The following is a 57,671-nucleotide window of genomic DNA, read 5'->3' on the forward strand; positions in this document are numbered from 1 at the left end:
GGAAAGCACATTAAGTGCTTTCCTTTGCGTGCGGAACTCGCGACAAACTTAACCCGCGCCCGCCCGGCGAGTAAGCTGCGGAAACTCGGTCGGTCCAGAGCAATATCGTGCGAACGGAATTCTGGCTGATGATCTGTTCGCGACAAAGACTCGATAGGTAGCCCCCTCTATGCCCTTTTATAAGTTGCGGTGAAATAGGGACTGAATTTGGGGTTGAACCGTTTAAACAGTCCCTATTTCACCGCAACTTATTTGGGGATGAAAAAGGCAGAGGCCCTGGAGAGGGTCTCCGCCTTTGTTACAGGGGGCGATGTTATTCGCGTACCGTGGAATTAGACCAGGCGGGCGTTGATCGTCTTGGCGATCTCGGCGGCGTCGGTGGAACCCTTGACGGTGGCACGGAAGTCCTCGTCCATGAGCGCCTCGGCGACCTTGGACAAAATCTTGAGGTGCGTGGTGCCGGCCTGGGCACCGGGGATGAGCAGGGCAATAGCCACGTTGACAGGAGCGCCGTCCATGGTGTCCCAACCGGTCACGCCGGACTCATCCTTGACGACGATCACGGCAGCCTCGGTAATGGCGTCGGACTTGGCATGCGGGATGGCGAAGCCCTCCATCATGCCCGTGGTGCCCTCGGCCTCGCGGGCCAGGAAAGCGTTCATCACGGCGTCGGCGTCGTTTGCGATACCGGCCTTGACGGCTTGGTTGGAAACGAAGCTCAGAGCCTCGTCACGAGAAGCGAAGTCCTCGGCGACAAAGACATTCTCGACCTTCACGAAGTCGGCAGCCTCGGCCTTGGGGGCCTCAACCGGCTTGGTTGCAGGAGCGGGCTTCTGGTTCTTCTCGAAGTCGTACTTCTTGAAAGCCACGAACAGGATGCCACCGGCCACGGCGCCGATGAGGATCGCGAGGACCCACAGCGGACCGTTCTCGACAACGGACAGGACCAGGAAGCCGCCGTGAGGCGCCGGATCGTGAACGTTGAAGAAGATGGTCAAGATGGAAGCGATGGAAGAACCGAGCATCATGATGGGCATAACGGGCCAGATGTTCTTGGTCATGAACGGAATGGCGCCCTCGGTGATGTGGGTGCAACCAAGGATGAGGTTGACGATACCGGCGTCATGATCCTCCTGGCTGAAGTACTTCTTGCCGACAACGACGGCGAAGGTGGTGATCAGCGGCGGAACGATGCAAGCGGCGGAGACGGCAGCCATGAAGTTGGTGCCGAAGTTGTAGGTCTCGGTGCCGACGCCAGCTTCGAGAGCGGTACCGAGCAGGAAGGTGCCAGTAGCATAAGCAGCCTTGTTGACCGGGCCGCCCATATCAAAGGCGCACATGCAGCCGATGGCCAGGCCAAGGATCACCGGACCGGAGTTACCGAGGCTCTGCAGGAAATCCATCATGCCCTGGTTAATGGCAGCCATGGGGCCGGAAATACCGAGCATGACCAGACCGACGATGGCGGTAGAGCACAGCGGATACAGGAAGATTGCCTTCAGGCCATTAAGGCTCGCAGGAATTTTAGAGAAAACCTTCTCGAGCAGCAGGATGACATAGCCAGCGAGGAAGCCGCCGACGATGCCGCCTAGGAAGCCAAAGCCCACACCTGCGCCACCGGCGTCGATCATGCCGGTATCGGCGTTAACAGGCAAGCCCTGGATGGCAATCATACCGGCGACGAAACCGGGGACGAGCGCCGGGCGCTTGCCGATGGACTCGGCGATGTAAGCGGAGAGCACCGGAACCATGAGGTTCATGGCGATACCGCCGATAATCTTGAGCATCGCGGCAAAGCTGTTGTAGTCGGCAGCCGTCGAATCAAAGGACGTGATGCCCCACAGGAACGAAATGGCGGTCAGAACACCACCGGCAACGACGAAGACCAGCATGTGGCTGACGCCGTTCATGAGGTGCCTGTAGATGACGTGGCCGATGGACTCCTTCTCCTCGACCTCGTCCTCGACATCGGCGGCAGCGGCAACCGTGTCGTCGCCCTTGGCGGCGAGCGCGCGGTCGATCAGCTTACCAGCAGCCTCGACAGACAGGGCCTTGGAAACACCAACGGAAACCATGGGCTTACCGGCGAAACGCTCAGCCTGGACATCCTTATCGGCTGCGACGACGACGGCCTTGGCACCGGCGATCTCGCTCTTGGTGAGCTCGTTCTCGACACCGACCTGGCCATGAGTCTCGACCTTAATGGTCAGACCTCGCTCGGCAGCAGCCTTCTCCAGCGCCTCCTTCGCCATGAAGGTGTGTGCAATGCCGGTCGGGCAACCGGTCGCGGCGATGATGTCAAACTTAGCCATGTGTCCCTCCTTCTTGAGTACAGCGCCCGCGGGCGCTCCCCTACACGCGCTTCGATGCGCGTTTTTCCACACTTGAAAGATACCAACCTACCGTCCGCGTGAGAAGAGACAAGGCGCAATTCTCCGGTGAAAGGTTCTTTCATAACCGTAAACGGCAAGTGAAAGTTTACCATCAACACTTGAAACGGCAAGGTGTATCTTGTAATTGAAAATGCCCGTATACTATGGCATTGCAAATCAAGCTAGATTTTCATGCCAACCAGGAGCCATCCATGACCGATAGTAGCAAGAGCGCACTTTCCCTCATTAGTACCCATCAGGGATACAGCGAGTCCGAGCAGCGCATTGTCGACTATATATTGGAGCACCAGTCCGAAGCGCCACGCCTCACGGCCGCTCAGCTCTCGCGCGCTGCCGCCACGTCCGAGGCGACCGTTTCGCGCTTCTGCCGCAAGCTGGGCTTTGGCAGCTTCCGCAGCTTTCAGTTTTCGTTGGCGAGGGATTTGGAAAGCCAGCGCAACGAGGGCCTGACCGACGAGGTCTCGCTCGATAATATGGAGCAGAGCCTAAAAAATATCCTCGCCGCCAAGGTGAGTGAGCTTAATGCGACCATCGACGGCATAGATCACGACACGTTGGCCGCAGTTGTACACGCGCTTAAGAATGCCGGCGTTATTGAGTTCGCCGCCGTGGGCAATACGAACGCGGTCGCGCTCGATGCGACGTTTAAGTTTTCGCAGCTGGGCCTGCGCTGCATGGCGAGCACCATTAGCGAGACATCAATCGGCTTTGCGCTCACGTTACGCCCGGGTGACGTCATCGTGCTAATCTCAAACTCTGGCAAATCGCGCCGACTGAATCGCATGGCAAAAGCGGCTCGCAACTGCGGCGCAACCGTAGTCGTCATCAGCAGCGATAGCAAGTCTCCACTTGCGCGCCTCGCCGACTACACCTTTAATACCGTCAATCACGAAGCGCTGCTGACAACGGGTGACTTCGCGTTCTCCAAGATGAGCGCCACGATGATCATAGAGGTCGTCTACAACTTCCTGCTGCCCGAAATCGAGGACGCCCGAGAGCACATCAGCTACTATGAGGAACTCATCCAACCGGATAAGGTCGTGGAGTAAAACGCGAAGTGGGACAAAAAATTCAGTCTATTTTGTCCCACCAACACCGCTGATACGACCTAACCTCGAGCTTCTTCAAGCATCTGCTTGGCATGCGCCAAGCTCGCCTCCGATTGATCGCCGCTCAACATGCGGGCGATCTCGGCGGTACGCGCTTCGCCGGTTACCTCGTCCAAATGCGTCTGGGGAACATCGCCCGGTTCCTTACTGACAACATAATGTTTGTCGGCCATGACCGCAACCTGCGCAAGATGCGTTACGACGATGACCTGATGCGTAGCGGCGAGATCTGCCAGCACGCTCGCGAGGGCACGTGCGGTAGAGCCGCCGACACCCGCATCGACCTCATCGAACACGAGCGTATCGACACCGTCCGCGTTACCGAGGACAACCTTGCTTGCCAGCATGACGCGGCTGAGCTCGCCGCCCGACGCAATGCGGCGCAGGGGGCGCGGCGTCAAACCGGCACCGCTGCGGTATAGCAGCTCGTAGCTCGAAGGACCAGCGGGCGTCCACTCAGCACGAGGAAGATCGCGCGACTCCCAGACGAGCTCGGCGCCGCCCATCTCCAGGCGAGCCATCTGGCGGCCCACCTCATGGCAGAAGCGCGGGGCCGCCGTATTGCGGGCGCGCTTAAGTGCCTTGGCAGCGGCAAACAACTCGCGCTCGGCGCTCCCGAGTGCCTCACGCGCCTTTTTGATCTGTTCATCGCCATCATCGACCAGGGACAGCAGCTCTTGCGAGCGATCGCGCATGGCAAAAACATCGTCCATGGTGGGACCCCACTGACGCAACAGGCCCTTGAGGTCGGAATACCGCTCACGCATGCGAGCGAGCTCGCGCGGGTCGAAGGCGACGCCATCGCGATAGGCACGAAGCTCGTTCGCGCAATCCTCAAGGGAAATACAGGCATCCGAAAGCGCATCGGCAATATCGCCCAGTTTGCGATCGACGGAAGCCATGCGGGAAAGTTCTGCCACGGCGCTGTTCACGGCATCGAGCGCTCCCCCTTCGGCGGCAAGCGATGCATGAGCATCATTGGCCGTGGCAACGAGCACCTCGGCATGTTCAGAGCGCGGCAGCAGTTCCTCGAGTTCCTCATACTCGCCCGGCTTGGGGTCGACCTCGGCGATGCGCTCAAGGGCAAAACGCGCCTCCTCGACGCGGCTCCCCTGCGCACGCGAGGCCTCTTCGACACGTCGAACCTCCTTGGCGGCAGCGCGCGATGCCTTAAAGCAGGCGCGGTAGTGCTCGAGCGCCTCGAGCGCAGAGCGCCCCGCCCATGCATCGACCATCGCAACGTGATGCGCCGGGTCGAGCAAGCGCTGGTGCTCGTGCTGGCCGCACAGATCCATCATCACGCCAACGCGCTCCGAAAGCTCGCGCACGCTGGCGATGCGGCCGTCAATCTTCACGCGGCTGCGGCCCTCGGCAGAAAGGCTGCGCTGGACCGTGAAGCCCTCCGTGTCGTGCGGGCCGTCAAACAGGCGTGCCTCGACGCTCGCGAGCGCCTCGCCCTCGCGCACCGTCGACGAATCCGCGCGCTCGCCCAAAATAAGTTTGAGGGCCGAGAGCAGCGCGGTCTTGCCGGCACCGGTCTCGCCGGTCAGGACAGTCAGGCCGGCACTCGGCACCAACGTCGCCTCGCGAATGAGTGCAATGTTAGAAACCTGCAGCTCATCGATCATGACGGACTCCGTAGAATACGCGGCTCACCGAGTTATAGAAGCTCTCGGGGCCGTAATCGAGAAGCAGCACATCTCCGGGCCCGCGGCGCACCGCCACGCTCTCAACGGTGCCATCGCAGGTAATAAACTGTCCATCGATAGCGATTGCCGGAACACTCGGACGGTCATCAGACATAAAGATTTCGACGACATCACTCGGCGAAGTCAAGAAGGCACGGGCCTGAATGGTGTGCGGTGCAATGGGTACGCAGACCATGCCCGTATAGTCGGGGCTCACGATGGGGCCGCCGGCACTGAGCGCGTAACCCGTAGAACCAGTCGCCGTGGACACGACCACGCCGTCGCCACGCAGTCGGTCGATATGGTGGCCCGACACCGTGATGTCGAACTCGACCATATCGGACAGCGGACCGCGGGTAAGCGCCATGTCGTTGAGGGCGAAGGTGCGCACGACATCCTTCGTACCGTCTTCGCGCACGGACACGATATCCGCGGCGATGGTGGCGCGACGGCTCACGTGCAGCTCGCCGGAAAGGGCGTCGCTCACGACCTGCAGAATGTCGCGCTCCTCGGGGCTCGCAGCAGTTAAAAAGCCCAGGTGACCATAGGAAAGACCGAGGATAGGAATCTCGCGATGGTTGAGGATGCGGGCAGCGCGCAGCAACGTACCGTCACCGCCGAGCGTAATGACCAGATCGGAGCCGTCAATATCAGGCGTGCTTTGAATCTTCGATCGCTGGTCGGCAGCCCATGCGACCTCATAGCCCTGGCGCGTCAGCCAAAGCTCGAGCATCAGGCCGCTCTCGACCGCCTCTTGCTTGTAGTAATTGGGAACCAGAAAGACCTTCATAGCGTTGCAGCTTTCTCGCTCAAAACCGATACCTGGGATTGCAGCACGTCTTGCGAGCGGTCGCCAGATTCAAATCTCGTGCCGTACAGGAAAAACTCAACGTTGCCCTTGGCACCATGAATGGGCGACACGCACACATCGACCGGGAACAGCCCCTTGGCAGCAAAGAGCTCAACCGCCGCCACGAGCGTATCGCGGCGCACGGCGGGATCGGTCACAATGCCGCCCTCGCCCACCAGCGCAGCCGGCGCCTCAAACTGGGGCTTTACGAGCGTGCAAAAAGAACCTGTAGGCGCCAGGCACGCCAGCACCGCATCGATAATGTTCGCGATGCTGGTAAACGAGACATCACACACAGCCAGGTCGATGGCACCGGCATAGCCAAGCTCGGGCAGCTGCGTCACGTTGGTGCGCTCATGCAGCGTCACGCGATCGTCCTGACGCAACGACCAATCGAATTGGGCGCGACCCACGTCCACCGAGACAACGGTCGAAGCCCCGCGCTTGAGCAGACAATCGGTAAAGCCGCCGGTAGAGCAGCCCACATCCAGACAGGCAAGGCCCGTCGGATTGATGTCAAAAGCATCAAGCGCGCCTTCGAGCTTAAGACCGCCGCGGCCAACATAGGGAATACGGCCCTTCACGTGCAGGGGCAAACCGGGCGTCACCTTAAGGCCCGGGGAGGTCAAACGCTCGCCACCACTCGAGACCAAGCCGGCCATAAGAGTGCGAAGGGCATCCGCGCGATCGGCGCAGATGCCCTGTGAAATCAGTTCGTCATCGAGACGCACACGTTTCATGAATGCCATCAACCATTCGTATCCGGAGATGCGGCCTAGCTATCCTGGGATTCGTTTGCCGCATCCTCATCGTATTCCTGCTCGAGCTTGTCGGCCTCACGCGGCGTCAGCTCAAACTTGTCGACCATATCGACCGCGCGGGAGCCAAGCTCAATCGCTTCGTCAAACAGATCGAGCGAACGCTCCAAGGAGGTATCCTTGGAGCGAACGGTAGCGATGATCTGGTCCAAGCGGTCCGAGATCTCGTCGAAGTTGCGGACGGAACCCTCTGGCATGGCTACTCCTCAACGGAGTCGACAACAGCCTCGGCGGCGTCCGAATCCTCGGCCAGCACGCCAGCCTCAGCCTGGGCAACCGCAACCTTGGCGGCCGCCTCGGCAGCCTGGGCCTCCTCGCGAGCGCGATCCTCGGCCAGCAGCTCCTGGTAAAGGTCCTCGCCCGGCAGCTCCTCGCTGCGAGCAATCTTACCCAGCACGCCGTTGACGAACGACGCGGACTGGTCGGTGCCATAGGCCTTGGCAAGCTCGACGGCCTCGTTGATCACGATGGCGTCCGAGACCTCCTCATCGGTGAGGAAACGCATCTCGTAAACGGCGATACGCAGCAGATTGCGGTCGGCGCCGGGCATGCGCATAAGATCCCAGTTCTTGGCAACGGAGCGCAGAGCGCAGTCGATGCGGTCGATATGCTCGTAGGCGCCGCGGCAAAGCTCAAGCGCATAGGGGTCGAGGGGACCCTTAGAGATCAGGAAATCACCCTCGAGGACGCGCTCGAGCGGGCTGTCCGTGGCCTCGGCCTGGAACAGCAGCTGCAGCGCCTGACTGCGGGCAAGCGTACGCCCGCGATAAACCTTAAGGCTCAAAGGTTACTCCTTGGGGAAAACGAGGCCGTCGATGCAAACGTCAACGCGCTCGACCTCAACGCCAACCTGGGCATCGATGGCGGCGACCACTGCGGCGCGAACGGCCTCGGCGAGTTTCTTGAACGGATAGCCAAAGAACACCACGACACGCACGGTGAGCGCGAGCTTGTCGCCGACGACCTCGGCCTCGACCGCCGGCTCGGAAGCCGGGGCCTTGGACGAGAGCATCATGGAGACAAGGTTGGTGGCAAGGTCCTTGACGCCAACGGAGGCGATGCCCTCGACATCGGACACGGCGCGCGAGACGATGGCGGTCAGAACATCGGGCGAAATGCCGATACCGTCAATCTTGATTTCCTGGGGCATGAGTCCTCCTAGAAGAGTTGGTTGCTAGACGCGGGAGACGAACTTGCCGTCGCGGGTGTCAACCTTGATGACCTCGCCCTCGTTGAGGTACATGGGGACCTGGATGACAGCGCCGGTATCGATCGTGGCCGGCTTGGTGGAACCCTGGACGGTGTCGCCCTTAAAGCCCGGGTCGGTCTGGACGATGGTGGTCTCGATGAACATCGGCGGGGTCACGCCCATGAGCTCATCGTCGGCGAAGAGCAGCTGGCAGACGTCGTTCTCGCGCAGCCACTTGGAGTTCTCGCCCACCATGTCCTCGGGAACGGGAACCTGCTCATAGGACTCGTTGTCCATGAAGATGTAGTCGGTGCCATCGTTGTAGAGGTACTGGAACTCACGGGTGGTGAGCATGACGCTCTCGAACTTGGTGCCGGCGTTGCAGGTGTTCTCGACGACGCGGCCGCTCTTGATGTCGCGGGTCTTGTAGCGCACAAACGCGCCGCCCTTGCCCGGCTTGACATGCTGGAACTCGACGATGGTGTAGACCTTGTCCTTGATGCGGAGACCGAGGCCGTTCTTGAAGTCGGCGGTAGAAATGGTAGGCATAGCGACCTTTCTTGTTATGGGCAGAACGCACAAGCGTCCAAATTACATACGACAGAAATTATACACTTGCAGACGGCGCCTGCAGCGAGCGCATAAAAAGAGAACGCGGGGCGTCCGAATCGATCCGAACGCCCCGCCCCAAACTATCTACCGAAGTAGACTAGCAGTCGATAACGTGCAGGTCGTGCGGGGTCTTGGTGAAGGGCTCGTAGCCGTTCTCGGTGACCACGCCGTAGTCCTCAAGGCGCACGCCGCCCACGCCGGGCAGGTAGACGCCGGGCTCCATGGTGACAACCGAGCCGATCTCGATGGTGTTCTTGCTGCGGTTGAAGTTGGGCAGCTCGTGGATGTCGATGCCCACGCCGTGGCCCAGACCATGGTTGTAGTAATCACCATAGCCGGCATCGCCGATGATCTTCTTGGAAAGCTTGAAGATGTCGTTACCCTCAACGCCCGGATGGATGGCGGCGACGCACTCCTCGTGCGTGCGGCGCACGAGTGCGTACAGGTCGAGCTGCTCCTGGGTGGGCTCGCCCATCACGACAGTGCGCGTCATATCGGAGCGGTAATCGCAGTAGCCCGCGCCGTAATCCATGAGAACGAAGTCGCCCTTCTCGATGACACGGTCACTCGGCACGGCATGCGGGTTGGCGGTGTTGGGGCCGCTCGCCACAATGGAGCCGAAGGCCAGGCTGTCGGCGCCGTTGGCGAACATAAAGTTCTCGAGCTCGTTGCGAACCTGCTTCTCGGTCATACCGGGCTTAATAAAGCCGAGCATGTGCTGGAAGGCGGCGTCAGTGATCGACTGTGCATGGCGCATGAGCTCGATCTCCTCGGCATCCTTGATGGCGCGCATCTTGCGGATGTCGTCGTGCATCAGCGGCAGCATGCAGGCGACGGAACGGTCCTCCAGGCCGCGCTGAATACCCTGGTAGAAGTTAATCTGCATATCGTCCTCGACAGCACAGACACGGCACTTGTTAGCCGCAATCTTGCCGGCGACCCAGCCGGGGATGGTACCCTCGTCCATGTCGTAGACCCAGGGGCTGCCGGCGGGCGTGTTCTCCTCAAAGCTGTTGAGGTAGCGCGAGTCGGTGTGGAACAGGCACTGGTCGACCGTAATAAACGCAGCGTGCGGGAACTCGAAGGTGTAGTCGAAGACGCCCTTCACGCCCGTAAGCCAACGAAGGTTGGCCTCGTCGCGCACCACGATGGCATCGTAGCCACGCTCGGCCATCAGGGCACGGACACGCTCGATACGACCGGCAGGACCGGCAGCAAACTCAGACATGCAGATTCCTTTCTTGTTGTCTCAAGATAGACGGGACGGGTCTCAACCGAACGACGGAATCGCATGCGATCCGCAACCGATTGAAAACCCGCCCCTCAACATGATACGAAAGACGATGGAAGTCAATAAATCTTAGAGAAGTTCTTTACGAGAAGCCAAGTAGGCGTGAGCATGGCGCTCAAGAACCTCGTCCTCAACGTTCGTTAGGCGAATTGCGCCGAGTGCCGCGGGCAGCGGCAGCATGCTGCGGTTTGAGCGCGCGAACTGCTGTCTGCGGAACTCCTCGATATATGCGGCAGGCTCCAGATCGAAGGCAAGTTCCTCGATACCAAAGTCCTCCAGACAGTCATCGACCTCAAAGACGTAATCGATATCGAAGTCGCAGGCGTCGTGGGCAAGGCGCGCCTCAAAGCGCATGCCCTCGGACAACAGCTGGTAGGCAGGGACCTGCGAAGCGGCATCGCCCAAGCAAGCGCGCAAGGTACGCTCCCCCGTCTTGCCAAAATCGAGCGCATGGCGGGCGCTCGGGTTCGTGGCCATCAGTACGTCCTTGCGAGCAGTCTGAGACCATTGAACGGCATTGACGAGCGCGACCTCCTCGCCCGCGAGAATCTCGGGGACGGTCTCAATAAACTGATTCCAGCGGGACTTGCTGCTCGAAAGCATGGTGCCAACAAGTACCGCATAGCCGAGCTTGAGGTCCTCGGGGTCCGCCTCGCGAACAAGATCGAGGTCACACACGACCAAACCCGGTTCGGGACGGAACGCGATAGCGGGAAGCGCATTGGCCGACGAGGCGACAAGCGGCTTCATGGTCGTCGCGACCGTGAGCATGGCGTCGAAGGTCGTCGGCAGCAGCGCGCACTCGGTTCGGCCACACCACTGGTTGGCGCACCAGCTAACAACCGAGCAGGTTGCGGCATCGCCAACGGCAACAACCAGATCGTCGCAGGTAACGCCGTTGGCAGACAGGGCGCCAAAGATAGCATCAGCATCGGCCAGCGTGGCACCAGCAGGCGAAACCTCGAGGACTAGCGGCGACACGGCAAAACCGGCGTCGACCAGCGCATGCTCGACGACTTCACCAAAACGCTCGGATGTGGCGGTGTTCCAAACGACCATCGCGCGCTTAGGCTTGCCCACGGCCGAGGCAAACATACGCGACAGCTCATCGAACGCACCCAATCCGACACGGACATCGACGCTGCGGTTTTGGAAATTGATCAGTTGACGGCGAATCATAGCAGCCCACGCTCCAAAAGCATCTCGGCACAAAGGTAGGAAACGTCCTCGAAGGACTTGTTGCGAATATCAAGGGTAAGGTCGGCAGCCTGGCGATACAGCGGACGGCGATGCTCAAACAGGCGCGCGGCATGCTCGGGCGAGCGGAAATCGGGGCGCGTGTCGGACCGACGAATCTGGCGAATCGAATCCTCGAAGTCGCCCTCGAGGTACACGCACGTACCCATTTCGTGCATCAGCACAATATTCACCGGTGTCTCGACGATACCGCCCCCGCACGAAACCAACAGGCTGCGCTCACTTTGGAGCGAACGGAGCGCCGAGGTCTCGAGCTCGCGAAAACGATCCTCGCCCTCGGTCTCAAAAATCTCGGTTACCGACTTGCCGCAACGGCGCACGACCAGGCGGTCGGTATCGATAAAACGCCGCTTGAACATGGTGCCGACGTTGCGCGCGAGCGTCGACTTGCCCGCGCCCAAAAAGCCGATAAAGAAGATATGGTCGCAGCCGTGTTTGGTGTGCTGGGACATAGCGAGACCTATTCCTCGCAGGGAAGGTCGCGCAGGGCCCGGCGCTCAAAGATACGGAAGATCTGCGTATACCACAGGTCCTGCGTCGCCTGCGGCTTTACCAGGATGGTATCGACGCCGGCGAAATTACCGCTCCACACGTCAGTGTAGAGCTGATCACCGATCAGCACCGCCTCGTCGACCGTGGCGCCGAGGCGCTTAAGACCCGCCTTGAGGGCAAACGGCGCCGGCTTCATGGCGTGGCTGATGGCCTCGAGTCCCAGCTCGCGTGCTGATGCCATGACCTGGTCGCGATGCCAGTTGTTGGACACCATGCACAGCTTAAAGCCTTTGGCGCGGGCGGTATCGAGCCAAGCGGAAACCGCGGCGGGAACCTGCTCGGTGTCGCGCGGCACCAGGGTGTTATCGCGATCGAGCAGAATGGCGCGTTTGCCGTCGGCCCAAAGGGTATCAAGGTCGATGCGATCGACCGAGGCAACGTAACGTTTGGGGCTAAAAATCCTCATGCTAATTCCAAGACTGTTGATGCTCTTCGTAGGTTTGCGAGAAGTACTCCTCGTCCTGCGTAATGTAGAAATACAGGTCATCAGAGTCGGTCGGCTCAAGGGTGGCCTTGAGCGCCTCGAGCGACGGAGAGCAGATGGGCGTGGGCGGCAGGCCCTCATGCTTATAGGTGTTATACGGACTATCGCTCTGCAGGTCGTCGGCGGTAACCTCGCCACCGGTGACATACATCATAGTCGCATCGCTATTGAGATAGCGCAGGCCATCGAGCTTGCCGGCAAGGCGGTTGTAGAAAACCGAGGCCACATGCGCACGTTGATCGGCGTTGAGGCCCTCGCGCTCAACGATAGAGGCCAAGTTGACGATGTCGTAGTCGGACATCTCCACACCGTAGCGTTCCTTGATCTTGGCTTCGCAGCTCGCAAAGTCAAGCGACTTGTACTCGGTCTTAAACTGATCGAGCATAGCGCGAATCACGCCATCGGCCGTCGGCGAATCACCCAACGAATAGGTCTTGGGGAACAAGAAACCCTCGAGCGAATCGTTGGCGGCGCCCTTAAGGAAGCTATAGTCGTCCACGTAGTTGGAGGCCTTGGCCTGGTTGAGGAAGTCTTCCTTAGAGATGCTGTCGTAGGCCTGGGCCACACGGTCGGCGACTTGATCGACCGTCAGGCCCTCAGGGATAGTCAGCGCACTGGAGCCCGCGTTGGGGCCTTCCATGAGCTGCTGAACAACCTTGGTCGCATCCATGAGTGTGGTGAACGAATAATCACCAGGCTTGAGCGACATATCGGCGTTGAGCTTTTTCACCGCCGCATAATAATCCTTGGGATTTTCGACGATATGGTTCTCGGAGAGAATCGAGGCGATAGTATCGCCCGAAGCACCATCGGGAATGGTCACCGTAACCTGCTGACCAGCCGTGACCTTCGTATCCTCACCGGCAAAGAAGCCCTTGACGGCCGGCACGACAAAGAAAGCGATCGCAGCAAGCGCGAGCACCGACACCACAACGCCGATGATCATCGGAACCGGAGAACTCTTCTTTTGAGCACCGCGACGAGCATGCGTGTTGTAGCTCGAGCGGGTCGCCGGAGCAACGCCATGCGAACCACGAGCGTGATGCGAATGCAATTGGGGGGCCTGCGTTCGCTGGGTAGGTGCCTGCTGCTTAAAGCGGGTGCCGCCTGCAGGCTGGGCCGTACGAGCAGTGGGCTGCTGAACCGCGTGAGAAGCCGAATGCTGAACCGAACGAGCAGAAGGCTGCTGACCCGTCCGTTGAACAGGTTGGGCCGAACGAGAGAAGGACTGCGCCGGGCGCGCGGCAGGCTGAGCTGCGCGCTGCGTCGGCTGTGCTGGACGCTGGCCAGGCTGGGCAGGGCGCGACGCCGGCTGCTGTGTACGATTCGGCTGGCGCGGATCGGAAGCACTAGGCATGCGAAACCTCCTCGTTTTTACGATCGAGCCACGTCTGCAAAAACAGGCTGGCGGCAATCATGTCGATCTTGCCCCTCATCTGCTTTTCGTTGAGTCCCTGCTCGCGCAGGATACGCTTGGCCTCTTGCGAGGACAGACGCTCGTCCTCAAACTCCAACGGAAGATCGAACTCGTCGGCAATATTTTGCGCCACAGCGGCAACGCGCTCGGCCTGAGGGCCGGGCTCACCGGCCATGGTCAGGGGGCGTCCGCTTACCAGGATGTCGGGCTCATAGTCCTCAACCAGGTAGCGGAACGTCTTGGCCATACCGGTGACCTCGGCAGCCGGAAGCACCTTGACAGGCATCGCCATCTTGCCATCACGGCTCGAGACGGCGATGCCAATCCTGGTCTCCCCTATGTCCAGCGCGAGCGCAACCACAGCGACTTCTTAGATTCTTAGGCGCCGAGCGCGGTCTTAGCGGCCGCGAGGGCATCGGCGATGCCGGCAGCATTCTTGCCACCGGCCTGGGCCATGTTGGGACGACCGCCACCGCGACCGTCGACCAGACCCGCGATCTGCTTGATCACGTTACCGGCGTGGAAACCGGCCTTGACGGCGTCATCGGAGCCGGCAGCGAGCAGGGCCGGAGTGCCCTTCTCAGTCACGCTGGCGACGACACAAGCGACAGGGCCAGCGACCTTCTGATGCACGGTATCCCATACGTTGCGCAGGTCGGCAGCCTCAAGGCCCTGGAGCTCAGCGACAACGAGCTTATAGCCGTCGAGCTCGACGGCGCCCTCGATGGCGCTGGAGATGGCGTCGGAGGAGCCACCGGTCAGAGCCTTTTTGAGCTTGTTGGACGTCTCGCGCAGCTCAGCCTGCAGGTTCTCCACGCGGGCGGGAACCTCGTCGACGCGGCACTTGAGCGCAGCGGCGGCGGCGTCAACGAGCGCCAGGCGGTCGGCCATGTAGTCGAGGGCACCCTTAGAGGTCACGGCCTCGATACGGCGGACATTGGAGCCCGTGGAGGACTCGGAAATGATCTTGAACAGACCAATCTCTGCGGTATTGGCGGCATGGGTGCCACCACAGAGCTCGCGGGAGAACGGCTGGTCCTCGGCGCCCACGGAGACGACGCGGACGACATCGCCGTACTTCTCTCCAAACAGAGCGACAGCGCCGGCAGCCTTAGCCTCGTCGATGCCCATGACACGGGTCACGACCGGCTTGGAAGCGAAGATCTGCTGGTTGACCAGGTCCTCGACAGCCTTGAGCTGCTCGGAGGACAGGGCCTCGAAGTGCGTGAAGTCAAAGCGTAGGTGCTCGGGCGTCACCAGCGAGCCGGCCTGGGAGACGTGCTCGCCCAGGACCTGCTTAAGGGCAGCGTCGAGCAGGTGCGTGGCGGTGTGGTTGCGGCGCAGGAAGCCACGGCGCTCGGCGTCGAGCGCGGCGGTAACAGCGGCACCGACAGCCAGCGTGCCCTCGGCAACGTGCGCGACGTGGGCATACAGGCCGTTGTGGTTCTTGGTGTCGGCAACGGTCAGAACAACGCCCTCGGCGGAAAGCTTGCCGGCATCGCCCTGCTGGCCACCCATCTCGGCATAGAACGGGGTGCGGTCGAGCACAACCTCGACATCCTCGCCGGCGGCAGCGGACTCGACGGACTCGCCGTTGCGCACGATGGCGACAACCTTGGCGCCCTCGATCACATCGTTGTCATAGCCGTCGAACTCGGTCGCAGCGACCTTGTCGGAAAGCTCAACCCACACGTCGTTGAAGCTGCCCCAGGCGTCGCCCTTGGCATTGGCGCGGGCGCGGGCCTTCTGGTCCTCCATGCAGGCAGTGAAGCCGTCCATGTCGACGTCGTGGCCAGCGGTGCCGGCGATCTCGACGGTCAGGTCGATGGGGAAACCAAAGGTGTCGTGCAGCTTAAAGGCAACGTCGCCCGGAAGCACAGCGCCCTCGGCAAGCGCTGCCAGGGCCTCATCCAGGTAAACACGGCCGTTGTCGAGCGTCGTGGAGAAGCGCTCCTCCTCGGAGGCGACGATACCCTTGACGAGGGCGACGTTCTTGAACAGCTCGGGATAAGCCTCGCCCATCTGAGCGTTGACTTCGTCGATGAACTTGGTCAGGAAGGCACCCTCGATACCCAGCAGGCGACCGTGGAACACGGCACGGCGGAGCAGACGGCGAAGGACATACTCGCGACCCTCGTTACCGGGAAGGATGCCGTCCGAGATCATAAAGTCGACGGCACGGGAGTGATCGGCGATGATGCGCAGCGAGCGGCTGACGCCGGAGTAGTCATCGGCGTCATAGGTCTTGCCGCTGATCTTCTCACCGAGCTTGATGAGGTGCTGCATCAGATCGCCGTCGTAGTTGGCGGTCTTATGCTGCATGATGGCGGCCATGCGCTCCAGGCCCATACCCGTATCGAGGTTGCGATGCGGCAGCTCCGGCATGGAGCCGTCCTCCTGGCGGTCGTACTGGGTAAAGACGAGGTTCCAGAACTCCAGGAAGCGGTCGCAGTCGCAGCCAGGCTTGCAGTCGGGGCTGCCGCAGCCGACCTCCTCGCCCATATCAAAGTAGATCTCAGAGCACGGACCGCAGGGGCCGGTGGGGCCAGCGGCCCAGAAGTTGTCGTCCTCGCCCAGGCGAGAGATGTGATCCTCGGCAACGCCCAGGGAGCGCCACACATCGTGGGTCTCGTCGTCCTCGGTAAAGACGGTGAAGTACAGGCGGTCGAGCGGCAGTTTGAACTCCTTGGTAATGAGCTCAAAGGCCCAAGCGCAGGCCTGCTGCTTGGAGACGCCGCCAAAGGAGAAGTCGCCGAGCATCTCGAAGAAGGACAGGTGACGGCCGTCCTCGCCGATGCAATCGATGTCGTTGGTGCGGACGCACTTCTGGCAGGAGATAGCGCCGATCTCCTTCATGGTCTTCTTGCCCTGGTAGTACTCCTTAAACTGGTTCATGCCGGCGTTGGCAAGCAGCAGCGAAGGATCGTCGGGGACGAGGGACGAAGAAGGATAGAGCTTAAGACCGCGCTCCTCAAAGAAGTTGAGGAACTTGGAGCGGATCTCGGCCGTAGTCATTGACGGGTAGTCAGCACTCATAGAGGGAATCTCCTCGGTTTCACATCGAAACAGTTCAAACGTAACGATATTACCATCCCACCGCGCAAGTGCAAAAAAGAGGGCCGTCAAACAGCGACCCTCCAGCGAAAGTGCACGTTATTTAGGACTGCGCGATCCTTTGAAAAAGGTTACTGTAAAATTACATATAAGAGTCACCCGGAAGGAGCGATCGATGAAAAGCAAACGATTTGTCCTGAACGCACTTCTGGTAGTAGCACTTTTAGCGCTCTCGGCCTTCTCCTGCTGGTACGCAAACCAACCGGCATTTGGCTACGTATTGTATGCAGTAATGTCCGGCGATAAGGCTTATTACACTCTGCGCGCAATTGACATTCTCTTTTTCTATGTAGCTGGCCCCTTATCAATTGCTTTGCTCGCGTTTCTTGTCATTTACAACTTCAAGAAACGTTAACGGGACCTATTTAGAATCCGAATCGTCCAAGGAGCCGTCGATGCCGGTATTGGTATCGTCGTCCGAGTTGGAATCATCCTCTTTGGCAAAGGGGTTCTTGAAGAAGCCCGTGGCATCAGGCTGCAGACCAGAGAGCTTAATCCAGGGATTATCGAGCTCGGGCTTGGGCATGGCCTTGGCCTCGGGCGCAGTCTCGTTGCCGATGAGCTCGGACTCGTAGATGAAAGTGTCGTCGCCGAGCGCGTCGTAGGCGGCGACCGGATTGCCATCGGCATCGCGGTACGGTGTGCCCTTAAACACGGCGCCGTCATAGGCCACAAGCTGGCGGCCGGTCTCATTCTCAAAATAGTACACGAAGATACCCTTGAGGGCCGCACACAGCGGGATGGCAATAATCATGCCGATGGGACCCATGAGTGCCGAGCCAATAACGAGCGCCGTGAGGCTCATGATGGGATGCACCTGCACCGAGCTCTGCATGACCTTAGGCGAAATCACGTTATCGGTGACGTTTTGCGCCACCATCGTCACGATGAGCGTCCATAACGCCAACATGGGACTGAACATGAAGCCGAGAACCGTGGCGATTGCTGCGCTCACCCAGGGACCGACGACCGGAACCAAATGCATGATGCCGGTAAAGATAGCCATGAGCGCCGCATACGGATGACCGATGATCATAAAACCGATAAAGGCGAGGAAACCACCGCAGATGGACGTCACGACCATACCGCGCATGTAGCCACCGACAGAGCGAGAAAGGATGGCGACCATAAAGCGGTACGAGGTCTCCTTCTCCTGACCGATGATGGTGCAGACCTCATGGTGCATGCGAGGGTAGTCGCAGGCCATCCAGTACGCAAGCACCAGACCAAGGAAGATCACGAACAACTGCGAGGCCGTATTAGTGATGAGCGGGAACACACCGCGGCCAAGCTCGGCAGCGATCTGAGACACATACTTCGATGCCACGGCAACTAGCGACGAAAGATTATCGTCCAAATACTCCTTGAGCGGCGTGTTGTTGAGCGTCTTGGCATGCGAGATCATCTCATTGAGGTCGCCACCCGCAACACGAAGCTGCTCGGGCAGGCGGCTCAGGACTTCCATGATCTGACCAAAGAGAATCGGCGACAAGATGCAAACGACACCGACGAGCACGGCAACAACAACAATAAGCGCGACAAGCGAACCGATGCCGCGATTCACGCCATGGTGCTCGAGCCAGTTGGTGATCGGGGACATCACAAAGGCAATGATGGAACCAACGGCGAGAAACTCGATAACCGGGGCCAGGATGCCCATAAGGTTAAAGATGACAGCGGCGATGACAATGCAGCCGACAACAGCCCAAATGCGAAGCGTCAGAATGCGGGTGTCGCGCAGCACGCGATCGGTTTGTTGGGGGTGCTCACTCATGAACGAATCATCACTCCGTCGGGGTCGATCTTGTCCTGAATCTTCTTAAGCGTGCGGCGAAGCAGACGCGAAACCTGCACCTGAGAAATACCCAGCTTCTTGGCGATCTCGATCTGGGTCATGCCCTTCACAAAGCGCAGCTCGATCACCTCGCGCTCGCGCGGCGAGAAATCACGGATGGCTTCCTCGATCACTAGGCGGTCATCGGTAAAGTCGAGCTCGTTGTCGTCGTCGGCGTAACGGTCGAGAATCGAAGGGGCATCGTCGGAATCGGACGCACCAGGAGCCTCGATGGGCACCGAGGTATAGGCCGAAGACGATTCCATAGCCTCGAGGACCTCATCGACAGTCACATCTAGATACTCAGCGATCTCCTCAACCTTGGGCGAACGCTGCAGCTCGTTGGTAAGTTTGTCAGTAGCCTGGTTGACCTTGGCCGAGAGCTCCTGCAGACGACGCGGTACGCGCACACTCCAGCCCTTGTCGCGAAAATGGCGTTTGATCTCGCCCAGGATAGTGGGTGTCGCAAACGTCGTGAACTCGAGTCCGCGCTCGGGATCAAAACGGTCGATAGCCTTGAGCAAGCCCAGATAGCCGACCTGCATGAGGTCGTCGAGCGGCTCGCCGCGATTCTTAAATTTGTTGGCAAGAAACCTTACCAGGTTCATATGGGACATGACGAGCTGCTCACGGGCGTCCGGATCACCGGTCTCCTTGTAACGACGAAACAGCTCGCGGGTTTTCTCCTTGTCCCAAGCGGTCTTGCCGCTCCGGGAACGTTCGGTCATATTAGATATCCGCCTTGAGGTCGAGGGAAAGCGTCAGGGGCGCCGTAGTCTTTTCGTAGGAGTCGCACACGCTCGCGAGGATGAGCTCGGCATACACCGCAGCCTGGTCGTCTTCATCGACCGTAGCCTGGTCGTCTTCATCGACCGTAGCCTGGTCGCCAAAGGTAATAGTCATGCCAACGTGGGTCTCATCGACATCGAATTTGATGGTGATGTCATCGCAGTCGACCGCGGTGCAACCAAAGATGAAAGCCTCCTCAGCAGCCATGCGGATGTCCTCGATGCGATCGACAGACATAGAGCACAGGGCACCAACGTTGGCTGCCGTCATGCGCACAAGGCGAGCGAGACGCGGGTCACCGGCAACGGTCAGCGTGATAGGGCAGGTTGCTTCGCTACTCATCGCAGGACTCCTCAGAGGTCTCGGCGGGCGTATAGGTGTAATACTGAGCCGGCTTGGATACAGACTTCTGACCATCATCGTCGCCCGCGGCGGCCTCGTCCTCGCCAATTAGGACGCGCTCGGTAGGCTGCTCGGCCTCCGCAGCGGCAGCGGCGAGCTTGCGATCGGCGTCGGCTGCAGGAGCCTTCACCTTATTGAAGAGCTTCTGCACAGCACCGGCGGCAGAGTCGGTCACGCTCGACACAGCATTGCTGGCCTCGGCCATGCTGCCCGTAACCTCGGAAATGTCGCGAACCACGGCTTCGACCTCTACGAGATTGGAGGTAAGGGCATCAACTGCCGTCTTGCTCGACTTAAGCAGCGGCTCCATCTGGGCAAGCGCCGGCGTAAGCTCATCGACAGCGCCATCGAGCTTTGCCACCACAGGCTGAGCCTCGGCGATGGCGTTGTTGAGGTCGTTCACGGTCTTATCGAGCGAGTCGACAACATTGCGGGTCTTGCGCAGGGTAAGCGCGAGCTCAGCGATGGCCCACACGCTGGCAACGGCGAGCAGCAGCAGGGCGATTTGAATGGGACTCATACAAGCCTCCCGGAAGAATCGAAATACAGACGCTTTTCATGGTACCCCAAAGGGGACCGAACATGCCAAGAGCAGCAACGTGGGACAAAATTATCAGCAGCTACCTCGGTGCATTCCCGCTGCGGTCGCGTTCGCTTTGCTCTACGCGCCACTCTTCCCAGCCGCGCCCGGCAGGCTGCCAAAATGCACCGCGTTCCAAGCCTTCGGGCAAATAGCGCTGATCGACCCAGCCTTCGGGATAATCATGTGGATACTTATACACACCGTATTCATCGCTGCCCGGGCGATGGCGATCGCGCAGATAACTCGGCACCTCGCGAAGCCCACTAGAATGGATATCGGCCAGCGCCGCATCGATCGAAGCCTCACACGCGTTGGATTTTGGCGCCAAGCACACATAGAGTGCAGCCTGAGCCAGGTTAATGCGGCACTCGGGATAGCCAATGACCTCGGCAGACTTAAACGCGGCATGCGCCACCAAAAGCGCCTGCGGGTCGGCGTTGCCAACATCCTCAGAAGCGTGAATCATAATGCGGCGAGCGATAAACTTAGGATCCTCCCCAGCATCGATCATGCGCGCGAGCCAATAGATCGTGGCATCGGGGTCACTACCGCGCATGGACTTGATGAACGCACTGATGATGTCGTAGTGGATGTCGCCGTTTTTGTCATACGTAAAGCCGCGACGCGGGTTGGCAATCTTCACGTCATCCACGGTGATGGGATAGCGCTCCCCCGCCGCAGGCGCTGGCGTTCCCTCGGTATCGGGACGCGTGACGGCAATCTCGCTCGCAAGCTCGAGCGTCGTGAGCGCCGAGCGAGCGTCACCCGCTGCCAGCGTGCAAATGGTCTTGACCGTATCCTCATCGGCCGAGAACTTTCCGTTCAAGCCCTGTGGTGCCTCGAGCGCACGCTCAATAAGCGTGGCGATATCCTCATCCTTCAGATGTTCAAGCTCCACCACGCGCCCGCGCGACAACAGTGCCGAGTTGACCTCAAAGTACGGGTTCTCTGTCGTAGCGCCAATCATAATGACGGTACGGTTCTCAACTGCATGCAGCAGGGCATCCTGCTGCGACTTAGAGAAGCGGTGAATCTCATCGATGAATAGAATGGTGCGGCGGTCGTACGTATTCAGGCGCGTCTTGGCCTCATCAATCACACGACGCAGGTCCTTCACGGTACCCGTGACGGCGCTGACCTCAACAAACTCGCTCTTGGTATGGTTGGCGATAATGTGGGCCAGCGTCGTCTTGCCCGTACCGGCAGGCCCGTACAGAATCACGCTCGAAAGCACGTCGTGCTCGATCGCGGCACGCAGCCATGAACCCTTACCGACGGCCTTTTGCTGGCCCACGTACTCGTCGAGCGAATTGGGGCGCATGCGCACCGCAAGCGGCGCATTCTGAAAGGAACGCTCGCGCGTCGAAGCAGAAAAAAGGTCGTCCATAGCCATCCCGTGTATCAATCAAAAACGTTTTCCACTAACAGTATACCGAATTAATACGAACTACCGTTCGTTAATATAGGTACGGTGCGGAAACTCCAGACCAGGGAACAGCTTGCTCGTCAGCTCGCAGAAATAACCGTCCGTCATGCTCGCGATATAATCCACCACGGCTTGATCCTTGTCGTCCTGCCAGGCATAGGTGCGATCATAGTAGGAAAGCTGCTGCTCAATGCGCGAAATATGGTGCTTAAAGATGCACGAGGACTCATCGCCTTCGTTTATATCCTGCAGGCAACGGTCATAAAGTTTATCGAAGGCCTCGCGCAGCTCCGCCTCGGAATCGCCTTCGATACCGCCCTTGCTATAGATCTTCTCGTAGTTCTCGCGCTTGGCTCGGCGAATTTCCTCAAACAGGTCCTCGCTCATCTCGATGCGCGGGTTACCATAGCTGTGCTCAACGATATCGATGGAGGCATGCGTGAGGATCCAACTGTTGTAGGCACCGCCCCGGCCATCATCAAAAGCGTCGGGCGAAAGCAGGCCCGCCGCGATCGCATCCTGACGGTCACGACCGACGTAGGCAAGAATATCCGAGATGCGAACGACGCAGCCCTCGAGCGTCATGGGACGCAGATGCTCAATTGCGCTATAGCCCGTGGCAATGCAATCCTCAACCGTCTGGTCAAACTGGTCAAAGGAGCCCATGTCCGAGAGCTCAAACTCGCGCTGCTCGTACTCGCCGTTATGGCATAGCACGCCGTCGAGCGTCTGGAGCGACACGTTGCGGCCATACAACGCGTCGAGCACGCGAACCGACTGCACGTTATGGAAAAAATAACGCCCCGTACGCTCATGATAGATATCGTTGAGGAAGCGCTCGCCGGCATGGCCGAAAGGCGTGTGTCCCAAGTCGTGACCCAGGCCAATCGCCTCGATCAGATCGCAATTGAGCCCCAGGGCGCGACCGATATCGCGCGCAATGCGGGAGACAAGCTGTACGTGCAAACCGCGGCGTGAAAGATCATCATTGCTACGGAAGCTAAAGACCTGCGTTTTGCCTGCATAACGGGTGTACGCCGGAAGATGAAGTATCTTTTCGGTATCGCGCATAAACGCCGGACGCATAAGCGTGCCTTTGTCGGCGACGCGATCAATACGACGAATGACCTGATCATCGTTGCAACGATACGGGTTGACATAGCCCGAAGCACGATCGGCGGCAATGCGCTCGACAAGCTCGGGCGACAACGCCGAGGGAATACGGTCCATGCGCGCCTTAATGACGGCCGTTTCTTGATTAGATTCCATGGCATGCTCCTTAAAAAGGATGCGCAATCGGTTACAAAGTGCAGCCCACGACCTCGATTATGGCAAAAATCGGCACTAAAAACGGGAGCAATGGCAGGGAGCGCGATTTTGCGATGAGGCAAGCGACGGCAAGGGTCAGGAGCGCAACCGCAAACGCGACAACGCCGCCCAGGGGATCGAAGGTACAAAGGGCAAAGAGTGCCTTGACGTCCCCCATGCCAATGCCAGGAGCGTGGCGAACTCTACGCCAGAGCGACTCGGTAAGCACAAGGCCAAGGTAGACGATGACCGCAAGACCGGCGTGGTCAAGCGCTGTGTTCAAACCGAGGTCGAGCCAAACGCCCGCCAACGCCGCCACGGCACATGCGCCGGCAAGCCCATTGGGAAACCGTCGCTCTCGGGCATCAATTGCCACGCCGGCAAAGATACAAATCCAAAACGGGATATAGGCCATCGGACTCCTCCTCGAGCTGCATCGCAAAAGCAAAAACCACCACAAAGGTGCCTGTCCCCTTTGCGGTAGTTTTGGTGGTGGTTATTTGGCGCCTTGCATGACCTCGTCGAGGGTGACGTTTACGGCATGCTGGGTAGGAACCCAGTCGACCTTCAGGAACAGCGCGGCCACCGTGATGGGGATATAGCTGAACATAAAGATCGGGAAGGTAAACAGGTTGGTCACCAGACGCCACTTTTGCGCGCAGTGAATATGCTTGTACTCAAAGATGGTCGTAAGCAGCGCCAGGATAAAGAAGGTCTGATACATCATGGCGAAGGTCATAATGAGCGAAGCGGCGCACGCCTGCATCTCAACTTCGGTAGCCAAGAAACCATGCGAAAGGCCACCCACAATCAAGAACGTCGCATTGGCGAGCATCGAAATGAGCGACAGCAGCATACCCGGGGCGATCGTCATGAACATGTCGTAGGCGGCAAAGCGATGGTAGCGGAAGGTCGACTTGATCAGGTGCTTACCGTAAGTAAAGAACACCTGGTAGAAGCCCTTGGTCCAACGCATGCGCTGTTTCCAGGACGCCTTAAACGTCACGGGTTGTTCGTCAAAGAACTCCGCCGGCGCATAGCCAATGCGAATGCCGTGAATGGCGCAGAACGTGGTGAACTGGATGTCCTCGGTCAGCGTGTGGAACTGCCAACCGTGCATGCCCTCGATGACACTAGCGGAGATGAGGTAGCCCGAACCCGAGACGGCGCAAGACGTCTTACAGATGTTGCGCGCGTTGTTGAGAAAGCGCGCCTCGCGCAGATACCACGTGGCATTAGCCGCCGAGATCCACGAGCTGCCGAAGTTCTTGGAATTGCGATAGCTCGTGACCACATGGAAGCCCTGGTCAAAGGCATCGTTCATTTTGGACACGTAATCGCGGGAGATAACGTTATCGGCATCGAAGATAAAGTAGCCTTCAAACGTGTCGGGATACTCGTTAAGGATGCGGTCGAAGCCAAAGTCCATGACCCAGCTCTTACCCTTACGGGCAAGATCATTGCGCTCGTAAACAATGGCACCTGCCTCGCGCGCGAGCTGTGCGGTGTTGTCGGTGCAGGCGTCGGCAACCACGAAGACCTCGATAAGCTCGGACGGATAATCCTGGTCCTTGATGGAGCGAACGAGGTTGGCAATCACGGCCTCCTCATTATGCGCCGCGATAAAGAAGGCATAGCGATGGAGTTTTTTGGCCTTGGGAGGCGCGACCTCGCCACGAAGAGCGCCAATGACAAAGAAGACAACCTGGTACAGAAAGCAGACCGTGAGCAGCGTGACGACAATCTGGTTGAAGATCACGATGGGTGTGTTGGTTTGTAAAAAGGCGAGCATGCAGGCTCCCGAGAACGCGTTACGTAAACAACCGTATATCTTACCGCAGGCTAATCGAGTTCAAGAAACCACCTAATACTGGCTAGACTTCGAGAAGACCGAGCTGCGGGACGATGTCGTCGCCAACGGCCGTGCGACCGAGCGAGCGCGGAGCCAGATCGTCGAGAACCGCAGCGAGATCCCACGGCAACTCGTCGCGGCACTCAATGCGCTCCCCCGTCACGGGATGGTCGAACGCCACGCGCCAGGAATGAAGGAACTGCCTGGTCAGGCCCTGGTCGGCGCGCGCATCGCACTTGCCGTAGAGTGGATCGCCCACGCAGGCGTGGTTGATATGACGCATATGCACGCGAATCTGGTGCGTGCGACCGGTAAACAGATGGCACTCAACGAGCGTATAACCATCGTCAAAGCGCGTGGAATCAAAGCGCTCGAGGACTTTAAAGGTCGTAATGGCCTGACGGGCAAAGGGGTCGTCCGAAACCGCCATCTTGACGCGGTCGCGCGTAGAACGGGCGATACCGGTATTGATGGTGCCCTCGTCCATGGCGATGTGCCCGTGGACAAGCGTGATATAGCGGCGGTCGAGCGTACGCGTGCGAATGAGATTTTGAAGCGCGCGCTGGGTGTCGTCGTCTTTTGCCGCGAGCATAAGGCCCGAGGTATCGCGATCCAGGCGATGCACGATGCCGGGGCGGTCCTCACCCTGCACGGTACCAAGATGATCGATACCGCAGTGGTAGACCAAGGCGTTCGCAAGCGTGCCGCTCTCGTGGCCGTGGGCGGGATGGCACACCAGCCCGCGCTGCTTGGAGAGCACAATGAGATAGTCGTCCTCATAGCGAATGTCGAGCGGGATGGCCTCGGGAATCACATCGGTGGGATCGTGCGGCTCGGGCAGGTCGACCGAGATGCGGTCACCGGCGCGTACGGCATACTTTTTTGACAGACAGGTCTCGCCGTTCACGATTACGGCGCCGCCCTCGATCAGATGCGCGCAGGCAGAGCGCGTGGGGCAGCCGTCGTTGGCACCCAGAAAGGCGTCGAGACGCTGGCCAGAGCAATCGTCGGCAACAAGAATATGGATGTCGGCCATTAACGCTCATTCCTTTCGCGAATCTTGCGGGCACGCTCCCCACGCTGCTTGGCTTTGCGCTTGGCGCGGGCCTCATCACGGGCATTGAGCTCGGCAGTCGCATCAACCTCGCGGGCCGCGGGACTCAAGAACATGTAGCCGAAGAGGGCGAGCACAACGCCCACGGTAATGCCGATATCGGCCACATTGAAGACGGGAAAGTCGATGAAGGTGGTGGCAATAAAATCGGTCACGAAGCCAAAGGCCAGACGGTCGATCGCGTTGCCAATGGCGCCGCCCGCGACCATAGCCATGCCCACAACCTCCAAGCGAGCAAGCTGGGGCGCGCGAAGCAAGTACACGGCAATGGCGACAATGACCGCAAGCGCCAGCAAAGCAAACGCAACGCCATGCCCCTCGCCCATGCTAAAGGCAGCACCGATATTGCGGACAAATAGAAAGTCGATCACACCGGGGATAACAGTCACATGCAAAGCGTCGCCCACGGAACGAACCGCAAGCTTGGTCAGCTGATCAAAAAGCAGCACAACCAGCACCACCCCACCAGCAACACCTAACCGCCAGCGCAAAGGCGGCGTCATATCCCCAGCACGACCCAAAGAAATCCCCTACCCTCAAGAACATCGAATTCCGTTTAACACAAGTAAACATCTTATATTGCCACAAGCAGAGCGCACGACATATCCACCAACGCAAGCGAAATAACCAGCATAAAACGAAAGCGACATTCCGAATAACGGAATGTCGCTTAATCGCTTTCGACTAAAAGCGCAAGTCGAAAGAAAGCCTCTAGCTCCAACAATGGAAACGCCGCATTACCGTCGCCAACAGCGAAAACGTCCCTAAGCGAGCAAGGTGACGTGAAAGAGGAGGGAAGCGTACTTTGGTACGCGATCGACGATTGAACGTCAGATTGCCGCTTAGGGGCGTTTGCAGCGTCGGTAGGTTACGGCGTTCTACGAACGCCGTAACCTACAGCGCATCAGCGCAGCGCTTACAGATATGCGCGTGGCCGTTGTACTCGCCGACGGTGGTGCGGTAGTTCCAGCAACGGTCGCAGCACTCGCCCTCGGCAGCATCAATGCAGACGGAAAGCTCTTCGCCCTGGGTCAGCTCAACATCGGAGACGATGTAGAACTCGGCCAGGTCGACCGCTTTGTCACCAGTCAGCAGCGCGTACATCTCGGCGGGAACGACCGCCTTGACGCGAACCTGCTGGCTCTTGGTGAAGGTGCCGGCAGAACGGGCATCCTCAAGGGCCTTGGTCACGGCGCTACGGAGCTCAAGAGAAGCCTCGAGCACGCCCTCAAACTCGTTGGCCTCATCGACCGTGATGGGCGACTTGTACCAATCGAGCAGCGCGGCGTACTTCTGGTGATCGACGCAGCCGGCGGGCGCATATGCCATGGCCTCGTCGACGGTGTAGGACAGGATCGGCTGCAGGTCGCGCATGAGCATCGAGAAGAGCTCGGCCAGCACGGTCTGGGCGCTGCGGCGCTCGAGCGAGCCGGGCTTATCGCAGTACAGACGGTCCTTCAGGGCGTCGAGGTACACGTTGGAAAGCTCGGTAACCACGAAGTCATAAAGCGCACGGTAAGCGCGCGGGAACTCATAGCTGGCGTAGGCGTCGTCGACCTCGGCCTGGACCTGGGTCAGACGGGCAACCATAAGCTTGTCGAGCGGCAGCAAGTCGGCAAAGGCGACGCCGTCGGTCTCGGGCTCAAACTGGCCCTCGAGCTCGGAAAGCAGGAAGCGCAGCGTGTTGCGGAAGCGACGGTAGGCATCGGACGTACGAGCAAGGATCTCGTGGTCGATGGAAACGTCGGAGCTGGTATCGACGGATGCAACCCACAGACGGATGATATCGGCGCCCATCTCGTCGCAGACCTTGTTGGGGTCGATGACGTTGCCGAGCGACTTGGACATCTTGCGGCCCTGGCCATCGAGCGTGAAGCCCTGAGAGACGACCGCCTTGTACGGAGCATGGCCGTTGGCACCCACCGAGGTGAGCAGCGAGCTCTGGAACCAACCGCGGTGCTGGTCGGAGCCCTCGAGGTACACATCCGCCGGATACTCCAGCTCGGGACGGTACTCGCAGACGGCCTTCCAGGAGACGCCGGAATCCCACCACACGTCGAGGATGTCCTTATCGGCCTTGAGGTGATGGCCGCCGCACTTGGGGCAGACGCAGGCCTCGCCCAGGTAGCTCTCGGGAGCGTCGGTGAACCAGGCGTCGGAGCCCTTCTCGTGGAAGAGCTTGATGACGGCGTCGAGCGTAGCGTCGTTCATGACCTTCTCGCCGCAGTCGGCACAGGTGTAGCTGGGGATAGGCACGCCCCAGTTGCGCTGACGGCTGATGCACCAGTCGGGACGCTGCTCAACCATGGCGCCGATGCGGTTTGCCGCGTGGGCCGGATACCACTTGACGTTCTCGCGAACCTCCTTGCCAGCCTGCTCGCGCAAACCAGTCTTGTCCATCGAGACAAACCACTGGTCGGTAGCACGGAAGAGCACCGGGTGCTTGCAGCGCCAGCAGTGCGGATAGCTGTGCGTGATCTTCTTCTCGAGGACCAGGGTTCCGCGCTCGCGCAGGAACTCGATGATGTGCGGGTTGGCCTCATCGGTATCCATACCGCTGAAGGGGCCACCGGTGCCAAACTCCTCACCGGTGTAGAACTTGCCGTCGTCATCGACCGGCATGCAGATGTCGGTGATGCCCTCCTTGAGGCAGGCGAAGTAGTCGTCGACGCCGTGGCCGGGCGAGTTGTGGACGATACCGGTACCGTCATCGACACCGACGTAATCGGCCAGCAGCGCCACGCCCTCAACGCCGTCAAAGATCGGCTGCTTGTAGTGGATGTGGTGGAAGGTCTCAGCGGGAACCACATAGGGCTTACCGTCGACCATAACAGGGGTGTACTCCCAGCCAAACTCCTCGCAGCACTTGGGAGCCAGGTCCTCGAGCATGACCTCGGCACGCCCATCGTGCTCAACGGCAACATAGGCGGAGCCGGGCTTGAGGGAAACTGCCTGGTCGGAGGGGATGGTCCACGGCGTGGTCGTCCAGATGATAAAGTCGACCGGGCCGTCGAAGTTCTCGAGGCCGGCGGGCTTGGAGGTCATCTCAAAGCGAACGAAGATGGAGGGGCTCGTCTCGTCGGAGTACTCGATCTCGGCCTCGGCCAGCGCGGTGTGGCAGTGCTTGCACCAGTGGACGGGCTTATGACCGCGATAGATCATGCCCTTGTCGAACATGGCCTTGAAGACCTCGATGTCGGCGGCATCGTGCTGGTGATAGAGCGTCAAATAGGGGTTGTCCCAGTCGCCAAGCACGCCCAGGCGACGGAAGCCGGCCTTCTGCAGCTCGATGTTCTCGACAGCGAACTTGTTGCAAAGCTCGCGGATCTTAGCCGTGGAGGTCTGGTTGAACTTCTCGGTGCCTAGCTTCTCCTCGACCTTGTGCTCGATCGGCTGGCCATGGCAGTCCCAACCAGGAACATAGGGAACCTCATAGCCCTGCATCATCCAGTAACGGTTGATCATGTCCTTGGAGATCTTGTTCATGGCGTGGCCGATGTGGATCGGGCCGTTGGCGTACGGAGGACCGTCGTGCAGCACGAACTTCTTGTGACCCTCGTTCTTCTTTAGAACTTGCTCGTAGACCTTGTTGTCCTGCCAGTCCTTGAGTCGCTTGGGCTCGGACTTGGAAAGACCGGCACGCATGGGAAATCCGGTTTTGGGCAGATTCATCGTCTGCTTGTACTCGTTTGCCACGGTACCCCCTTCTTGTCATGGGCGCGCACGCCCTCTGGGCACCAAAAAAGCGCCCGTCCCTACAAGCTGGGACGAAGCGCCACAAAAAGGGCAGTCTGCCCGTAAAAGCTCTTCGCTTAACCACCCAGCTTAGATGCCCTCACCCGCGTCGCCGCGCGCTCGCATCCGTTACTCGGCTGGCCTGTATCGACGACCATCTCGGCGATGTCTACTAAGACGAACCTGCGCGGCACGTCCGTTGGGACCGCAGCTCCGGGGTGATTTTCATCGGTCGCATGCACGGGTTCTCAGCGCTCCCCGCTCTCTGTAGCATGCGGACGGCCGACTACTCGTCCCCATCAACGCTTATGCGGAGTATGCTAGCACGTTCCGCGCCGGCGAAAAACCCTCAACACTGGTTTTATACGTTCGAAATTTCTCGCGGCTGTGGACCTTCTCTTGGAGCAAAATACCTGAAAGCACTTTATCGAACGAAAGAAGGTTGCTATGCGCACGATTGGAATGAGCGACTACACCGTTGGCGAGGATTGCTTTGACGAGCTGCCCGGCGCGCTGGCCGAGTACGGCGCGAAGAAGGTCGCGATCATCGGTGGTAAGCGGGCACTGGCCGCAGCACTTCCCGGTATCGAAGCTGCGCTGGCGGGTACCGACGTCGAAATTCTGGAGACGCGCGTCTACGGCACCAACAGTACGCGCGCAAATATCGCCAAGGTCGCAAACTCCCCCGCCTGCCAGGAAGCTGACGTGCTTATCGCATGCGGCGGCGGCAAGGCGCTCGACACCGTGAAGACCGCAGCTATCGAGCTCAAGAAGATCGTCTTTACGGTCCCGACGATCTGTTCCAACTGCTCCGCCGCGACCGCCATTGCCGTCGTGTACAACGACGACGGCTCACTCGAGGGCTATTCGTACCCCAACCGACCGGCGCACATCTTCATCAACCCCAAGATCATCGCCGAGGCACCGGCAGAGTATTTCTGGGCCGGCGTGGGCGATGCCCTGTCCAAGCAACCCGAAGTCGAGTACGCCACGAGTGCCGGCAACCTGGAGCACACAGCCGGTCTTGGCCTGGCACTCGCCCACACCTGCTCCGAGCCGCTGTTTACCTACGGCGTCCAAGGTCTTGAGGACGTACGCCAGAACCTGTCGAGCGAGGCCGTCAAGCAGATCGCGCTCGACATCGTGGTCAACACGGGCTATGTCTCGAACCTGACCAACCAGAACGATTACTACTACAACTCGAGCGTGGCGCACGCGTTCTACAACGCTACCTGCAGCATTCCGCGCGAGGGCACCTACCTGCACGGCGAGGTCGTGAGCCTGGGCGTGCTGGTACTGTTTGCCTATACGGGAGACACCGAGAACCTTGAGCGCTACGCCGCCTTTAACAAGCAGATGGGCCTGCCCGTAACGCTTGAGCAAGTCGGACTTTCCGAGGTCGACATCCCTGCCCTGTGCGAATATGCACACGCCACCAACGAGTGGAAGCAGGGAAACCCCGAGCCCTTCACCGACGAAAAGTTCGCCGCCGCCATCAAGGCCGCCAACGCCTACGGCCACTCTATCCTGGCCTAACCGACCAAAACCGCCACAAAGGGGACAGTACCTTTGTGGCGGTTTTTTATTGCTGTAACATGCTCGAGTCGAATTCGCTTGCCGGGATCACGCGGTAGCCGTGGCGCAGGAGCAGGTCAACGAAGACACCGTTACCCGTTGTGAGCGTGCCGCTGAAGGATCCGTCGTAGATATGGCCCACGCCACACGACGGACTGCGATCCTGCAAGACGCACGCAGCAATCTCGGACGGGCCGCCCGCTTGCTCGCACATATCGAGCGCACGTTGAGCGCCCAGACGGAATTCGCGATCGACCGAGATGCCCCCGCAGGTACGGACCTCGCCGTTCACAATCTCGGACGGCATGCGCGGCGTGGGCAGCCCCCCAAAGACCTCAGGGCACACCAAGAGGACCTCAGTCCCCGTGCGTTCGCAGGCATCGACCAACTCGCGATGATAGTTGTCAAGCCCGTTATACTTGCAGCTCTCGCCCATCAAGCAGGCGCTCACCACGATCTTCATTTCCATCCCTCTCAAGCAAAACGCCCCAATTGAGAAAGCTGCTCAAATGGGGCGTCGGCGTTTACTGGCTCGGCCGCGGCTTTACTGCTGCTTGGGCATCAGCGGATTCTCGCGCGTGAGGAGGTTCATGAACTCCTCGCCCGTGATGGTCTCCTTCTTGTACAGATAACGAGCCAGCTCATGGAGCTTGAACTTGTTCTCCTTCAGAATCTGCAGGGCACGGTCGTGCGCATCCTCGATCAACTTGGCGACAATTGCGTCCACGCGCTCGGCCGTACCGGGAGCGCAGGTGAGCGACGTGTCCTGGTTGAGGTACGCGTTCTGCACGGTACCGAGCGCCATCATGCCAAACTCATCGGACATACCAAAGCGCGTCACCATGTTGCGGGCGAGCTTGGTGGCCTGCTCGATATCGTTGGCGGCACCGGTCGTCATCTCGCCAAAGATGAGCTCCTCGGCCGCGCGACCACCGCAGTAGACGGCGAGCTTGTCCAGAACCTCCTGGCGCGTCGTCAGGAAGCGCTCGTCCTCCTCCACTTGCATGGTGTAGCCCAGAGCACCGCTCGTGCGCGGCACAATGGTGATCTTCGTGACCGGCGCAGAGCCCTTCTGGCGGGCGGCAACAATAGCATGGCCGATTTCGTGATAAGAAACGACCTGCTTCTCGTGGTCGGACAGCACCGTGGACTTGCGCTGCTGTCCGGCGATGACGACCTCAACCGACTCCTCAAAATCGTCCTGCGTGGCACGCTTGCGACCCTCACGGACGGCTCGCAGGGCGCCCTCGTTGATGATGTTGGCCAGGTCGGCGCCCGAGGCACCGGGCGTGGCGCGGGCAATCGCGGTCAGGTCGATCGGCGGCTGTGTCTTCACGCTCTTGGCATGCAGCTCAAGAATGTTCTTACGGCCGGTCAGGTCGGGCAGCTCGACAGGGATGCGGCGATCAAAACGACCGGGGCGCAGCAGAGCGGGATCGAGGCTGTCGGGACGGTTGGTGGCAGCGAGGACGACGATACCCTTGTGGTTATCGAAACCGTCCATCTCGGTCAGCAGCTGGTTGAGCGTCTGCTCGCGCTCATCGTTGCCGCTAAAGCCGCCGCCATCGCGCTTCTTGCCGATGGTATCAATCTCATCGATAAAGACGATGCACGGGGCCTTTTCCTTGGCCTGCTTAAACAGGTCGCGAACTTTAGCGGCACCGCGGCCGACGAACATCTCAACAAACTCAGAACCAGAAATACTAAAGAACGGCACGCCCGCCTCGCCGGCCACAGCCTTGGCAAGCAGGGTTTTACCAGTACCCGGAGGGCCGACAAGCAGAGCACCACGCGGCAGCTTGGCGCCGATCTCCTCGTAGCGCTGCGGCTTCTCCAGAAAGTCAACGACCTCCTTGAGGGACTCCTTGGCCTCTTCCTGGCCGGCGACATCCTTAAAGGTCACGCCCACGTCCTTGGAGGCGATCACGCGCGCGCCGGACTTACCCAGTCCGCCGCCGCCAAAACCGCCGCCGCCAAAGTTCATCGACGGGCCGTCATCGCCCATAGCCTTCTTCATGCGGCGGTTGAGCCACCAACCGATGAGGAAGAAAATCGCCATGGGAAGGATGAGCGTGAGCAGGTAGTAGGTCATCAAACCCGAGTTTTTATCGGGAACGACCGACTCCAGCGAAGCGCCAGACTCAAGCACGCGATCGGTAAAGCCCGCATCATTCGGCACACCGGTCGTCTTATAGGCGATGTTCTCGTCCTCGCCCTTCTTGGTGTAATAAATCGTATAGTCGTCGGTGTTGTACTCGACCTTTTCGACGCTCTTCTTGTCGAGCGCTTTGACAAACGTCGAGTAATCGGTCTTCGTAATCTGCTGCGTGTGACCGATGTTGGGGAACAGAACGGTCGAGAGCACGAGGTAGACGACGAAGGCGATGAGCACGTAGAGGATCATATTCCGTCTACGCTTGTTGTCATCCATCTCCATCTGCTTGAACTCCATCTACTGGGGTTAATAATGCTTTCTAGAATACCCAACCCGGACGGCGATAAACCGACGCCGGGCACGAAAAGACAGAGATGGCATCACTGGAAGTCGGCAAGGTTCAAATCTATACGGGCGACGGCAAGGGCAAGACGACGGCTGCTTTGGGGCGCGAGAGGATGTCGAGGAACTGATTGCGATAAAGCCCGCCACCACGGAGCTCGTGCTCACCGGCCGCGGCCTGCTGCCCCTCGCGGACCTCGCCGACCTGGTCACCGAAATGCGTCCCATAAAACATTACTTCGACGAAGGCCTCTTAGCCCGCCAAGGCATCGAATACTAATTGATGCAAAGGGGACGGAGGAAAACGGATCACTTCGCCTTATCGCCAGCCAATGATCCGTTTTCCTCCGTCCCCAAGGGACCATTAGGCGGTGGCGCGGCCTAGCCAGTTGCCGCTGTGGTGGTAGATGGTGAACATGGTTGCGGTGATGAGCCAGGTTACGGGGTAGACCAGCAGTAGATGCTCGAGCGACGGATCGAAGGGCATGATCGCAAACACCCAAATCACTCTGAGTACGACGGTGCCAAAGATGGTGAGCAGCATGGGCTGCAAGCTCACGCCGGCACCGCGAATGGAGCCCGACGCGTTTTCGATAATCGAGAAGATCGCGTAGAACGGCGCGATGAAATGAAGAATCGTCGTGGTGTACGCCGAAATCGAAACATCGTCGACAAACAGACGCGACAACGGACCCGAGAACACCAGCAGCACGGCAGACAGGCCACCAATGAGCATAAACGACAGCACGAGCGACGTATGGTAGCCCTTGCGCATGCGCTCATAGTTGCGCGCGCCAAAGTTCTGTGCCGAGAACGTGGTGATCGACACGCCGAGCGCCTCGGTAACCATCCAGACAATGCCATCTAAGCGGCCCGAAAGACCCCACGCCGTGGTGACATCGGCACCAAACGAGTTGACCGACACCTGAATCAAAACGTTGGAAATCGAATACGCAGCAGACTGAAAGCCAAGCGGCAGACCACACGAGATCATGCTCTTACAAATGCCAGGATCAATGCCGAGTTTGGACAGCGAAAGCCGCCACGCACCCGGTGCGTGCATCATGCGAATCACGATCATCGTGGCGTTGGAGCAAATGGTCAGCGCCACCGCGATGCCGCAGCCCAGCGCCTCCATATGAAGCACGGCAACAAAGATGACATCCAGCACCGCATTCACAAGGCAGCCGGAAGCGATGATCGCAGCAGGCCCGCGCGTGTCGCCCACGGCGCGTAGCAGTGCCGTTCCCATATTGAGCAGCAGCGCCGCAACCATGGCGGCAAAATAGCAACGAGCATAGGCCACGCCCTCGGCCAAAAGTTCATGTGGAGTGTTCATAAGTACCAGCATGGGCTCAACGAACACTATGCCAAGAATCGAGAAAACGATACCGCCCACCAGCGCGAGCGTCATGGCCGTATGGACCGAACGGCTCAGTCGCTCATCATCGTGCTGACCAAAATACTGACCGGTAATGACCGCGCAGCCGGCGCCGACGCCAACGCAAAAGCCAATGCAGAGCTCGGTGAGCACCATCGTAGCTTGAATGCCACCTAGCGCGAGCTTGCCGCCAAACTGACCGACGATATAGGTACCGATAAGCGTGTAGGCCTGCTGAAAAAACGAACTAAAAAAGATGGGAACGCACAGCGACAGCAATTGCTGCCAAATGACTCCTTGCGTTACATCGATAGCCGTAGATTTCTTAGCCACACGCCCTCCCCACACGCATACGTCAATCAGCAAAACAGCAATTTAAAACCAAAGCCAAAACCAGCTTAGCACCGACTGGCGGCGACCGAAACACCCCGAATTAGAGCACGGTGCGGAATAACTGCCTAGTGATACAAACCCGGCTGGTAGTGATACTCATTGCTCACGTGCGGGCATAGCTGCCAAAAGGCGACGGCGCTCGCCGCGGCCACGTTGAGCGAATCGACCCCGTGCGCCATCGGAATACGCACCGCGTGGTCACAGCCGGCAATGGTCTTGGCGCCCAAGCCGGCACCCTCGGTGCCCATAAAAATCGCCAAGCGATCAATCTTCTGCAGCACAGGATCATCAAGCGAAACAGAGTCGTCCGTCAACGCCATAGCGGCACACGAAAAACCGGCATCGTGCAACGCGCTCAGACCATCATGCGGCCACACACGAGCCTCGCTGCCAATGCGCGTCCACGGCACCTGAAACACGGTGCCCATGCTCACGCGGGCCGAGCGACGGTACAGCGGGTCGCAGCACGTCGGGCTGACCAAAATACCGTCAACGTTCAATGCGGCAGCAGAGCGGAAAATCGCGCCAACATTGGTGTGGTCGACAATACCCTCGAGCACGCACACGCGCACCGGACGCTCCCCCGCCGCCTCGACGACGCCACCCAAGAACTCATCAACCGGAATCTGACGCGGGCGACGAAACGCCGCAAGCGCACCGCGCGTCACGTTAAAGCCCGTCAACTGCTCCATGAGCTCCATGGAGGCGACGAACACAGGAACAGGACCCGCGCCCTCGCGCACGACTAGGCGCTCAAACAGCGGCATCATCTGGTCGAGCCAGCGTTCGCCCAAAAGAAAGCTCACCGGCTCGTATCCGGCACGCACCGCGCGCTCAATAACCTTGGCACTCTCGGCGATAAAGATGCCCTTTTGCGGCTCTAGCACGCAGCGCAGCTCACGCTCGGTCAGACGCACGTAGGCATCGAGCCGCTCGTCCTCGAGCGAATCAATTCGCAGAACCTCAACGGCATCAGTCATAGCAGCCTGCCCGCACCCTTCTTTACAGCACATCTATACCAAACGAGGCGACGCTAAGCGCCGCCCCATACATTCAATCAACCCGATAATACCGTTCACGCCAGGCGATTTACGCCTCAACGCGACGATACGTCACGAACTCATAATCGACACCCTCGTCGCCCTCGCCCGAGGCAATCGTGGCAACACCGCCACGCCACGCAATCTCCCATGCGGGATCGGCGTCCAAATCGGGAAAGTACGTGTCCACGGCATGAGTGCAATGGTTGTGCGTGACCTCGGCCTCGACGCAATACGGCAAAAACTGCCGATAGACATCGCCGCCACCAATCACCCAGGCAACGGGCTCATCGGCAACCGCGGCGAGCGCCTCGTCGATGCTATGCACCACGTCGACGCCCTCGACAGCAAAATCCTCGTCGCGGGTAAGCACGATATTGCGACGGTTCTTGAGTGGACGCCCACCGGGAAAACTCAGCAGCGTCTTGCGCCCCATGATGACCGGGCAGCCCTTGGTGCAGGCCACAAAATGGCGCATGTCGGCGCGATTGGACACCACCATGTCGCCCTCGCACCCAATGCCCCAATCGTCACACACGGCGACGATAGCAGATAGCTTACACGTCATGAGCACCACCTACACCGCAATGGGAATGTTCTTGACCTGCGGGCCGTGCTCATAGCCCTCGACGATCAGGTCATCGGTCGTAAACGCATAGAAGTCATGCACATCGGGGTTGAGCGTTACCTTGGGCGCCGCAAACTGCGGGCGCTCGATAAGCTCACGGACGATATTGACATGACGGTCGTAAATGTGGGCATCGGCAATCACATGCAGCAGCTCACCCGGAATCATATCGACCGACTGCGCGACCATCATGAGCAGAATGGCGTACTGGCACACGTTCCAGTTATTCGCGGCCAAAATGTCCTGACTGCGCTGGTTGAGAATCATGTTGAGCGTGGGCTTGTCGTCCTGCGGGCGCTGCGTGACGTTATAGGTCACGCTGTAGGCGCACGGATACAGGTGCATCTCGGACAGGTCACTAAACACATACGTGTTGGTCATGATGCGGCGGCTGTACGGCGTGTGCTTAAGATCGTACAGCACACGGTCCATCTGATCAAAATCGCCCTCGGCGTAATGGCTCTTCTGGCCAATCTGATAGCCGTAGGCTTTACCGATGGAGCCAGTCTCGTCGGCCCACTCGTCCCAAATATGGCTGTTGAGGTCATGGACGTTATTAGACTTCTTTTGATAGATCCACAGGATCTCGTCCATCGCAGACTTAAGAGCCGTGCGGCGCAGCGTAAGCGCAGGGAACTCCTCGCGCAGGTCGTAGCGCGCCGTGACGCCAAAGTTTTTAATGGTATAGGCAGGGGTGCCGTCCTCCCACACCGGGCGGACCTTTTGGCCCTCGGTGGTGGTGCCATGGTCCAAGATATCGCGGCACATGGTTACAAACTGTTGATCAGCCTTGCTCATTGACCCTCCTGTCAGTCGCCTACAAGCAAGATTTATTGTAGCCCAGGCGCACGCGGCCCCACAGCCCAAACATAAGCCCTCATTTTCTGACATATGACGGAAATTCCTTGCGCAAATCGGCACGTTCGCTATTCTATTGTTGACATATGTCAGATTTGGAGAGTGTATGGCAGGGAGACGCGAAAAACTGCGCCGCGTTGGGATCATCCCCGAATATCGCGGCTTTACCCCCGATGGCCTTGCCAGCGGAGACGCTATCGATATGACGGTCGACGAGCTCGAGGTCCTGCGCCTATGCGACCTGGAAGGACTCAATCAGGAGGAAGTCGCCCAGCACATGGGCATTGCCCGTGCCACGGTGGCGGCAATCTGCAGCCGCGCGCATCGCAAGGTGGCAAACGCATTGGTCAATGGACGGGCGATTATCATCGAGGGCGGCAATATCGCATACTCCCCCATCACCACGACAACGGCCGCATGGCCAGCAAAGGAGGTCGACACCATGAGGGTGGCAACGACGTACGACAACGGCAACATCTTTATGCACTTTGGCCGCAGCGAGCAGTTCAAGATCTATGACATCCAGGACGGCATGGTGCTCAACGAGCAGGTCGTGGGCACCGGCGGCACCGGTCACGGCGCGCTGGCGGGTCTGCTCGCCAATGGCGACGTGGACACACTCATCTGCGGCGGCATCGGCGGTGGCGCTATCAACGCGCTTGCTCAAGCCGGCATCACGGTCTATGCGGGCGCCCAGGGCAGCTGCGATGCCTGCGTCGAGGCCCTCATTGCCGGCACGCTCGCGCAGACCGGCGAGGCCACGTGCGGCTGCCACGGCCATGACCACGAGCACGCCCATGAGCACGGCGAATCCTGTGGCTGCCATGGCCATCACGAGCACGAGGGCCACGAGGGCTGCGGCTGCCACTAACGGCACGGCACCGCGAACTCGGGGCGCGATACTGAACGCAACCCAACAATCAAAGCCAACAACAAAGGCCACCCGGTAGCTTCCGAGTGGCCTTTGCCATATCAAGCTGGAATTACAGCACTATTTCTTATTACGCATCTGCGCTTCCATCTGGCGCAGCAGGTCCATATCGGACTTGGGGCCGCCCGTACCCAGGCCGCCCATGCCGCCCAGACCCATAGCGTCCAGGCCGGGGATATTGGGCATGCGCATCTTCTTGCCCTTCTTATCCTTCTTGCCCTTCTTGCCGCCGGCCTGTGCCTGATTGGCCATCGTGCGCATGCGGCCCATCATCTTGTTCATCTCGCCCCACTGCTTCATAAGGCTATTGACCTCGGTGGGGGTCACGCCGGCGCCCTTGGCAATGCGGGCACGGCGCTGGCCATTGATGATGGAGGGACGCAGACGCTCCTCCTTGGTCATCGACATGATAATGGCCTCGTTCTTATCGAAGATGCCCTCGTCCAGGTTGCCACCCATCTGGTTGAGCGCACGCTGGCCGCCGGGGAGCATGCCCAGGATGCCCTTCATGCCGCCCATCTTCTTGACGGCCTTCATCTGGTCGAGCATGTCGTTCATGGTGAAGCCCTCGCGCAGCATTCGCTCGGCAGCCTCGAGCTGCTCGGCGTCGGCCGCCTCCTGGGCCTTCTCGATAATGCCGACAACGTCGCCCATGCCAAGAATGCGCTTGGCCATACGATCGGGATAGAACGGCTCCAGCGAATCGGGCTTCTCGCCCATGCTCACGAACTTGATGGGCTTGCCGGTCACCTGGCGCACGGAAAGCGCGCCGCCGCCACGGGCATCGCCGTCGAGCTTGGAGATGATCACTCCGTCAAAGTCGGTGCGCTCGGCAAAGGTCGAGACGACGTTGACGATATCCTGGCCGGTCATGGCATCGACGACCATCAGCACCTGATCGGGCTTGACGGCCTTCTTGATGTCCACGGCCTCCTGCATCATCTGCTCGTCGATCTGAAGGCGACCGGCGGTATCGACGATGACCACGTCACGCAGGTGGTCGACGGCCTCCTGGATGGCGCCCTTGGCGATGTCGACCGGGTGCTCGCCGTCGCCGCGGAAGACCGGCACGCCGATCTCTCCACCGAGTGTGGCCAGCTGGTCGGCAGCGGCGGGACGGTAGACGTCGCACGCGGCGAGCAGCGGCGAGCGGCCCTGCTTCTTGAGCTGGTAGGCCAGCTTTACGGCCGCCGTGGTCTTACCGGAGCCCTGCAGGCCCACGAGCATGATGACATTGGGAATGCGGTTGCTAAAGACGAGCTTGCTCTCGGTGGAGCCGAGCATCTCGGTGAGCTCGTCGAGCACGATCTTGACGACGTTTTGCGCCGGCGACAGTGACTCCATGACCTCGGCGGTCATGCAGCGCTCCTTGGTCTTGGCGACGAACTCCTTGACGACCTTGAAGTTGACGTCGGCCTCTAGCAGCGCCATGCGAATGTCGCGCATGGCCGAGGTAATGTCGGCCTCGGTCAGCTTACCCTTGCCACGCAGGCGGTCAAATGTGTCGTTGAGGCGATCGCTCAGGGAATCAAACACTGGTTACTCCTTAGTTGGACTCGCCCACCAGGGCGCGGCAGAAATCTTTGGCATTGAACTCCTGCAGGTCATCGACCTGCTCGCCCACGCCGATGCGCAGGATGGGAAGCTTGAGCTTCTCGGCCACGGCCATGGCGATACCGCCCTTTGCCGTGCCGTCGAGCTTTGTCATGATAATACCGTCCAGACCCAGCGCCTCGTTAAACTCGAGCGCCTGGTTGAGGCCGTTTTGGCCCGTTGCGGCATCGATCACGAGCACGACATAGACGGGCATGGGGCCGGCGGCCATATTGGCGGCGCGCTTACGGGTCACATTGACCACCTTGGCAAGCTCGCGCATGAGCTCGGGGCTCGTGTGCAGACGACCGGCGGTATCGATGAGCACCAGGTCGCTGCCGCGCTTGTCGGCCTCGTCGAGCACGTCGTAGCAAACACTTGCCGGGTCGGAGCCGCGGTCGCGCTTGATGACGGGGACGCCAGCTCGCTGGCCCCACACATCGAGCTGCTCGATAGCTGCAGCGCGGAAGGTATCGGCCGAACCGATCACGACGTTCTTGCCGCGGGCGGCCATGGCGCTCGCGATCTTACCGACCGTCGTGGTCTTGCCGGCACCGTTAATGCCCACAAACAGCACGCAGCTCGGCGTATCGGAGAACGGATCGCGCTCGATGGGCACAAAGTGCTGCGCAAGCTGCTCGGCCAGGGCGCGACGGAGTTGCGGGGCGGTCTTGAGGTTCTTCTTAGCCGCGGCATCACGCAGGTCATCGGAGACCTTTATGGCGACCTCGGCGCCCATGTCACCCATGACGAGGGTGTCCTCAAGGTCCTCCCAAAAATCCTCGTCGACCTCGCCGCCAAAGTAGAAGACCTCGTTGAGGGCCTCGCGGCTACGCTCAAGTCCGCGCGAGAGTGCGTCAAAGAATCCCATTATGCATTCACGACCTTTCCGGTTTCGCGATCGAGTTTTTGCGAGACGACGCGACTGACGCCGTCGGCTTGCATCGAGACGCCATAGAGGACGTCAGCGTCCTCCATAGTACGGCGCTGATGCGAAATGACCAAGAGCTGCGTGTCGGAACGCAGCACATCGAGGGCACCGATGAGCTTGGACAGGTTGGCGTCATCAAGTGCCGCCTCGACCTCGTCCAGCACATAGAACGGCACCGTACGCGTGCGATACACGGCAAAGAGCAGGGCGAGCGCCGTCAGACTCTTCTCGCCGCCCGACATGAGCATCATCTTGGTGATGCGCTTGCCGCGCGGTTGCGCCACGACCTCGATACCCGTCTCGGCAGGATGCTCGGGATCGGTCATCTCCAGATGAGCCTGACCGCCCGGGAAGAGCATAGCGAAGATCTCGCGGAAGTTCGCGTCGACCTTCTCAAACGTCACCAGGAAGGCCTTCCGCATCTTGCGATCAATGGCCACCGTGATCTTGGTGAGCGCCTTGCGCGCGCTCTCCAGATCGGCCAGCTGCTCCTCGATGTAATCGGCGCGGCGCTTGAGCTGCTCGTACTCCTCCATGGCAACTTGGTTAACGGGACCAAGGTTGTTGATCTGGCGCACAAGCTGGTTGAGTTCGCGCTCAGCGGCATCGCGGTCCGTGGGCGCCGGAAGCATGAGCGCTTCCTCGAGTACCGTGGTGCCATCGGCGGTAATGGCCTTAATGGCGGCCTCTACCTGCACCTCGAGCTTGCCATGCGCGACCTTGAACTCGTTTTGCGTGGCGGAGGCGGTATCGACTCGCTCCTTAGCGCGGGCAACCTCTGCCTTGGCATCCTCGATGGTCTTCTTGAGCGAAGCGGAGTCCGCCTCCTCCAGAGAGGCCTGGTCACGCAGGCGCGCTGCCCAATCCGACGCGCGCTCCAGCAGGGCCGAATAACGCTCGTGCATGGGATCAACGCGCAGGCGCAGCAGCTCGAGCGAGCGCGAAGCCTGGCGTGTTCCGCGGATACGACGATCGATGCCCTCCAGGCGATGCTCCAGGTCGGGCACGCGGCCCTTCAGCGAACGCAGGCGTTCGCTCGTCTGGGCCAAGCGAACCTTGGCGTCGGCGAGCTTGCCGGCGGCCTCGGAATCGTCACGGCAAACGCGGTCGAGTTCGTCGTTGGCCTCGGCAATCTGGAGACCCAGGTCGCTTGCCTGCGCACGGGCCTCGTCGCGCGAACGGGTGACCTCGTCAACGCGCGGGCGCGCAGCGCGAACGGCCTCTGCGGCCTGCTCGCGGCGCTTGGAGATGCGCACGCGCTCGACCTCGGCATTGTTGGCGCTTTGCTCCAAGCGGCCGATCTCGGAGAGCAACGAGCGGCGCTCGCCCTCAAGACGGGCGATCTCGCCGGCGGCATCGCCCTCAGCGACACGCGCTTCCTCAACGGCCGCATTGGCCTCAACGACCTGATCCGACACATGCTCAAACACGGCAGCCAAATCGGGCTCCAAGCCCTCCAGCTCGCGAATGCGACGCTTGCGCTCCAGGGCACCCGACGCCTCGCCGGCATCTAGGCCCACGCGCACAAGGCCGCCACAGCTTACGCGGGCGCCATCGGGGGTCACATAGGTCACACCGTCAATGACAGGCGCAGCCAGCGCGGCAGCCAAGTCATCGACCACGTAATAGCCACCGAGCAGCGCCTCGACAATCGGGCCATAACCGGCACGCACGGAAAGGCGATCGACCAGACGCGAACCGGCAGCGGCCTCGGCGGCAGCAGAGCTGCTCACGCCGCGCGCCACCAGCAGCGCCTCACCCGAGGCCTTCTTTTGGTCCAGAGCCGCACGACCGGCACGCTCAAGCGCGGCGGCGTCATCAAACAACAGGGCATCGATATCGCCGGCAAGCAGCTGCTCCACCAGGCCCTCAAGCTCGCGCGGGGCCTCGAGCACGTCGCCCAGACGACCCGAGACATCGTCGCCCAACGCACCCACCAGACGGCTCACGAGCGGCGAGCTGTCGGCCATGCGGGCATCAAGCTTCTTTTGGCTGGCAAGCTCCGAGCGCACCTCGGACAACTTGTTGCGCGCCTCGCTCTCGCGGGCACGCAGGTCCTTCAGGGCCGCGCGTGCCGTCTCGGTGGCCTCACGCGCATCGACCTGAGCCTGGCGCGCTTCCTCAAGAGCGCCCTCAAGCTCCTCGGCGCGGTCGCGACGGCTCTCGAGCGAGGCCGTGACCTCCTCGAGCTGCTCGTCAATCTGCTCCAGGCGCGAGGCATACATGTTGTCCTCGACCTCGGCATTGCTCAGCGAGTCCTTCACCTTGGCGAGCTCGAGCGCGGCGTTATCGGCCACACGCTGCACATCGCGCAGCTCACGCGTGAGCTGCGAAATCTGATTGTCGAGCGCAACGCGCCGCTCGTGAAGCTCAGCGGCAGCAGGACCAGCGGCGTCAACGTCCTCCTGGGCCTGCATGTGCGCACCGGTCACTTCCTCAAGCTGGGCACGCGCGTCCTCGAGCTCCTCGACCACGCGACGACGCTGATGCTCGGAGCTCGAAATCTGCCCGCGCATATCGGACAGGCGCGACACCATGTTGTGGCCCTTTTCCTCGAGCAGGCGCATATCGGAGTTAATGCGGCCGACCACATCTTGCATATGGCGGCGCTGCTCGCCCAGGTCGCCCACAAACAGGCCCTTTTCCTCGAGCATAACTTGGAGCTTCTCGAGCTCGCGCTCCTTTTCACCCAGGCGGTATTGCGCAAGCTCAAGTTCGGCGGCGCCCTCCTTAGAGCGGCTCTCCAGGTCGTTCCACTGCGACTGCAGCGAACGAAGCTCGTCGACGGCCAGCATCTGCGTAAGTTCGTTCGCGCGCGAGGACAGCTCTTTGTACTTGCGCGCGCGATCGACCTGACGCTCCAGTGGTCGCAGCTGACGGGCGATTTCCTTATTGATGTCGCGGGCACGCGTCAGATGCTCGTCCATCGACTTAATCTTTTTGAGCGCACGCTCCTTGCGGCGCTTGTGCTTGGAGATGCCGGCGGCCTCCTCGATGAGGGCGCGGCGCTCCTCGGGGCGGCTCTGCAAAATGGCGTCGAGCTTGCCCTGGCTGATGATGGAATGCGTATCCTTGCCCAGGCCCGAATCGTGCAGGATGTCCTGAATGTCCATCAGGCGGCACGGACTCGAGTTGATGAGGTACTCGCTTTCGCCCGAGCGATACATGCGACGGGTGATGGCGACTTCGTCAAAATCGACGGGCAGCATATGGTCCGAGTTATCGAGCACCAGCGTGACCTCGGCGACACCCACCGGCTTGCGCGCTGACGAGCCCGAGAAGATGACGTCCTCCATGGCCTGGCCGCGCAGCTGCTTGGCGCTCTGCTCGCCCAGGACCCACAGAATTGAGTCGGAGATGTTCGATTTTCCCGAGCCGTTGGGACCGACGATGACGGTCAGGCCCGGCTCAAACGTCATATGGGCGCGGTCGGCAAACGACTTGAACCCTTTGAGCGTGAGGGACTTGAGATACACGGTTCCTCGCTTACACGTGCTTCTTGTTGAGAATCACGCCATTGGTGGTGTAACCCATACGGTCGAGCGCCTCGAGCGCGGCGGCTCCCTCGGCTTCCTTCTTAGAGGAACCGGTGCCGCGACCCTGACGAATGCCATCAATCAACACCACGGCGGTAAAGGTGGGCGCATGCGCCGGACCCTCGGATCCGACCAGCTTATACGCCGGAGGCTCGTGGCCGTCGGCCTGCACGCACTCCTGCAAAAACGACTTGGGGTTCGCAGGGTGTTCGGCACGCTCGGAAGCCAAGTGCGGCTTAAGCGTACGGTGAATAAACTCCGCCGCGGCATCCCAACCAGCATCCAGGTACAGCGCGCCAACGAGCGACTCATAGACGTTCTCAAGCGCCGAATGCAGGCCGCGTGCGCCCGTACCGGTCTCGGAGGCACCAAAGATGATGATGTCGTCGATACCCAGCTCGTGGGACACTTCCGACAACGTGGCGCCCGAGACGAGCGACACCTTCAGGCGGGTGAGCTTGCCCTCATCAAACTCGGGATAGGACTCAAAGAGCGAGCGGGCAACCACGGCGCCCAAAATGGAATCACCCAAAAACTCAAGGCGCTCGTAGCTTGCCGAGACTGGCTGGCCTTCGACAGCCGAAGGATGCGTGAGGGCTGCGCGCAGCAGCACCTTGTCATTGAACTCGTGGCCCAAAATCTCCTGGGCGCGCGTAAGTCGTTCGGATAAAGCCAAGACTTAGGCCTCCTTGGCAGCTTCGATAGCGTCGACGGCGTCGGCGACAGAGTTGAGCGAGAGCAGGGTCTCATCATCGATTTCGAGATCGAACTCGTCCTCGATAGCCGTAACCAGCTGCAGGCGCTCGAGCGAGTTGGCATCGAGGTCGTCAAAGGTGGTCTCATCGCTAATTTCGGCAACATCGACGCCCAGAACGTCAGCAGTGACCTCGGCGATCTTGTCGAAGATTTCGGAGCGGTCCATAGCGCTTCCTCTCATAGTGCATGAATACCAAAAGAATGGTACCGCCCGGGCGGTACCAAGACACGGTTCTGATTCTACCCCACGACGCACGCCCCGAGGCGCATAACGCCGCTGTTATAAAACGATGCCGTCCATGGAGTTGGCGACGTTCTCGACCAGTCCGGCACGAACGGCCTCAGCCGCGGCGAGTGTGCCGTTTTTGACGGCCTCGACCGACGTGGCGCCGTGGCCGATCAAGACCACACCGCGCAGGCCCAGCAGGATGGCGCCGCCCTTGGCATCGCCAGAGAGCTTAGCCTTAATCTCGCGCATCTGCTTTTTGATGAGCAGCGCGGCGATCTTGGTGCCGAGCGAGGACATAAAGGCGCCTTTGAGCTCCTGCAGCAAAAACTTGGCAGCGCCCTCGGTAGCCTTGAGAGCGATATTACCCGACATGCCGTCGGCAACAACGACATCGAAATTGCCCGAGGTGAGGTCGGTGCCTTCGCAGTTGCCCACAAAGCCCGGAACTGCGGCCTTCATAGCAGGGAAACAGGCCTTGGTAAAGTTGGAGCCCTTCTCGTCCTCGGTGCCATTGGCGAGCAGGCCTACGCGGGGATGCTCAATGCCCAAGACGACGCGCGCATAGGCGCTGCCCATCTGCGCAAAGCGCACCATATCGTCAACCTCGACATCGGGGTTGGCACCCATGTCGCACAGCACCGTCAGACCGCCGGCACGATTGGGCAGCGCATTGGTCAGGCACGGACGCACCGGTTGCTTCTTACCCTCGGCCATATATCGAAACGGCGTGACGTAGGCGGTCGCGGCAGCCGTCATGGCGCCGGTAGAGCCGGCGGAGAAGAACGCGTCCGCGTTGCCCTTCTTAATGACGCGGCAAGAAAGCACGATCGACGACTTACGCTTGGTCATCACGGCGCGAATGGGATCGTCGTCCATGGCGATAACGTCGGGTGCCTCCAGGGCCTCGACGCGCGCATGGGAGGCGGCAAAGGGATTGACGATTTCGGCGGGACCGGCAGCCAGGACCTCAATATCCTGATCAGCTGCCAGGGCAGCCTCAATACCGTCGAGGACAACCTGCGGCTTCTCGTCTCCACCCACAACGTCTACACAAACGCGAACGTTACTCATATACATGCTCCTTATACAAAAATGGCCGACTCATTGAGCCGGCCATTGTGGTTCCATTTGGAACGGCATCGCATCCAGAGTATACCGTTACTCGGTAACGATAACCTCGCGGTCCTTGTAGAAACCGCAGCTGGGGCACACGTGGTGCGGAAGCTTAACAGCGCCGCAACGGGGGCACGTGGACTGAGCCGCAGCCGAGATCTTCATGTTGGCGGAACGACGGGTGTGAGTGCGGATACGACCCTGCTTTTGTTTAGGTACGGGCATAGTGACCTTCCTTATGAACTATCCAGTGTGGCGATTACGCGCAAGTAGCGATACTACCACAGTTTTACTCATCAAGCTTGAGATTCTTCAATGCTGCAAATGGATTTTCCGTGGCTTCGGCCCATTCGGCCTCGGCTCGGGCAGCACAATCGCATTGCTCCACGTTGAGATTGCAACCGCAAGTGGGGCACAGACCGCGACAATCGGGCTTGCAGAGCACCACAAACGGCGTGTCCATAACGACCGCGTCATTGATGGGCTCACCCAGATCGACGATACGGTCCTCACCCAGAAGCTCGTAGCCGTCCTCGTAGGCCTCGGGATCCTCGGGCTCCTCAAAGAGGTAGAACTCCTCGATCTCTCCGGCGATATCAAACGAGGCGGGCTCCAGGCAACGGTCGCACTCACCGGTGGCGTGCGCGCGGACCATGCCCGTGAGCAAGACACCGGTACCGGCATTGGTAAAGACAACGTCGTAGTCGATGCCGTCCTGAAGCTGGTACTCCTTCTCGCCCACCGTGTAGGTGGCGACATCGACCTTACCGGTCAGCGGATACGAATCTCCAGGAAACTCGAGCTGCTCGGAAAGATCGACGGTAACGCTCGGGAACTCAGCCATTACCACTGACCATTCTGTTGGGCGGCACCCTCGTTGAGCTGCTGACGGCAACGGGTAACGGTGCCGGTCAGGCTCTTGAGGTTCTCCTCCAGGTGCGTAAAGACCTGCTCTGCGTAGTCCTCGGCAGCATAACGCGTCTCGCGCTCGTACTGCTGGGCACGATCGCGGATGTCGTCGGCCTGCTGCTGCGCAAGACGGACGATCTCCTGCTCACCGGCAATGGTGAGGGCCTGCTGCTGAGCGTCGGCGATGATGGAATCGGCCTGAGCGGCGGCGGAAGCCATAAGCTCCTCGCGCTCCTTAAGGATACGGCGGGACTTCTGCCACTCCTCGGGATAGCTCATGCGGATCTCGTCGAGGATGTTGAAGAACACGTCGGCGTCGATGACCTTGAACTGAGCGTTCTTGCCGAAAGGCGGCTTGGCTTCCTCGATCAGCCCTTCGAGCTCATCGACCAAGCTGACGATCCTATCGCCAGGAAAATTCTCGCCCGGCATCCGGTCTCCTTTCATAGGTAACATATCATCGTGCTAGTTTACCACATGCCACCAGGCAATAAAAAACGTCACGAAAAGCGATGTCTGAGCGCTTCAACCACGTTGGACGGGACAAACGTCGATACATCGCTGCCGAGCGAGGCGATCTGGCGAACGACCGAGCTCGAGATATAGCCGTACTGCGGCGCACTCATGACAAAGATGGACTCCAGCTCGTTATCCAAGCGGTAGTTGAGGTCGGCCTGCTGCAGCTCATACTCAAAGTCGGTCATGGCGCGCAGACCCTTGACCACGGCCCCCGCCCCCTGATCACGAGCGAAGTCGACCAAGAGGCCAGTAAAGGGCAGGACCTCGACGCCATCGATATCACCGAGTGCTTCACGGGCCAGCGCCACGCGTTCATCGAGCGTAAACGTGGTGCCCACACCGTATTTGCCCTGCGACTCGGCAACGGCCACGATCACACTGGGAAAAATGCGGCGGGCGCGGCGGATGACGTCGATATGGCCAAACGTGATGGGATCGAAGGTACCCGGAACGATGACGCGGTTAATGGTGTCACTCATGGGCATCCCCCTGAAACGTCGTGCCGTCGCTGTCATCGGCATCGGTGGCGGTATCGTCATCCTCGCCCTCGCCGACCCAACGGAGCAGGTCGACCGAGGTGATGCCATAGCGTTTCTCACGCACGGTTACAAAGCCGGCAGGATGTGCACCCGCGTCGGCGGCAGCATGCTCAAACAGAGCATAGGCACCCGGGGTGAGCAGACCCTGCTGGGCCAGGTTCTGCAGCAGCTCGTCGACCGGCTTGGCACCAAAAGCATAGGGCGGGTCGAGCAAGACCAGATCAAAGGGGCCGCCCGGTACACGACCGCGCGAGGCACTCGCCAGCATGTCACCCGTGACCACGCGCCAACGCGCACGGTCACGGGAGAGCGACTCGATATTCTTGGTAATGAGCCGCGCGGCGTTGCGATCGATCTCAAACGTCGTGAGCGAGCGGGCCCCACGAGAGAGCATCTCTAACCCTAAGGCACCGGAGCCGCCAAAGGCGTCCAGCACACGGACCTCGTCCAGATCGAAGTCGAATGCCGACATGACCATAGATGCGCATGCCTCGCGCACGCGATCGGTCGTGGGGCGGGTAACATCGCGACCACGGGGCTCCTCGATCTTACGACCGCGCCATTCGCCGCCGATGATTCTCATCCTCCGCTGACCTCCTTAAATATGTGTCGATATCGCATGGCGACCGCATCGCGCAGAGGGCGCGTCGCCACAGAGTCAAGGTTGCAAGCATACCGCAAGAGCTCGACCGCGTCCAAATGGGCCCACTCGATCAGCTCCTCGTCGGCATCCAGGTCGACAAAGCGCAGGGTCACACCGCCATGCTGACGGTACCCCAGGATTTCGCCCTCGTGGCGCAGACGCAGGTCCATCTGGGCGAGCGTAAAGCCATCCGAGCTTTTTTCAAGCGATTGCAGACGATCTTGCGCCGCCGATGCGCCGCCGTTGCCCTTGGAGTGCGTCATGACCAGGCACGTGCCCGACACGCCGCCACGGCCCACGCGGCCTCGCAGCTGGTGCAGGGCAGCCAAACCAAAGCGCTCGCCGTTTTCGATGACCATGACGGTGGCGTTGGGCACGTCAACGCCCACCTCGACCACCGTAGTCGAGACGAGCACGTCAATCTCGCCACGCTTGAAGGCGTCGATCACGCGGTCCTTCTCCCCCGCTGGCATACGGCCGTGAAGGCGCTCGATGGCAAGACCCGGCAACGCCAGACGCAGGCGATCGAGCTCGGTCGCCGTATCGTGAAGCGGCACGGGGACCGTCACGCGGCCCTCGTCGTCGCGGGCAATACCGGGCACGTCTTCCAGCTCATCGGCCGAGTCACTCGGCTCCACGAGCGGGCAAATCACGTAGGCTTGCTGCCCCTTCTCGTGCGCCTCGCGAATGGCGCCATAGGCGAGGTCACGGCTCGACTCGGTGAGCACGCGTGTCGTCACGCCAGCACCAGGGACGGGCCGATGGCGGATGATACTCGTGTCCAGATCGCCGTAGACCGAAAGCGCCAGCGTACGCGGGATGGGCGTTGCCGTCATAACGAGCAGATCGGCACCGGGGCCCTTCGCGCGCAGGGCGTTGCGCTGGCCTACGCCAAAGCGGTGTTGCTCGTCGATGACAACAAGCGACAGATGCTTGAACGTAACGTCATCCGAAAGGACCGCATGGGTGCCAAAGAGGACATCGAGCTCGCCGGACTGCAGCTGCTCATGGATCCGCTCGCGCTCGGCCGCCGGAGTGGCACCCGTCAGTAGCGCCCACGTTATACCGGCCTGAGAGAGCAAGGGGCCGGTCTTATCAGCATATTGGCGCGCCAGCACGCCCGTGGGCGCCATAGCGCAGGCCTGCGTGCCGCTATCGGCAGCCACAGCCAGCGCACAGGCGGCAACGGCGGTCTTACCGGTACCGACATCGCCCAGCAGCAGACGGTTCATCACGCGCCCGCCATCGCACATGTCATGCAGGATGTCTTGGAATGCGGCCTCCTGCTCGTCGCTCAGCGAAAACGGAAGGGCCTGTTTAAGCGCGCCCAGATGCTCGCCCGCGATGTGGGCATAGGGCACCACATCGACCAGGCCGCCGTCGTTGCGCAGACGCAGCGCCAGCTGCAGGTAGAGGCACTCCTCGTAGGCAAGACGCCGGCGTGCGATGTCGCGCTCAGCCATGCTCGAGGGAAAGTGGATCGAACGCAACGCGCGGGCATTGCTCATGAGCTTCCGCTTTGCGCGCAGCGGCGCGGGAATCGGATCGAACGGATTGCCGACGACCTCGAGCGCGCCGCTTACGATGCGGCGCATCCACGCCTGGCTCACGCCATCGCTCACGTAATGGACCGGCAGAATGGTACCTGCGGCGCGCCCGTCCTCGAGCTTTTCAAAGTGGGGCGAGGCCATCTGCTTAAAACCGTAGGCAAACTCGACCTTGCCCATCACGGCCAGGCGGTCGCCCTGCTTAAGCTGCTGGGCAATCCAGGGCTGGCGGAAAAAGGCGACCTGTAGCACGCCCGTCTCGTCAACAAGTGAGACCTCGGTCACCTGCATGCGCGGGCGCGGCTGCTTTTGGACGATACGGTCGACCGTGGCGATGATGGTGCACACGGTACCGATGGGCGCCATCTCGATGGACCACGAACGGGTAAAGTCGAGGTATCGATGAGGGATATGGAGAAGGAGGTCCCCCACCGTCCGAATTCCCAGACGGCGAAGGGCCTCCTCACGTTTACCCGAAACATATTTGAGTCGCGCGATATCCTCGTCGAGCGCATTGCTCTGGGCAAAGCGCTCCGAGACGCGCGGCACGGAGCACAGCTCGGACATGGGCAGTTGCCTACTCGATCGAGAAGATCACGGGATAGAGCGGCTGCTCGCCACGATGGGCGTCAATCTCCAGATCGGGCTGAGCCTCCTCGATAGCGTCGACGATCTCCTGGAAGGCCTCATCGGACAGCTCCTCGCCAGCCAGAATCGTCAGCGCGTCGCCTTCCTCTTCCTCCTGCATGCGGTTGATGCAATCGAGCGTGACCTGCTTCACGTCGGAGCCGACCACGTCGATAGAGCCGGCAATGATACCCATGACGTCACCGGAGTGAATCGGCGAGCCGTCCGAGGCGCTGGAGTCGCGCACGGCGCGGGTGACCTCGCCATCGCGGACCTCGCTGATGGCGTCGACCATAGCGGCGACGGCATCCTCGAGCTCGGAATCGGGCAGGACCGCGAACAGCGCGGAGAAGGCCTGCGGGACGGTCTTGGTGGGAACGACGGCGACCTTCTTGTCCGTGCAGGCAGAAGCGGCAGCCTCGGCAGCCATGCGGATGTTGCCGTTATTGGGCAGGATGATGACCGAGGTCGCGTTGACCTGGTCCACGGCACCCAGCAGATCTGCAGTCGAGGGGTTCATGGTCTGGCCACCCGAGACGATCACGTCGACGCCAAGGGACTTGAGGATGTCGGCCTCGCCGGAACCGGCGGCAACGGCGACAAAGCCCAGCGCCTTGGCGGGCTCGGCGGCCTTTTCCTGGTCCTCGTGAATCTTGGCGGTACGGTCGTGGGCCTCCATCTCCATGTTGTGGATAAAGACCTCGTAGATCTGACCAAGCTGCAGCATGTGCTCGAGCACCAGGTTGGGGGTGTTGGAGTGCACATGGATCTTGTAGTCGGGATAGGCGCCCACGAGTAGCTCACAATCGCCCATGGAACCCAGGAACTTAAGGCACTCGTCCTCGTCAAACGGGGCGTCGGCCTTAAACAGGAACTCGTTGCAGTAGCGGAACTCCGAGCCCTCCCAATCGTCGTTGGCCTCGATCTCAACGCGACCAAGGGCCGCGTCGCGGGCAGAGCCAGCGGAATCAAACGTGGCGGAGAAATCCTCGACAACGGTGCTGCGGCCAAGCGCGGCGGCAACAAAGTTCTCAAGGAAAATAGCAAAGCCGAAGGCGCCGGAGTCAACCACGCCGTTCTCCTTCAGAACGGGCAGCAGGTCGGGCGTGCGAGCGACGGACTGATATGCCTCGACGACGATGGCGTCGAGCGCATCCTCGGCCGAGAACTTCTTCTTCTCGCACTCGTCTGCCTTGGTCGAGACATCGCGCAGGACCGTGAGGATCGTGCCCTCGATGGGCTTGCGGACAGCCTGGAAGGCAACCTTGACGGCGCGACGGAAGGCGAAGGCGATGTTGGCAGCCGTAATAGGCTCATCGGCAGAGACGAGGCCCTCGGCCACACCGCGCAGAATCTGCGAGGTGATGACGCCGGAGTTACCGCGGGCACCCATCAGGGAGCCGTGGGTGATGGCGCCGGCGATGGCTTCCATGTCGGCGTCGGCAGGAAGGGCGGAGAGCTCCTTGGTCACCGAGGCAAGCGTGAGCGACATGTTGGTACCGGTGTCGCCGTCGGGTACGGGGAAGACGTTGAGCTTGTTGATCTCCTCGGCCTTGTCGGAAACGGCAGCCGCAGCGATCGGAAAACAGGTGCGAATGGTCTTTGCAATCATGGGTATTTGAATCTCCGTTTTCGGATGCTAGTTCAGACGGCTCTTGAGCGCGTCGATATGGATGCCGATCTTAAGGCTGGCGGGATCGATCTGGGCGATCTCCTGCAGGGTGAAGGCAACGGAGCTCGAAAGATTGTGGCAGACGGACTTCATGTTGACGCCGTTCTCGAGCACGACGTGAAGATCGACCGTAAGGCCGTTCTCGTCGGCGGAGACAAGCACGCCCTTGCGGAGGCGCTGACCGGCAAGCAGGCGCACGCTCTCGGCGCCCTGGAGCTGCTCAGCCATACCGACGACGCCATAGCACGTCATCGCGGCATAACCGGCAATATCGGCAATAACGTCGTTCGAGACGCTCAGGCTGCCGTTAATGGTCTCAGACACAAGAATCTCCTTTTCTTGGTGCTCGCGGCACCATGTCGTGGGAGCAATCATTGCAATATTCTACAACGACCGCGCCATGTTGAGGTGGCGGGCCTCGGGATTACATCCTCGACACGAAATGTTGATACGGTAACGTTCGCGCTAAGCGATCGCGACAAAAAAACCCGCCGCATAAGCGACGGGTTTTACAACCTGGCTCCCCGGGTAGGACTCGAACCTACAACAGCGCGGTTAACAGCCGCGTGCTCTACCATTGAGCTACCGAGGAATAGGTGCGTGCTCTCAAGCAACGAAGTTTATTATACGGACGAATCAGCTTAGGGCAAGAACTTTTTTAAGAAATTTTCCGACCCAGTCATTGGGGACGTTCCTGAACGACTAGTCATTCAAGAACGTCCCCAACGACTACATGAAAGCGCCCCCAAGCAGATGTGCTTGAGGGCGCTTCTTGCTTGACTAGCTCTCGATATAGTCTTTGAGCTTGCTGCTACGGCTGGGATGGCGGAGCTTGGCCAGGGTCTTGGACTCGATCTGGCGGATGCGCTCGCGCGTGACGCCGAACTCACGACCGACTTCCTCGAGCGTACGGGGATGTCCGTCGACAAGGCCAAAGCGCAGCTCAATAACCTTGCGCTCACGATCGGCAAGCGAGTCGAGCACCTGGGTGAGCTGCTCCTGCAGCATGGAGAAGCTGGCGGCATCGGGCGGAACGATAGCCTGGGAGTCCTCGATGAAGTCGCCCAGCTGGGAATCCTCTTCCTCGCCGATGGGGGTCTCGAGCGACACGGGCTCCTGCGAGATCTTCTGGATCTCGCGGACGCGGTCGGCGCTCATGTCCATTTCGGCACCGATCTCCTCGGGGGTCGGGTCGCGACCAAGGTCCTGAAGAAGCTGGCGCTGCACGCGGACGAGTTTGTTGATGGTCTCGACCATGTGCACGGGAATACGGATGGTACGGGCCTGGTCGGCGATAGCGCGCGTGATGGCCTGACGGATCCACCACGTGGCGTACGTGGAGAACTTAAAGCCCTTCTGGTAGTCGAACTTCTCGACGGCGCGGATCAGACCGAGGTTGCCCTCCTGGATCAAGTCCAGGAACAGCATGCCGCGTCCGACATAGCGCTTAGCGATGGAGACGACCAGACGCAGGTTTGCGCTGATGAGCGCCTGCTTGGCTTCGAGGCCCACGTTCTCAATGCGCGTAAGACGACGCATCTCGGCACGCGTGAGTTCGAGCTCACCAGCATCGGCAGCCTCGAGCTTCTCGGTGGCCTCAAGACCGGCCTCGATCTTCATAGCCAGATCGACCTCTTCGGAGGCGGTCAACAGGTCAACCTTGCCGATCTCCTTGAGGTACATACGGACCGGATCGCCGGTCAGCATCACCGTGGAGGCATCGATGCCACGCACGCGGGAGCGTGAACGGGACGTGCGCACGGTGCGCTTCTTCTTGCTCTTGGAAGAACCCATCTCGGCATCGGCCTGACGGGCCATCTTGAGCTCATGATCGTCAAGCGAGCCGGAATCGTGCTCGTCGTCGTCATCGAAATCGTCGGTATCGGTATCGTTATCGTCATCGTCGACGTCCATGGGGGCGTCGTCGTTACCGCTCGCGGAGATAATCTGGATGCCACTGTTGCGCAGCGCGGAATACACCGCGGTGAGCTGCTCGTCAGAAACATCGATATCCTTCAGGGCGACCTGAATCTCGTCCTCGGTTACCGAAGTCCTGTTTGAGCCGTTGCCCATGAGCTTTGCAACGTAGGATTCCAGCCCAGTACCCGTGCTCTCAGTCTTTTTTGGCACAGATTCTCCCTTCATAGTCCACAGGACTCAATACTTTAGCACACACATTGACGTCTATACCCAAAAAGAGGACTGGATATAGGCGAGAATACGCTGGTTGAACACAACATCTAGGCCTGTTCGGTTCCTGCGGTCTCCAAACCAATCAAACGGAACGGGTCCGCCACGCCGCCGATCGACTTTTGCAGCTCGCGTTGACGCTGCGAATCCTGCGCGGCCTGCACGGTCAGCGCGCGACGGGCCTCATCATCGAGCGAACGGTCCTGTCGCAGCTTGGCCTGTGCGGCACGCATGCGGCGCTTGATGGTGTAGAGCTCGAGCGTATCGAGCATAAACACGATGTTCGTCTCGGTGGGGTGCTTGCTCGTCGCCGAGATGCGCCCGGCACTCACAAGCGTTGCCGCCTCGGGACACACCGAGCGTGCCGCATCCATGCAGGCTGCAGGATCGGTTCCCGGCGGCGTTGCCAGAACGGCCCATGCAATGGACTCGTGACGCGGGTCAACCCACTCGATGGAGCAGATGCGGTCGGCATACGTGCGGAACAGGTCGGGGTAGCTCGTGAGCATCGTCAACAGCTCGCGCTCCCCTGCCAAGGATTTGCGTTCAAGATCGGTAAGAACCATCGGCGCCGCCGCAGCCGGTGCGCCCGAACCGTCAGCCACAGGCACAGCGCGCATACCATCAGGCACATCGATCGGCGGCAGGTCGTCGACGACCTCCACGGGCGCGGCGCCGTAGGCATCGAGCGGGACGTAGTCGTACGGCTCTTCTTCGACCGGCGCGGACACCGGCGGCGTCGCGCCCGATGCCCAAGCACCGCGACCGGCATCGCGAGAACCCGACGCCCGACCGCCCGCGCTACCGGACCGCTCAGTCTGTGCCCGCTGGCGCTCATAGTTCTGCTCACGACGTCGTTCCGCATCCTCGCGCTTGGCGACATCGCGAAACACACGACCCGAGCTCGCGCGCACCGTCTCCAGATCCAAACCCAGCAGATCGGCAATCTGGATAAAGTACGTGTCGATCATATAGCTGTTGCGCAACGGATAGATAAGCGTCAGCGCATCTTCCAGCGCCTTAGCGCGACCGCCCGGCGTGGTGATGTCACTCGACTCCTGCAGCGAACGGTAGACAAAGTCCATAAGCGGCTCGGCCGCGTCGATGCGCGCCTGCAGCTCCTGGCCGCCGTGCGCCGTAATAAACTCCATAGGGTCGTTGCCGTCGGGCAGTACCACGCAGCGCAGGTCCATGGAATCCTGCTCGATAAACTGAATCGCGCGACGGGCGGCCTTCTGGCCCGCTGCATCGCCGTCGAACATATACACGATGCGCTTGGCAAAGCGAGTGAGCGTCTTGACGTGATGCTCCGTGAGGGCGGTGCCCAGCGTGGCGACAACGTTTTTAATCCCCGCCTCCCAGCAGGCGATGCAATCGGTATAGCCCTCTACCACGATGGCGGTATCCTGCGCGACGATAAACTCCTTGGCCCAATTAAAGCCGTAGAGGTTTCGCTTTTTATGAAACACGCTCGTCTCGGCGGTGTTGAGATACTTAGGCTGGCCGTCGCCCATAATGCGACCGCCAAAGGCAATGTTGTGACCCTGCTCGTCAAAGATGGGGAACATCACGCGGTCGTAAAAGCGGTCGGCAAGCTGCCCGCGCCCGCGACTCACGGCAACGTTGGCGTCGATCATCTCCTGCGGGGTAAAACCCGCCTGGGACAGGTGCGACACCAGCGCGTTACGGCCCGGTGCAAAGCCCAGGCAGTAGCGGCGGCAGACGTCGCCGCCCATGCCGCGGCTGG

54 protein-coding genes and 1 tRNA gene (1 of these 55 running past the window's edge) are annotated in these 57,671 nt (G+C 60.3%); 6 read left to right on the top strand and 49 right to left on the bottom strand.

The annotated features are described in order from the left end of the window. Positions 1-332: 332 nt before the first annotated feature. Positions 333-2,312: a fructose-specific PTS transporter subunit EIIC gene (locus PMX21_RS02345; RefSeq protein WP_271757810.1), complete on the bottom strand. Its 1,980-nt coding sequence runs from the start codon at positions 2,310-2,312 to the stop codon at positions 333-335. Between the two features lie 272 nt (positions 2,313-2,584). On the opposite strand from PMX21_RS02345, the gene PMX21_RS02350 reads away from it, so the two are divergent. Then, complete coding sequence (locus PMX21_RS02350; RefSeq protein ID WP_230317405.1) at positions 2,585-3,442, top strand: MurR/RpiR family transcriptional regulator; 858 nt, start codon at positions 2,585-2,587, stop codon at positions 3,440-3,442. A 59-nt stretch (positions 3,443-3,501) separates the two neighbouring features. Here the strand turns inward: PMX21_RS02350 and PMX21_RS02355 are convergent, their stop codons facing one another. The 14 genes from PMX21_RS02355 to alaS all read right to left on the bottom strand — a co-directional run bounded on the left by PMX21_RS02355 (position 3,502) and on the right by alaS (position 16,696). After that, positions 3,502-5,130, bottom strand: a complete 1,629-nt coding sequence (locus PMX21_RS02355) for a DNA repair protein RecN (RefSeq protein WP_196025311.1) — start codon at positions 5,128-5,130, stop codon at positions 3,502-3,504. Next, complete coding sequence (locus PMX21_RS02360) at positions 5,120-5,980, bottom strand: NAD(+)/NADH kinase (RefSeq protein ID WP_035138200.1); 861 nt, start codon at positions 5,978-5,980, stop codon at positions 5,120-5,122. The genes PMX21_RS02355 and PMX21_RS02360 overlap by 11 nt, the downstream gene beginning before the upstream one ends. Continuing rightward, a complete protein-coding gene (locus tag PMX21_RS02365; protein ID WP_271757907.1) occupies positions 5,977-6,780 on the bottom strand; it encodes a TlyA family RNA methyltransferase in 804 nt (267 codons plus the stop codon). Before PMX21_RS02365 ends, PMX21_RS02360 begins: the two co-directional genes overlap by 4 nt. A gap of 35 nt (positions 6,781-6,815) precedes the next feature. Then, entirely contained in the window at positions 6,816-7,055 is a 240-nt protein-coding gene (locus tag PMX21_RS02370) for an exodeoxyribonuclease VII small subunit (RefSeq protein ID WP_006233978.1), read from the bottom strand. Between the two features lie 2 nt (positions 7,056-7,057). After that, positions 7,058-7,642 carry a transcription antitermination factor NusB gene (gene nusB / locus PMX21_RS02375; protein WP_138112426.1) on the bottom strand — a complete coding sequence of 195 codons (585 nt, stop codon included), beginning with the start codon at positions 7,640-7,642 and terminating at the stop codon, positions 7,058-7,060. Between the two features lie 3 nt (positions 7,643-7,645). Then, positions 7,646-8,008, bottom strand: coding sequence for an Asp23/Gls24 family envelope stress response protein (locus tag PMX21_RS02380; RefSeq protein ID WP_006233982.1), 363 nt, complete (start codon positions 8,006-8,008; stop codon positions 7,646-7,648). A 24-nt stretch (positions 8,009-8,032) separates the two neighbouring features. After that, positions 8,033-8,596: an elongation factor P gene (gene efp, locus PMX21_RS02385; RefSeq protein WP_117799248.1), complete on the bottom strand. Its 564-nt coding sequence runs from the start codon at positions 8,594-8,596 to the stop codon at positions 8,033-8,035. Between the two features lie 160 nt (positions 8,597-8,756). Further along, entirely contained in the window at positions 8,757-9,887 is a 1,131-nt protein-coding gene (locus PMX21_RS02390; protein ID WP_138112424.1) for a M24 family metallopeptidase, read from the bottom strand. Positions 9,888-10,019: 132 nt separating this feature from the next. After that, positions 10,020-11,129, bottom strand: a complete 1,110-nt coding sequence (locus PMX21_RS02395) for a dehydroquinate synthase/iron-containing alcohol dehydrogenase family protein (RefSeq protein ID WP_196025314.1) — start codon at positions 11,127-11,129, stop codon at positions 10,020-10,022. After that, on the bottom strand, positions 11,126-11,659 hold the full coding sequence (locus PMX21_RS02400; RefSeq protein ID WP_271757812.1) for a shikimate kinase: 534 nt from the start codon (positions 11,657-11,659) through the stop codon (positions 11,126-11,128). Before PMX21_RS02400 ends, PMX21_RS02395 begins: the two co-directional genes overlap by 4 nt. Positions 11,660-11,667: 8 nt before the next feature. After that, positions 11,668-12,165, bottom strand: coding sequence for a YqeG family HAD IIIA-type phosphatase (locus PMX21_RS02405; protein ID WP_148331347.1), 498 nt, complete (start codon positions 12,163-12,165; stop codon positions 11,668-11,670). Position 12,166: 1 nt separating this feature from the next. Then, positions 12,167-13,600 (bottom strand): endolytic transglycosylase MltG, encoded by a 1,434-nt coding sequence (gene mltG, locus PMX21_RS02410; RefSeq protein ID WP_271757814.1) that lies wholly within the window; start codon positions 13,598-13,600, stop codon positions 12,167-12,169. Continuing rightward, positions 13,593-14,021, bottom strand: a complete 429-nt coding sequence (gene ruvX / locus PMX21_RS02415) for a Holliday junction resolvase RuvX (protein ID WP_271757816.1) — start codon at positions 14,019-14,021, stop codon at positions 13,593-13,595. The genes mltG and ruvX overlap by 8 nt, the downstream gene beginning before the upstream one ends. 17 nt (positions 14,022-14,038) lie before the next feature. Beyond that, positions 14,039-16,696: an alanine--tRNA ligase gene (alaS, locus tag PMX21_RS02420; RefSeq protein ID WP_271757818.1), complete on the bottom strand. Its 2,658-nt coding sequence runs from the start codon at positions 16,694-16,696 to the stop codon at positions 14,039-14,041. Positions 16,697-16,889: 193 nt separating this feature from the next. On the opposite strand from alaS, the gene PMX21_RS02425 reads away from it, so the two are divergent. Then, positions 16,890-17,129, top strand: a complete 240-nt coding sequence (locus PMX21_RS02425; protein ID WP_271757820.1) for a hypothetical protein — start codon at positions 16,890-16,892, stop codon at positions 17,127-17,129. A gap of 6 nt (positions 17,130-17,135) precedes the next feature. Here the strand turns inward: PMX21_RS02425 and PMX21_RS02430 are convergent, their stop codons facing one another. The 11 genes from PMX21_RS02430 to ileS form a co-directional block, all read right to left on the bottom strand. Next, the gene (locus PMX21_RS02430; protein ID WP_271757822.1) at positions 17,136-18,548 is read right to left on the bottom strand and encodes an AI-2E family transporter; all 1,413 of its coding nucleotides are present in this window, start codon (positions 18,546-18,548) and stop codon (positions 17,136-17,138) included. Next, the gene (locus PMX21_RS02435; RefSeq protein ID WP_022094589.1) at positions 18,545-19,336 is read right to left on the bottom strand and encodes an RNA polymerase sigma factor SigF; all 792 of its coding nucleotides are present in this window, start codon (positions 19,334-19,336) and stop codon (positions 18,545-18,547) included. The genes PMX21_RS02430 and PMX21_RS02435 overlap by 4 nt, the downstream gene beginning before the upstream one ends. 1 nt (position 19,337) lies before the next feature. Next, positions 19,338-19,739 (bottom strand): ATP-binding protein, encoded by a 402-nt coding sequence (locus PMX21_RS02440; protein ID WP_271757824.1) that lies wholly within the window; start codon positions 19,737-19,739, stop codon positions 19,338-19,340. After that, the gene (locus PMX21_RS02445; protein ID WP_271757826.1) at positions 19,732-20,319 is read right to left on the bottom strand and encodes a hypothetical protein; all 588 of its coding nucleotides are present in this window, start codon (positions 20,317-20,319) and stop codon (positions 19,732-19,734) included. The genes PMX21_RS02440 and PMX21_RS02445 overlap by 8 nt, the downstream gene beginning before the upstream one ends. A 100-nt stretch (positions 20,320-20,419) precedes the next feature. Beyond that, complete coding sequence (locus PMX21_RS02450; protein ID WP_271757828.1) at positions 20,420-21,769, bottom strand: replication-associated recombination protein A; 1,350 nt, start codon at positions 21,767-21,769, stop codon at positions 20,420-20,422. 60 nt (positions 21,770-21,829) lie between these two features. Next, complete coding sequence (locus PMX21_RS02455; RefSeq protein WP_271757829.1) at positions 21,830-23,077, bottom strand: deoxyguanosinetriphosphate triphosphohydrolase family protein; 1,248 nt, start codon at positions 23,075-23,077, stop codon at positions 21,830-21,832. A gap of 31 nt (positions 23,078-23,108) precedes the next feature. Next, positions 23,109-23,531 carry a prepilin peptidase gene (locus PMX21_RS02460; protein ID WP_271757830.1) on the bottom strand — a complete coding sequence of 141 codons (423 nt, stop codon included), beginning with the start codon at positions 23,529-23,531 and terminating at the stop codon, positions 23,109-23,111. 81 nt (positions 23,532-23,612) lie between these two features. After that, on the bottom strand, positions 23,613-24,908 hold the full coding sequence (locus PMX21_RS02465; protein ID WP_035138169.1) for a glycosyltransferase family 2 protein: 1,296 nt from the start codon (positions 24,906-24,908) through the stop codon (positions 23,613-23,615). A gap of 82 nt (positions 24,909-24,990) precedes the next feature. Next, a complete protein-coding gene (locus tag PMX21_RS02470; protein ID WP_195241118.1) occupies positions 24,991-26,004 on the bottom strand; it encodes an RluA family pseudouridine synthase in 1,014 nt (337 codons plus the stop codon). Beyond that, entirely contained in the window at positions 26,004-26,531 is a 528-nt protein-coding gene (gene lspA / locus PMX21_RS02475) for a signal peptidase II (protein ID WP_271757831.1), read from the bottom strand. Before lspA ends, PMX21_RS02470 begins: the two co-directional genes overlap by 1 nt. Before the next feature lie 445 nt (positions 26,532-26,976). Then, positions 26,977-29,754 carry an isoleucine--tRNA ligase gene (gene ileS / locus PMX21_RS02480; RefSeq protein ID WP_416378165.1) on the bottom strand — a complete coding sequence of 926 codons (2,778 nt, stop codon included), beginning with the start codon at positions 29,752-29,754 and terminating at the stop codon, positions 26,977-26,979. Positions 29,755-30,264: 510 nt separating this feature from the next. On the opposite strand from ileS, the gene PMX21_RS02485 reads away from it, so the two are divergent. After that, positions 30,265-31,353 (top strand): iron-containing alcohol dehydrogenase family protein, encoded by a 1,089-nt coding sequence (locus PMX21_RS02485; protein WP_271757834.1) that lies wholly within the window; start codon positions 30,265-30,267, stop codon positions 31,351-31,353. A gap of 46 nt (positions 31,354-31,399) precedes the next feature. Here the strand turns inward: PMX21_RS02485 and PMX21_RS02490 are convergent, their stop codons facing one another. Beyond that, entirely contained in the window at positions 31,400-31,855 is a 456-nt protein-coding gene (locus tag PMX21_RS02490) for a 2-thiouracil desulfurase family protein (protein ID WP_271757836.1), read from the bottom strand. Between the two features lie 81 nt (positions 31,856-31,936). Then, a complete protein-coding gene (gene ftsH, locus PMX21_RS02495) occupies positions 31,937-33,829 on the bottom strand; it encodes an ATP-dependent zinc metalloprotease FtsH (RefSeq protein WP_271757838.1) in 1,893 nt (630 codons plus the stop codon). Between the two features lie 92 nt (positions 33,830-33,921). Here ftsH and PMX21_RS02500 point away from each other — a divergent pair, with 92 nt between their 5' ends. Together PMX21_RS02500 and PMX21_RS02505 are read left to right on the top strand one after the other, a co-directional pair. After that, positions 33,922-34,020, top strand: coding sequence for a cob(I)yrinic acid a,c-diamide adenosyltransferase (locus PMX21_RS02500; RefSeq protein WP_229042206.1), 99 nt, complete (start codon positions 33,922-33,924; stop codon positions 34,018-34,020). 29 nt (positions 34,021-34,049) lie between these two features. Next, positions 34,050-34,169, top strand: a complete 120-nt coding sequence (locus PMX21_RS02505; protein ID WP_271733428.1) for a cob(I)yrinic acid a,c-diamide adenosyltransferase — start codon at positions 34,050-34,052, stop codon at positions 34,167-34,169. Between the two features lie 84 nt (positions 34,170-34,253). On the opposite strand, the gene PMX21_RS02510 is transcribed toward PMX21_RS02505, so the two are convergent. The 4 genes from PMX21_RS02510 to thyA all read right to left on the bottom strand — a co-directional run bounded on the left by PMX21_RS02510 (position 34,254) and on the right by thyA (position 38,129). Next, positions 34,254-35,603 (bottom strand): MATE family efflux transporter, encoded by a 1,350-nt coding sequence (locus PMX21_RS02510; RefSeq protein ID WP_271757840.1) that lies wholly within the window; start codon positions 35,601-35,603, stop codon positions 34,254-34,256. A gap of 125 nt (positions 35,604-35,728) precedes the next feature. After that, positions 35,729-36,643 (bottom strand): TrmH family RNA methyltransferase, encoded by a 915-nt coding sequence (locus PMX21_RS02515; RefSeq protein WP_271757842.1) that lies wholly within the window; start codon positions 36,641-36,643, stop codon positions 35,729-35,731. Between the two features lie 109 nt (positions 36,644-36,752). Continuing rightward, positions 36,753-37,271: a dihydrofolate reductase gene (locus PMX21_RS02520; RefSeq protein ID WP_271757843.1), complete on the bottom strand. Its 519-nt coding sequence runs from the start codon at positions 37,269-37,271 to the stop codon at positions 36,753-36,755. A 9-nt stretch (positions 37,272-37,280) separates the two neighbouring features. Then, positions 37,281-38,129 carry a thymidylate synthase gene (gene thyA / locus PMX21_RS02525; RefSeq protein ID WP_271742632.1) on the bottom strand — a complete coding sequence of 283 codons (849 nt, stop codon included), beginning with the start codon at positions 38,127-38,129 and terminating at the stop codon, positions 37,281-37,283. A gap of 166 nt (positions 38,130-38,295) precedes the next feature. Between thyA and PMX21_RS02530 the strand changes: the two genes are divergently transcribed. Then, complete coding sequence (locus tag PMX21_RS02530) at positions 38,296-39,060, top strand: DUF134 domain-containing protein (protein WP_271757845.1); 765 nt, start codon at positions 38,296-38,298, stop codon at positions 39,058-39,060. A 120-nt stretch (positions 39,061-39,180) separates the two neighbouring features. Here the strand turns inward: PMX21_RS02530 and ffh are convergent, their stop codons facing one another. From ffh to dnaG, 17 genes are all read right to left on the bottom strand, one after another. Continuing rightward, on the bottom strand, positions 39,181-40,656 hold the full coding sequence (ffh, locus tag PMX21_RS02535; protein ID WP_271757847.1) for a signal recognition particle protein: 1,476 nt from the start codon (positions 40,654-40,656) through the stop codon (positions 39,181-39,183). Between the two features lie 10 nt (positions 40,657-40,666). After that, positions 40,667-41,584 (bottom strand): signal recognition particle-docking protein FtsY, encoded by a 918-nt coding sequence (ftsY, locus tag PMX21_RS02540; RefSeq protein ID WP_271757849.1) that lies wholly within the window; start codon positions 41,582-41,584, stop codon positions 40,667-40,669. Further along, a complete protein-coding gene (gene smc, locus PMX21_RS02545) occupies positions 41,584-45,120 on the bottom strand; it encodes a chromosome segregation protein SMC (RefSeq protein WP_271757850.1) in 3,537 nt (1,178 codons plus the stop codon). Before smc ends, ftsY begins: the two co-directional genes overlap by 1 nt. 10 nt (positions 45,121-45,130) lie before the next feature. Next, positions 45,131-45,856, bottom strand: coding sequence for a ribonuclease III (rnc, locus tag PMX21_RS02550; protein WP_271757852.1), 726 nt, complete (start codon positions 45,854-45,856; stop codon positions 45,131-45,133). 3 nt (positions 45,857-45,859) lie between these two features. After that, positions 45,860-46,102 (bottom strand): acyl carrier protein, encoded by a 243-nt coding sequence (locus PMX21_RS02555; protein ID WP_161161446.1) that lies wholly within the window; start codon positions 46,100-46,102, stop codon positions 45,860-45,862. A gap of 114 nt (positions 46,103-46,216) precedes the next feature. After that, entirely contained in the window at positions 46,217-47,236 is a 1,020-nt protein-coding gene (gene plsX / locus PMX21_RS02560; protein WP_271757855.1) for a phosphate acyltransferase PlsX, read from the bottom strand. An 87-nt stretch (positions 47,237-47,323) separates the two neighbouring features. Next, positions 47,324-47,503, bottom strand: coding sequence for a 50S ribosomal protein L32 (gene rpmF / locus PMX21_RS02565; protein ID WP_022094017.1), 180 nt, complete (start codon positions 47,501-47,503; stop codon positions 47,324-47,326). A 64-nt stretch (positions 47,504-47,567) separates the two neighbouring features. Then, positions 47,568-48,122, bottom strand: coding sequence for a YceD family protein (locus PMX21_RS02570; protein WP_271757857.1), 555 nt, complete (start codon positions 48,120-48,122; stop codon positions 47,568-47,570). Next, the gene (locus PMX21_RS02575) at positions 48,122-48,619 is read right to left on the bottom strand and encodes an ATP synthase subunit B family protein (RefSeq protein WP_040358176.1); all 498 of its coding nucleotides are present in this window, start codon (positions 48,617-48,619) and stop codon (positions 48,122-48,124) included. Before PMX21_RS02575 ends, PMX21_RS02570 begins: the two co-directional genes overlap by 1 nt. 68 nt (positions 48,620-48,687) lie before the next feature. Continuing rightward, positions 48,688-49,185 (bottom strand): pantetheine-phosphate adenylyltransferase, encoded by a 498-nt coding sequence (gene coaD / locus PMX21_RS02580; protein ID WP_271757859.1) that lies wholly within the window; start codon positions 49,183-49,185, stop codon positions 48,688-48,690. After that, complete coding sequence (gene rsmD / locus PMX21_RS02585) at positions 49,178-49,828, bottom strand: 16S rRNA (guanine(966)-N(2))-methyltransferase RsmD (RefSeq protein ID WP_271757860.1); 651 nt, start codon at positions 49,826-49,828, stop codon at positions 49,178-49,180. The genes coaD and rsmD overlap by 8 nt, the downstream gene beginning before the upstream one ends. Next, positions 49,825-52,002, bottom strand: coding sequence for an ATP-dependent DNA helicase RecG (gene recG, locus PMX21_RS02590; protein WP_271757862.1), 2,178 nt, complete (start codon positions 52,000-52,002; stop codon positions 49,825-49,827). Before recG ends, rsmD begins: the two co-directional genes overlap by 4 nt. A gap of 10 nt (positions 52,003-52,012) precedes the next feature. Further along, positions 52,013-53,674 (bottom strand): DAK2 domain-containing protein, encoded by a 1,662-nt coding sequence (locus PMX21_RS02595; protein WP_161115842.1) that lies wholly within the window; start codon positions 53,672-53,674, stop codon positions 52,013-52,015. 27 nt (positions 53,675-53,701) lie between these two features. Beyond that, positions 53,702-54,058, bottom strand: coding sequence for an Asp23/Gls24 family envelope stress response protein (locus PMX21_RS02600; RefSeq protein ID WP_022093773.1), 357 nt, complete (start codon positions 54,056-54,058; stop codon positions 53,702-53,704). 193 nt (positions 54,059-54,251) lie between these two features. After that, positions 54,252-54,326, bottom strand: a tRNA-Asn gene (locus PMX21_RS02605). Positions 54,327-54,514: 188 nt separating this feature from the next. Beyond that, complete coding sequence (gene rpoD, locus PMX21_RS02610) at positions 54,515-55,864, bottom strand: RNA polymerase sigma factor RpoD (RefSeq protein ID WP_055286388.1); 1,350 nt, start codon at positions 55,862-55,864, stop codon at positions 54,515-54,517. Positions 55,865-55,974: 110 nt separating this feature from the next. Next, positions 55,975-57,671, bottom strand: partial view of a DNA primase gene (gene dnaG, locus PMX21_RS02615; RefSeq protein ID WP_271757864.1) — the 3' portion only. It continues 412 nt past the right edge of the window; only the last 1,697 of its 2,109 coding nucleotides appear in the window; its start codon lies off the right edge, out of view; it ends in the stop codon at positions 55,975-55,977.

The sequence above is a fragment of the Collinsella aerofaciens genome (genome assembly GCF_028209885.1).
Lineage (GTDB): Bacteria > Actinomycetota > Coriobacteriia > Coriobacteriales > Coriobacteriaceae > Collinsella > Collinsella aerofaciens_BA.

Excerpts from the sequence above, each read along its gene's own strand:
- PMX21_RS02570 (WP_271757857.1), bottom strand. The coding sequence starts at position 48,122 with ATGGCTGAGTTCCCGAGCGTTACCGTCGATCTTTCCGAGCAGCTCGAG.
- PMX21_RS02555 (WP_161161446.1), bottom strand. The coding sequence starts at position 46,102 with ATGGACCGCTCCGAAATCTTCGACAAGATCGCCGAGGTCACTGCTGAC.
- mltG (WP_271757814.1), bottom strand. The coding sequence starts at position 13,600 with ATGCCTAGTGCTTCCGATCCGCGCCAGCCGAATCGTACACAGCAGCCG.
- PMX21_RS02425 (WP_271757820.1), top strand. The coding sequence starts at position 16,890 with ATGAAAAGCAAACGATTTGTCCTGAACGCACTTCTGGTAGTAGCACTT.
- PMX21_RS02355 (WP_196025311.1), bottom strand. The coding sequence starts at position 5,130 with ATGATCGATGAGCTGCAGGTTTCTAACATTGCACTCATTCGCGAGGCG.
- PMX21_RS02435 (WP_022094589.1), bottom strand. The coding sequence starts at position 19,336 with ATGACCGAACGTTCCCGGAGCGGCAAGACCGCTTGGGACAAGGAGAAA.
- ftsY (WP_271757849.1), bottom strand. The coding sequence starts at position 41,584 with ATGGGATTCTTTGACGCACTCTCGCGCGGACTTGAGCGTAGCCGCGAG.
- PMX21_RS02345 (WP_271757810.1), bottom strand. The coding sequence starts at position 2,312 with ATGGCTAAGTTTGACATCATCGCCGCGACCGGTTGCCCGACCGGCATT.
- PMX21_RS02595 (WP_161115842.1), bottom strand. The coding sequence starts at position 53,674 with ATGATTGCAAAGACCATTCGCACCTGTTTTCCGATCGCTGCGGCTGCC.
- PMX21_RS02470 (WP_195241118.1), bottom strand. The coding sequence starts at position 26,004 with ATGGCCGACATCCATATTCTTGTTGCCGACGATTGCTCTGGCCAGCGT.
- PMX21_RS02405 (WP_148331347.1), bottom strand. The coding sequence starts at position 12,165 with ATGAGGATTTTTAGCCCCAAACGTTACGTTGCCTCGGTCGATCGCATC.
- rsmD (WP_271757860.1), bottom strand. The coding sequence starts at position 49,828 with ATGAGAATCATCGGCGGCGAATGGCGCGGTCGTAAGATCGAGGAGCCC.
- PMX21_RS02450 (WP_271757828.1), bottom strand. The coding sequence starts at position 21,769 with ATGGACGACCTTTTTTCTGCTTCGACGCGCGAGCGTTCCTTTCAGAAT.
- thyA (WP_271742632.1), bottom strand. The coding sequence starts at position 38,129 with ATGAGCAAGGCTGATCAACAGTTTGTAACCATGTGCCGCGATATCTTG.
- ftsH (WP_271757838.1), bottom strand. The coding sequence starts at position 33,829 with ATGGAGATGGATGACAACAAGCGTAGACGGAATATGATCCTCTACGTG.
- PMX21_RS02430 (WP_271757822.1), bottom strand. The coding sequence starts at position 18,548 with ATGAGTGAGCACCCCCAACAAACCGATCGCGTGCTGCGCGACACCCGC.
- efp (WP_117799248.1), bottom strand. The coding sequence starts at position 8,596 with ATGCCTACCATTTCTACCGCCGACTTCAAGAACGGCCTCGGTCTCCGC.
- PMX21_RS02520 (WP_271757843.1), bottom strand. The coding sequence starts at position 37,271 with ATGACGTGTAAGCTATCTGCTATCGTCGCCGTGTGTGACGATTGGGGC.
- PMX21_RS02395 (WP_196025314.1), bottom strand. The coding sequence starts at position 11,129 with ATGATTCGCCGTCAACTGATCAATTTCCAAAACCGCAGCGTCGATGTC.
- PMX21_RS02500 (WP_229042206.1), top strand. The coding sequence starts at position 33,922 with ATGGCATCACTGGAAGTCGGCAAGGTTCAAATCTATACGGGCGACGGC.
- rpmF (WP_022094017.1), bottom strand. The coding sequence starts at position 47,503 with ATGCCCGTACCTAAACAAAAGCAGGGTCGTATCCGCACTCACACCCGT.
- PMX21_RS02365 (WP_271757907.1), bottom strand. The coding sequence starts at position 6,780 with ATGAAACGTGTGCGTCTCGATGACGAACTGATTTCACAGGGCATCTGC.
- PMX21_RS02380 (WP_006233982.1), bottom strand. The coding sequence starts at position 8,008 with ATGCCCCAGGAAATCAAGATTGACGGTATCGGCATTTCGCCCGATGTT.
- ileS (WP_416378165.1), bottom strand. The coding sequence starts at position 29,754 with ATGAATCTGCCCAAAACCGGATTTCCCATGCGTGCCGGTCTTTCCAAG.
- PMX21_RS02460 (WP_271757830.1), bottom strand. The coding sequence starts at position 23,531 with ATGGCCTATATCCCGTTTTGGATTTGTATCTTTGCCGGCGTGGCAATT.
- PMX21_RS02350 (WP_230317405.1), top strand. The coding sequence starts at position 2,585 with ATGACCGATAGTAGCAAGAGCGCACTTTCCCTCATTAGTACCCATCAG.
- plsX (WP_271757855.1), bottom strand. The coding sequence starts at position 47,236 with ATGAGTAACGTTCGCGTTTGTGTAGACGTTGTGGGTGGAGACGAGAAG.
- PMX21_RS02390 (WP_138112424.1), bottom strand. The coding sequence starts at position 9,887 with ATGTCTGAGTTTGCTGCCGGTCCTGCCGGTCGTATCGAGCGTGTCCGT.
- PMX21_RS02575 (WP_040358176.1), bottom strand. The coding sequence starts at position 48,619 with ATGCCGGGCGAGAATTTTCCTGGCGATAGGATCGTCAGCTTGGTCGAT.
- PMX21_RS02490 (WP_271757836.1), bottom strand. The coding sequence starts at position 31,855 with ATGAAGATCGTGGTGAGCGCCTGCTTGATGGGCGAGAGCTGCAAGTAT.
- PMX21_RS02530 (WP_271757845.1), top strand. The coding sequence starts at position 38,296 with ATGGCAGGGAGACGCGAAAAACTGCGCCGCGTTGGGATCATCCCCGAA.
- coaD (WP_271757859.1), bottom strand. The coding sequence starts at position 49,185 with ATGAGTGACACCATTAACCGCGTCATCGTTCCGGGTACCTTCGATCCC.
- PMX21_RS02400 (WP_271757812.1), bottom strand. The coding sequence starts at position 11,659 with ATGTCCCAGCACACCAAACACGGCTGCGACCATATCTTCTTTATCGGC.
- recG (WP_271757862.1), bottom strand. The coding sequence starts at position 52,002 with ATGTCCGAGCTGTGCTCCGTGCCGCGCGTCTCGGAGCGCTTTGCCCAG.
- PMX21_RS02465 (WP_035138169.1), bottom strand. The coding sequence starts at position 24,908 with ATGCTCGCCTTTTTACAAACCAACACACCCATCGTGATCTTCAACCAG.
- PMX21_RS02370 (WP_006233978.1), bottom strand. The coding sequence starts at position 7,055 with ATGCCAGAGGGTTCCGTCCGCAACTTCGACGAGATCTCGGACCGCTTG.
- PMX21_RS02360 (WP_035138200.1), bottom strand. The coding sequence starts at position 5,980 with ATGAAGGTCTTTCTGGTTCCCAATTACTACAAGCAAGAGGCGGTCGAG.
- PMX21_RS02485 (WP_271757834.1), top strand. The coding sequence starts at position 30,265 with ATGCGCACGATTGGAATGAGCGACTACACCGTTGGCGAGGATTGCTTT.
- alaS (WP_271757818.1), bottom strand. The coding sequence starts at position 16,696 with ATGAGTGCTGACTACCCGTCAATGACTACGGCCGAGATCCGCTCCAAG.
- PMX21_RS02440 (WP_271757824.1), bottom strand. The coding sequence starts at position 19,739 with ATGAGTAGCGAAGCAACCTGCCCTATCACGCTGACCGTTGCCGGTGAC.
- PMX21_RS02445 (WP_271757826.1), bottom strand. The coding sequence starts at position 20,319 with ATGAGTCCCATTCAAATCGCCCTGCTGCTGCTCGCCGTTGCCAGCGTG.
- PMX21_RS02455 (WP_271757829.1), bottom strand. The coding sequence starts at position 23,077 with ATGGAATCTAATCAAGAAACGGCCGTCATTAAGGCGCGCATGGACCGT.
- PMX21_RS02515 (WP_271757842.1), bottom strand. The coding sequence starts at position 36,643 with ATGACTGATGCCGTTGAGGTTCTGCGAATTGATTCGCTCGAGGACGAG.